The following is a 57,671-nucleotide window of genomic DNA, read 5'->3' as shown; positions in this document are numbered from 1 at the left end:
GGGCCACCAGCCCGGCCGCGCGGTTTCGGCGGGCGAACTGGCCGAGCATCTCTATGGCGTCGCCGAGACCTCGGACACCAACGCCATCGAGGCCATCGTCGCGCGTCTTCGTCGCAAGTTCGGCGGCGAGGTCATCAGCACCCGGCGCGGCTTCGGCTATCTGTTGCAGGGCGCCGACTGATGCTGCGTTCGCTGCGCTGGCGGCTGTTGCTCGGCGGCGGCGCGGCCATCCTGGTCGCCCTGATCGTCGCCTGGCTGTTCATGAGCCTGCTGTTCGCGCGGCATCTGGAACGCCGCCTGACGCTGGAACTGACCCGCGACGCCACCCGCATCGCCGCCGCCGCCGAACTGGACCCCGCCGGTCGGTTGAGCGTGACGACGCCACCCGCCGACCTCCGTTTCGACACCCCCGCCGGCGGCTTCTATTGGCAGGTTTCGACCGAGGCCCAGACCGCGCGCTCGCGCTCGCTCTGGGACGCCGCCCTGCCCCGCCCGAATGACGCGCCGTCCAGCACATGGCGGCTGCGTCGCGCCGACGGCCCCTTTGGCGAACCCGTCGCGGTGCTCGAGCGCGAAATCCGTGTCGGCGAGCAACAGACGCCGGTTCTGATCCAGATCGCCCAGGATCAGGACGAGATCGCCTCGGCCCAGGGTGAGTTCAATCTGGAGCTGGCCCTATTCCTCGCCGGGCTCTGGCTGGTGCTTCTGGCCGCCGCCTGGGTGCAGGTGCAACTAGGCCTGCGCCCCCTGGCCGACATCCGCCGCGACCTGGCCGACCTGCGCGCCAGCCCCAGCCACCGCCTGCCCTCGGCCAGGCTCAACGAGTTGCGCCCCTTGACCGAGGCGCTGAATGATCTGGTCGCCGCGCGCGAACAGGACCTGACCCAGGCGCGCGGGCGGGCGTCCGACCTGGCCCACGGCCTGAAGACCCCCCTGTCCGCGCTAAAAACCCAGAGCCACCGCCTGCGCGAGACCGGCGCCGTCGAGGCCGCCGACCGGCTGGACCGCGCCATCGACGCCATGCGCGCCACGGTCGAGGCCGAACTAACCCGCAGCCGCCTTGCCGGCCAGTCGCGCGGCGGATCGGCGCCGGTTCTGGATGTGGTCGAACAACTGGTTCAGGTGCTGGAACAGACGGAAGCCGGCGAAGCCCTGGCCTTCTCGATCGACATTCCTGACGCCCTGACCGCCCCCCTGAACCGCGATGACCTGACAGACCTGCTCGGTCCGTTGATGGAGAACGCCGCCCGCTTTGCGCGGCGTCGTGTTTCGATCACCGCCGTCGCCCACGCCAACAGCGGACTGGTCCTGGCCGTAGAGGACGACGGTCCCGGCATCCCCGTCGAACGGACCGATGTCGCAGCCGGTCGCGGCGTCCGCCTAGACGAACAGGCGGCGGGACAAGGGCTCGGCCTGTCGATCGCCCGCACCTATGCGGAAAACACCGGCGGCAGGCTGCAACTGACCCGCTCGGTTCTGGGCGGCCTTCGCGTCGAAATCTGCTGGGCGGCCGGAAGCGGTCAGTAGCTCAGCCGCAGCCCAGCACTAAGCAGGCGCGGAGGACCAAAACCTTCGACGCCGTTCCCGGTCTCCGACACCTCGACATCGACATCGAACAGGTTGTCAGCGGCCAGCCACAGCGATGCGGTGTCGCTAACCCGCCAGTCGGCGCGAACATCCGCCGTCACCGCTGCGCCCAGAACCCGGCTGTTCAGGTCGTCTTCAAAGCGCTTGCTCTCATACCGAGCGCGAGCGGTAAGCGTCAGGCGGTCGCTGGCGCGCCAGTCGATCCCGGCCGAGGCGCTCCAGATCGGGGCCTGGGCCGGGCGCAGGCCGGTCAGTTGCGGCGCCGACGTCCCGCCGTCCACGCGGGCGTCAGTGATCGACACGGCGCCCGTGAGGTCCAGCCCGCCGCGCACGGTCTGTCGGGCGCTGATCTCCAACCCTGTCGCCTCGATGGTCCCGGCGTTCTGGCGCTGACGCAATACGCCGCCGGCGGGCACAAAGCCCGCGCGGGGGAAGGTCCCAGGCCCCTCGCCGACGGTCACGTTGACGAGGGCGTCCTCGATCCGGTTCCAGAACAGGGTCGCCGTCAGGGCCGCGATCGGCCCCTCGAACGCCAGTCCCGCCTCGACGCCTTGCAGGGTCTCAGGGACCAGACCGGCGTTGGCCTCGGTCAGGTCGTTGCCAACGCGGAAGGGCCGATGCAGTTCGTTCAGCGTGGCGGGTCGGAAGCCTGAATAGGCCGCCGCCCGCGCCGCCCAGCCGCCGCCGATCATGCGCCGCGCCGCCAGACGAGCGCTGACCACCTCGCCCGAGCGTTCGGGATCGGCCTCGTCCAGCGTCGGCGCGCCGGTGGCCCGATCACGCTCCAGCCGACGCCCGTTTTCATTCTTCCAGCCGTCCAGCCGAAGACCCCCGGCGAACAGCCACGGCCCGTTCTCCAGCGAACCCTCGCCATAGACGCCCGCCACCGAGGCCTCGCCCCCGGCGATGCGGTCTCGCGTGTAGTCGCCGGCCATGTAGCGGAACAATTCGTGGGTCTCCCCCTCGTTGGAGCGAGCGTCGGCGCCGAGCTCCCATTCCAGACGCCGCCCCCACAGGCCGTCGCGGCGACCGCGCAGGGCGGCGTTCAGGCCCCAGCCTGTCGCGGGCGTCTCGTACTGGTTGTTGGCGGGGGTGGTCGTCGCCCGGTCCGCGGCGACGGCGACCGAGGTATTGGCGAAGTCGCTCTCGCGCCGCCAGGCTTGCAGCCGCCAGCCCGCCTGGTCAGCAGTAGCCTGACGCGCGACGGTGGCCGACAGCACATGGCCGCTGGCGGTCGAGCGGGCGCCCGCCAGGCCGGATCCGCGATCCTCTTCATAGGCGCCGGCGCGCAGCGACAGGGCGGCGTCGCCGAGCGGCGCATCCGCACGCAGGGACGCGCTTTTGGCCTCGAGATCCAGCGGCGTGTCCGCCGCCCCCGCCGCCACGCCGCGCACAGGCACATAGCCGTCGCTGGCCTCATACAGAACCGAGCCGGTCAGGCGCGCCGGCCCGGCGTCGACGCCGCCCGCCCCCGCCAGCCGCGCGCCGCCGCGCTCGCCTATCGAGGCGTCCAGCACCCCGCCGCGCTCGCGCTCTCTCAACTGGATCACCCCGGTCAGGGCGCCCGCGCCATAGGGCCCGGCCCCCGCGCCGCGCACGATGTCCAGACTCTCGATACTCTCGGTCGGCAGTTGCGACCAGATCACCCAGCCGCCGAAGGGATCGTTCAGCGGCACGCCGTCCAGCGTCACCAGCGTCCGACCCGCGCCCGAGGGGGCGATGGCGCGCAGGGATATACCCTGCGTCGTCGGATTGGCCGCCAGACTGGAGGTCCGCCGGAACAGGGACACCGCCGGAACCGTGGCCAGGGCTTCATCGAGCCGGGTCGAGGTCGACAGCGCCTCCTCGCCCAGACGGATCACCGAGAAGGCCGCCTCCCCCGCCGCCGGGGGAAGACGGGCGGCGGTGACAATGACATCGTCAACGGTCGTGGTTTGCGGCTGAAACTCTATCACTGAGACGTCCTTGTCGATCGCCTAGCGCGGCGGCAGGGCCTTAGACAGATAGTCGATGACCGTGTTGATGTCGTCCGCCGAGGCCTGCATCCCGTTCGACTCCATGCGAGCGACGATGGAATCCCACTCCGCCTCCGTATGTCCGTTGGCTGTGACCAGGATCAGGGAATGACAGGTCCCGCACAGACGCTGAGCGACGTTGCGGCCCGCGCCTTGGGGCAGGACGCCGGGCTGGATGGCCGCCTTGACCGGCTGGGGCGGCGGAGGGGGCGGTGCAACCGCCTGAACAGGCGGCGGCGCCTTGGCCGGGGCTAGCGGCGCCGCGACGGTCTCGGGCGCCAGGGCGGCCTCGACAGGGGCCGCCTCGGGGGCGATCGCGGCGGCGGCTTCAGGCACATCAGGAACGGGTGCAGACGGCGCCGCGGCCTCTGCGGCGACAGCCTTGTTGGACCCGTCAGCCGGCTTGGACGGCTCACAGCCGGACAGTCCCACGGCCAGCGCGATCACAAGACCCGCGCCCAGATGCGGCATGGACATCGGAAGGGACTTCGCCATCACGCCGCCTCCGCCAAGGGCTCTGCGATGCGCTCAACCCGCCCCACCAGGAAGGTGTAGGACAGAGCGCCGATCAGGGCGAAGATGCCGATCATGGCCAGTCCGCCGAAGAAGGAACCGGTCGCCGCGACGATGAAGCCGATCATGATCGGCGTGACGATCCCGGCCAGATTGGTGCAGAAGTTGAACACCCCCGCCGTAAGCCCGATCAGGCTCTTGGGCGCGACGTCCGAGATCAGGGTCCAGCCGAGATTGGACATGCCCTGACCGAAGAAGGCCACCGACATGACCGCGATCACCAGGGCGTCGGACTTCAGGAAGGCCGCAGAGATGATGGTCGAGGATAACAGCAGACCGGCCACGATCGGCAGCTTGCGGCCAAAGGTGGCCGAGCCGCTGCGCTTGACCAGGGCGTCCGACAACTGACCGCCGAAGACCACGCCGACTGAGGCGGCGATGAAGGGCAGCACCGCCATCCAGCCAACCTTCAGCCAGGGCATGTCGCGCTCGACCACCAGATAGGTCGGGAACCACGTCAGGAAGAAGACGAGCGTGGCGTTTGTGGCGAACTGGCCGATCGAGGCGCCCAGGATCTGGCGCTTGCTCAGCAGCCAGCCGATCTGTTTCCACGAGAAGGGCGTCTTGCCCGTCGCCGCCGACAGACCGCCGCCGCCGCCCGCCGCGATGTGATCCAGCTCGGCCTGATTGACCCTGCGGCTATGCTCGGGATCGCGATAGACCCACCACAACAGGGCCGCGAACAGGACGCCGATCACGCCAGCGATGATGAACAGGGCCCGCCAGCCGAAGGTCCCCGTCACCCAGAAGAGAACCGGGCTGAGGAAGGCGATGCCGAAATACATGCCGACCGAATAGACGCTCTGGGCGCGCGCGCGCTCGCCCTGCGGGAACCAGGCGACCAGGATACGGCTGTTGGCCGGGAAACAGGGCGCCTCGGCGGCGCCGAGCCCGAGGCGATAGATGATCAGGGATGTCAGACCGGTGGCCGCCCCCTGCAAGCCCGTGAAGATCGACCACACCCCGACCGACAGGGCGTAGGTCAGCCGCACGCCGAAGCGGTCCAGGAACATGCCGCCCGGAATCTGGGCCAAGGCGTAGCTCCATGAGAAGGCCGAAAACAGGATGCCCATGGTGGCCGCGCCCAGCGCGAGATCCTCGGCCATGCGCGGCGCCGCGACCGCCAGAAGCGAGCGGTCCAGATAGTTGATCATGGTGCCGACGGCGATCAGGGCCAGCACGACGTATCGCACATGGGTCCTTTTCGGCGGCGTGACGGGCAGGGCTGCATCCATTGGGATAATCCACTGACTATAGGACGGTCCGACAGGCGTCGGATCGGGAGGCGCCCCGCGAAACCGTCAGGTCTCGCGGGGCGGTCGGCGCTAGGGGAGGACGAAGGCGTTGAGGGTGTCCGACATTCGTCTGGCGGCGACGGCTGTGCCCCCTGCCCCGGTCACGACGACATACTGTTTGCCGTCCTTTCCGAGGTAGGTGACGGGTGTGGAGTGGGCGCTGGCGTCCAGTTCGACCGACCACTTCACCTCGCCGGTCCGGGCGTCGAAGGCCCGGAAGGTCTGGTCGTTGGTCGCGCCGATGAAGACCAGGCCGCCGGCGGTCTGGATGTTGCCGCCCAGGTTGCGCGAGCCGGTGGCTACATCGGTCTTCAGCCCCGGAATGGTCCCCAGCGGCGCGCGCCACAGGATCTCGCCCTTGCTGATGTCGACCGCGACCAGCTCGCCCCAGGGCGTCGGCGTGCAGGGCAGCATGGTGTCGGCGTCGATACGGTAGCTGAAGCCCGACTGGGTGATCGGCGCGTTCGGATCGGCTGGCCCGCGACGACGCGGCGGCCGCGGCCCCCCGAACATCGGCGTCACCGGGCCGGCGGCGCGGAATTGGCCCATGTTCTGAACATTGACGATGAAGACGTCGGACGTCGGGCTGTAGGACGGCCCGCCCCAGTTCGGCCCGCCCAGGGTCGAGGGGAAGCTGAGGGTGCCGCGTGTCATCAGCGGACGCCCGTACAGGCCCGTCACCTGGATGTTGTTCTCATCCCAGAAGGCAGTGCAGTAGGCGTGCTGCTCGGGCGTGAGATTGGGGATTTCGTCGCGCGTCATCGTCACGCGCGCCAGCGGGCCGGGGCGCACCGGGAAAGGCTGGGTCGGCCAGGCCTCATCGGCCGGATCGTCGCTGCGCGGGGTCGGACGCTCCTCGATCTGATGCAGAGGGCGGCCGGTCAGTCGGTCATAGACGAACAGCAGGCTTTGCTTGCCGGTCAGGGCCACGCCCGGAATGGTGCGGTCGCCCTCGCGGAAGTTCACCAGAACCGGCGGGGTCGGCATGTCCCAGTCCCACAGGTCCTTGTGCGTGACCTGATGGTGCCATTTCAACGCGCCGGTCTGAGCATCCAGCGCAATCAGGCTGTTGGCGTAAAGCTCGGAGCCCTGGGCGCGGCCGTTCAGATCGCCAACGGGGGCGAAGACGATTCCGTTTTCCTCGTCGATGGTGATGGTCGACCAGACGTTGGCGCCGCTGCGGTCTTTCCACTCGTCGCCGACATAACCCTCGTGGTTGGCCTCGCCCGGCTGGGGCACGGTGTGGAAGGACCAGACCAGTTCGCCGGTGCGGACGTCCCAGGCGCGCACGTCGCCGCGCGGCCCGGGCGGTCCCATCTCGCCGGGGCGAGCGCCGGTGATCATCAGGTTCTTGTAGATGGCGACCGGGTTGGGAATGGTGAAGGTGTCACGGCGGCTTTCACCCACGACCTCGGACGCCACGCCCACATAGGCGTCGACCTGACCGTTCTGGCCGAAGTCCGTCGCCAGTTGACGCGTGCGCACGTCCAGCGCCGCCAGATAGCCCTTGTCGGTGGCGAAGAGGATGCGCGGACCGTGGGTCTCGTCACCCGGCCACCAGGCGATGCCGCGACCGTGGATATTGCGCTCGGATTCCCATTTCCACAGCACCTCGCCGGTCTCGGGCGACAGGGCGGTGATGGTGGACTTGAGGTCGGGCAGGTTGGGATTGGTCGGGGTCGAGACGTACATCACGCCATCGATCACCAGGGGCGTCACCTCCCAGCGGTGATCCAGACCGCGGTCGCCCTCCTCGTCCGTGCCCCCGCCGTAGCGGAATGTCCAGGCGCGCTTCAATTGGCCGACATTGTCGGGCGTGATCTGCGTCAGGGGCGAGAAGTTGGTCGCGCCGGGGTTCTGGCCATAGCTGCGCCACGTCTTGCCGTCGTCAGTCTGGGAGCCAGAGGTTTGGGCGCCGGCGGTCTGGGCCAGAGCCGGGGTTCCGGCCATGAGGATCAGCGACAGGCAGGCGCCGACGCCTTTCAGGGAGCGTCTGGTCATGGGGCGTTCCTTTGCGATTTTCATTGTTGGGGCGCGTCGGGCGTGACGTCGGCGTCGGTCAGGCCGAGGGCCCACTTTATGCCTTCGAGATGGAAAGTGCGGACGGCGGGGTCGTCCCAGATCTGCTCGACGTGGCCGAGCGAACTGACGAAGACCCGGCCCTTGCCGTAGGTCTTGGCCCAGGCGACGGGGAAGTCGCCGTCAGGACGGCGCGCCAGCTGCTCGGGCGTCAGCCGCGACGGATCAAGGCGCAGGATGGTGTGGACGCCGCCCTTCACATAGGGCGCGCCCATATAGGGAAACTGATCGGTGATGGTGGTCGGCAGGCCGGCCGCGCCTGGGAAGTTCGGGTCCGACACGATGACGCCGGTCGGCTCGACCCGGTACTCGCCGGCCATGAAGCCGCCGATCATCTCGCCATAGTCAGGCCAGTCATAGAAGGCGATCGTCGCGGCGTGGCCGCCGATGAAACCCTTGCCGTCCTCTTTGACGAAGGCCAGCAGGTCGGCCTTCTGCTGCTCGGACAGGTTGCCCGAGCCGCTGCTCAGCAGGAAGACGGCGTCGAAATAGTTGAGGTTGCGGGCGTTGACGGGCCGCCCCTCATAACGTGTGCCGGTCCCGAGGATGGGCGCGCGGGTGATCAACTGGGAGTCGGTGCGAAGGAAGGCGACATAGGCTCCGCTTTCGCGCCCCATCTGCTCGATGACCGCCATCGCGTGATTGATCGAGTCGTGATGGAAGCCGGTCTGGACGTCGGCGATGACCAGCAGCTTCTTCTGCCCGGCATAGGGGTCGGCCATGGCCTGGCCCGGCGCGGGCGCCTGGGCGGCGGCGAAGCCAGCGCCCGCCCAGACGGCTGTCGCCGTCATCAGCGCCGCCAGCATCATCTTCAATTTGATCACTTGGTCCCTCCTCAGAAAAACACCTCGACCGGAGGCGGCCCCTCGCCGCCCCCGGCCCAGGCCGGCTCAGAACGCCTTGGTCAGTTCAAGCGACCAGACCCGACCGAACGGGTTGTGATTGCCCAGGTCGACAGCCGTCGTGCCGCTGAGCACGATGGGCGGCTGTTCGTCAGACAGGTTCTGGACATTGACCGCCAGGCGAACCCCGTCGAGCGCGCCGCCAAAGCGGCCGTCCTCGAAGGAATAGGCCACGCCCGCATCCCAGGTCGTCCAGGTCGGGACTTCCGTCTCGGGCAACTTGACCCCGTTCACGGTGATGGTCGCATTGTTCAGGTAGGACCCGACGTAGTTGGCGCTCAGGTTGGCGCTCAGCCCGCCCCGACGATAGTTGACGTTGAAGCGCCCGCGCTCGGACACCTGGAAGCCATAGGTGTCCAGGGCGTCGAACAGGGGACCGCCCGCCACCACGCTCTTCTCCAGGTTCAGAACCTTGGAGAAGCTGGCGTTGAAGGTGAAGTCGCCGAAGGTGGTCTCGTGCAGATAGTTGGCGCCGAAATCGAGCCCGCTCTGCTTCACCTGGCCCAGGTTCAGACGCCCGCCGGCGATGATCCCGACCATGGAGCAGTCGTTGATGGTCGATGGCGAGAAGACCGCGTTCTTGTCGGTCAACCACGGCAGGTAGGCCGGATTATAGGTCGAGTAGTCGCCGTTGACGCAGGTCGTCGGCTGCGGCGCCTTGATGAAGAAGTCCTTGTACAGTTCCAGATTGGCCGGGCTGGAAAGGATCAGCGTCTGGTTCGGCAGGTTCTCAATGCGGTCTTCGTAGCTGACGTTGTAATAGGTGACGCTCAGCTTCAGCGACGGCAGGTAGTTGGGGCGATAATCCCCGCCCAGCGACCAGATGGTCGCCGATTCCGGCCGCAGGCCCTCGGTATTGCCAGTCCGCGACAGGACCGCGCTCTGACCCGAGGACACATTGGTGATCGGGATGGTCGGATCGTTCAGGCCATTGCTGACATAGACCCGGTTGGTCTGACCGACCGTGGCCGGGTTGGCCTCGATCAGGGTCGGGGCCCGGAACGAGGTGCCCCAGCTGCCGCGGATCAGCAGTTCATCGGTCGGTCGCCAGGTCAGGCCGATCTTGGGATTGGTGGTGTCGCCCGCATCCGAATAGCTGTCGTAGCGAATGGCGGCGCTCAGATCGAGCGACTGCATGAAGGGTACGCCCATGTCGTTCGACACGATGGGCACGAAGACTTCGCCAAAGGCCGATTTCACATCGCGCGCGCTCTTGGTGAAGCGCGAGACCTGATAGTCGCCGGCGAGGTTCAGGGTGTTCTGCGCCTTCAGGTAAAGTTTGTAGCGCGAATATTCCGTGCCCGCCGCCAGACGGACTGAACCCGCCGGCAGGTCGAACAGAACCCCATCCACCTTGCCCACAGCGTCGAACAGCACAGTGTCGTATTGCTGGATGAAGCCGCCGACCAAGGCGTCAGCGCCCGCCTGCGGTCCTTGCAGGAAGGGATTGAACCCCCAGGACAGGTCATTGGCGATGACGTTGGCGACGGTCGTATTCACCTGCGGCTGACAGACGTTGCACGAGTCCGTCTTGCCGTAGGTCAGCAGACCCGAGAACCGATAGTCCTTGGGCAGCTCCAGCGTCATGTCGATCGAATGATTGATCGTCTCCTCGCGGTTTTTCTGATCGCGCGAGGTGTCGGGATTGTTGAGCGAGTAGTTGTAGACGACGGTCTGGTTCGCCGTCGGATTGGGCATGCCCGGAATATAGTAGGGGCTGCCGGGCGTCAGGCGGATGGCGACCCGCTCGAAGCCGTCACCGGACCGCGACTCATTGGTCCGCAGATTATAGATGCCAGTGTAGCCAAGCTCGAAACCGGGGGCGACTTCCTGGCGCAGCTTGAACATGGCCGCATGGCGTTCGCGGGCCGTGTAGAAGTCATAGAGATACGAGGAATCATACAACTCGGGGTCGCCGCGCAAGGCGATGACGTCCGCCGCCGTCGGCACCGCGCCATTGGTGCTCGGCAGGCCATAGACGGTGTTGCCGATGATCAGGGCGCCGGGCGCGTCGGGATAGACGGTCGTGCCGACCAGGCGATTGTCGTTCCCGCCAAAGGGCCGCAGGTCCAGCAGCATATAGTCGCGCTCGCTGCGTGGAACGCTGTCGTTCTTGTCCCATGACCCGGCGAACATGGCGCTGCCGCCCGCCCAGGTCTTGCCGACGACGCCATCAACTACATACTGGTTATAGAGCGAGTTGGTGTAGCGGGTCGTGACCTCGGCCCCGTCATAGTTGCGACGGGTGATGTAGTTGACCACGCCGGCCACGGCGTCCGAGCCATAGATGGCCGAAGCGCCGTCGGTGACGACCTCGACCCGCTCGATCGCGGAGAAGGGGATGAGGTTGGGATCGGACACCTGGGCGTTGCCGCCCTGGGGCACGACACGTCGGCTGTCGAACAGGACCAGGGTGGCGTTGTTGCCGAGGCCGCGAAGATTGACGCCGGCGGCGCGGCCGCCCGACGAGGCCAGGGTCGTGCCCTGGCTGGAGGCCTGAGGCAGACTGGCGACCAGGGCGCTGGCGTCACGCGCCGGGGCCTGGACCAGGTCCTCGCGCGTCATGCCGACGGTGGCCGAGCCAACGGGCGCCACGCCCCGGATGGCCGTGCCGGTGACGATAACGTCCTCGACCTGAACGGCCTGGTCCGCTTCCGGTTCGGCCTCCTGTTCCTGAGCCAGAACCGGGCTGACCGACAGAATTCCGACCGCCGCGACGGTTCCCATCAGAATACGACGGATGTTTCTCCCCTCGCTGACAGACAGCGAGCTCCGATCTTCCTTACGCATTGCATACTCCCCATATTGGCGACTTCTTTTTGAGCCGCCGTTTTTGTTTTATTTCTTGGAACTAGATTTGAACTTGCTCTCTATTGAACTCTTGCGATCAAGCACTCTGACCGCCCTACTCAAGACAGGTTTGTCGATCATCCTGCCGTTGACTGCGAAGGCGCCCTGCCCGGCCATCCGGGCGGCGTCCACGATCGCCAGGGCCTCGGACACCTCGGCCTCGCTCGGCGCGAAGACCTGGTTCAGCACGGCGATCTGATCGGGATGGATGCAGGTGGCGCCGACATGGCCCAGCCGCCGCGAGCGCTCAGCCAGCCGGCGATAGGACTCCAGATCGTCAAAGCGCGTGGCCGGTCCCGCCAGGCCCAAGGGCAGAACCCCGGCCGCCACGGCGGCGATGATCATCTGCTGACGCGGATAGGTCAGCAGTTCCTCTGACGGCTCGACCCCCAGGTCGCGCGCGAAATCCTCATTGCCCAGATTGACCGCAGCGATCCGCTCGCTGGCCCCCAGGCTGGCCGACATCGACAGGAAGCCGCGGGCGGTCTCGATCAGAACCACCAGGCGCGTCTCACCGATCTCCCGCCCCGCCGCCCGTTCAGCCGCCGCGATGACCGGTTCCAGACGCAGGATGTCGTCCGCGCCTTCGACCTTGGGCACGACCAGGGCGATGGCGCCGGCGGCCACAGCGGCGGGGATATCGGCGTCCGCCAGGTCCGGCTCGGCGTTGATCCGCACCAGCACGTCCGCGCCCCAGCGCCCGACGGTCTTCACCGCCGACTTGAGGGCCTTGCGTGCGGCGGCCTTGTCCTCGGTCGGCACCGCGTCTTCCAGATCGAGGATGACGGCGTCCGCCTGGGCCAACCGCGACGAGGTCACATGCTTGTCGCGATGGGCCGGGACATATTGGAGCGAACGCCAGACCAGGGTCATGCCGCATCCTCCGCCTGAGGCGGCATGGCGCCGGCGACGACCCCCTCGGCCATCAGGCCAGCGACCTGGACCTCATCCAGGCCCAACTCGGCCAGCAGTTCGGCATTGTGCTCGCCCAGAGCCGGCGCCGCCGCCCGGATCGATCCCGGCGTTTCCGAAAGGCGCGGCACCACGTGATGCATGGGCAGCTGATCAAGCTCGGGGTCGGGATAGTCGGCCAGGATCTCGCGCTCGATGACGTGCGGGTCCTGCATGATCTGGGCGATGTCGTAGATCGGGCCGACCGTAACCTCCGCGGCCTCCATCAGAGCCACAAGCTCCGCCTGATCGTGGCGGCCGATGAAGTCGCCTATGGCGGCGTCCAGTTCGACCACATTCGCCAGCCGGTCCGCATTGGTGGCGAAGCGCGGATCGGAAGTCAGATCATCGCGCCCGATCGCCTTGAGAATGCGCATGGCCATGGTCTGGGTCGAACCCGACAGGCCGACATACTTGCCGTCCCGGCAGCGGTAGACGTTGCGCGGCGCCGAGTTGCTGGACCGGCTGCCTTCGCGTTTGCGGGCCTGGCCGGACAATCGATAGTTGGCCGCCTGCGGCCCCAGCAGGGCGAACAGGGGATCATAGAGCGGCAGGTCGATTACCTGGCCCTTCCCGTCCGGGCGCTCCGCCTCACGCAGGGCCAAAAGAGCCGCCGAGGCGCCATAGGAGCCCGCCACGCCGTCCGCCAGATACATGGGCGGCAGCACCGGCTCGCGGTCGTCGAAGCCATTGATGGCGGCGAAGCCCGACATGCCCTCGATCACCGTGCCAAAGCCGGGGCGCTGACCGTAAGGCCCGCCCTGCCCCCAGCCCGAGACCCGCACGATCACCAGCCTGGGGTTGATGGCCTGCAAGGTCTCGGGGCTGAAGCCCATCTTCTCCAGCACGCCGGGACGGAAGCTCTCGACCAGGATGGCCGCCGTCGGGACCAGCTTCAGGAAGATGTCCTTCGCCTGCGGATTACGCAGGTCCAGACCCAGGCTTTTCTTGTTGCGCGCGTAGATCTTCCAGTGCGTCGAGACGCCCTGGGTCTTCCAGCCGCGCAAGGTGTCGCCGGCGGGCGGCTCGACCTTGATCACCTCGGCGCCGAAATCGCCCAGGATCTGGGTCAGGACATTGCCCGCGAACAGGCGCGACATGTCCAGCACCCGCACCCCGTCCAGCGGGCCGGTCGCGTCCGGCTGATAGTCCCGTCGGTGGAGACCCTGATGAAGCGGCGGCGCGTCAGTCATTGCCGGTCGCCAGGAAGTCGGCGATGTCCCAGTAGCCGGTGCGCGGCATCGGCACGTCGCCACGCGTGCGCACTTCCAGCAGGAAGGGACCCCGCTCGGCCATGGCGGCGCGAACGCCGGCCACCAGATCGTCCGGCTCCTCGATCAGGGCCGACTGGATGCCGAACGACTTGGCCAGAAGCTGGAAGTCGGGGTTGTAGAGTTCACCGTCCGGAGAGCGGAATTCGGTGCCCTGCTTGTTATTGAAATAGGTCGTGCCGACGGTGCGGATGGTCGAGTAGCAGAAGTTGTTGAACAGGACCCAGAGCACCGGGATATCCAGCTCGACCGCCGTCGTCAGCGCGCCCAGCACCGACATCAGACCACCGTCGCCGACCAGACCCAGCACCTTGCGATGCGGCGCGCCCATGGCGGCGCCGACGGCGGCGGCGGGGGAATAGCCCATGGTCGCCATGCCGCCGCTGGTCAGGAAGCCGTTGCGGCCCTGGATCTCCAGTTGCTGGCCGGCGCCGTTCTTGTTCCAGCCCACATCGGTGACGAAGATGGCGTCGGCGGGGGCGGCGTCGGACAGGACCTTCAGCAGGCGCGCCGGGTGGATCGGCTTGGTGTCGATCTCCTGCGTTTCCTTCAGTTCCTCGCGCCAGGCCGCCTTGGCGCCGTCCAGCCGCGCGCGCTGAGCTGCGACCACTGCCTGAGGGCGGGGCTGCTCGCCGAGGGCCGCCGACAGCTGGGCCAGGGTGGCGCGGGCGTCGCCGACGATGCCGATATCGACCGGATAGCTCTTGCCGATCTCCTGCGGATCCAGGTCGATCTGAATCAGTTTCGTGCCGGGAATATTGAAGGTGTGCTCGGGCCGCCAGGAGCTGCAGTCCGCCTCGCCAAAGGCGGTGCCCACGGCCAGGATGACATCAGCGGTGCGCGTCGTGTCATTGGCGACGCGCGCGCCCCAGATGCCCGTCGTACCCAGCGACAGGGGGTGGTTCTCGGGGAACACGCCCTTGCCCACCAGGGTGGTGGCCACCGGCGCGCCCAGTTTTTCCGCCAGCGCCTTCAGCGCATCATAGGCGCCGGACAAGGCCACGCCGTTGCCGGCGAAGATGACCGGATTGCTCGCCGCCTTCAGCATGGCGACGGCCTCGGCCACGCCCTCGGCGTCGCCCATGGGGCGGGCGAAGTTGGGACGCCGCGAGCGGGTCTGGGCCTCGGCCGAAATCTTCTGGGCGAAGACATCCATCGGAATGTCCAGCAGCACGGCCCCGGGCCGTCCGGTCTGGGCGATGTTCAGGGCCCGATGCATGACATCAGGCAGATGACGGGCGTCGTCGACGCGCCAGACCCGTTTGCAAATCGGCTTGAAGATATCCCCCTGCGACGCGTCGGCGTGCAGGCGCATGCTCTGATGCGCCTCGCGCGGGTGGTGATAGGTCGGGGTGTTGCCGGTGATGACCAGCATCGGCGTCCCGTCCATCGCCGCCGAAGCCACGCCGGTCACGGTATTGGTCAGGCCGGGCGACAGGTGGACGTTGATCACCGCCAGCTTGCGCGACACGCGATAATAGGCGTCGGCGGCGTGAACCGCCTGCTGCTCGTGACGGAACGAGACATATTCGATGCCCAGCCGGTCGCAGGCGTCGATCAGGGCGTAGTTGGTGTGGCCGCACTGGCCAAAGACCTTCTCGACCCCCTCGTTCTTCAGGCATTGGGCCATGAAGAGGGCGCCGGTTACGCTGTCTGCTGACATATTCAAATCCATCACAGGGTGATCGTGACGAGACGCTCTTGCGTCATCTCGCGCATGGCGTAGCGGGGGCCTTCGACCCCCACGCCGCTGTCCTTGACGCCGCCGAACGGCATCAGATCGACGCGGCTGCTGGAGGCTTCGTTGAGGTGCACCACGCCGACGTGCAGCCGCTCGGCCGCCTTCAGGGCGCGGCTGAGGTCGCGGGTGAACAGGCCGGCGGCCAAACCAAAGGGCGTGGCGTTCACGCGGTCGATCGCCTCGTCCAGCGAGTCGAACGGCAGGACAGTCAGGACGGGGGCGAAGATCTCTTCGCACAGCACCTTCGAGGTGGGGTCGGCGTCGGTCAGGACGGTCGGCGTCAGGATAGCGCCGCGTCGTTCGCCGCCGGTCAGAACCCTGGCGCCGCGATCCGTCGCCTCACGCACCCAGGTCTCGGCGCGCACGGCCTCGGCCTCGCTGATCATGGGGCCGACGTCGGTGGCGTGGTCTCGCGGATCGCCGACCTTCAGCGCTTCGACCTGCTCCAGCAGCATGGGCAGGAAGCGGTCCATGACCGAACGCTCGACAAACAACCGCTGGGTCGAGGTGCAGGCCTGCCCCTGACGGCGGAACCCGGACTGGGCGCAGCGCACCGCCGCCCGCTCCAGATCGCCGTCGGCGCAGACGATGGTGGCCGCGATGCTGCCCAGCTCTAGCGCCGTGGCGCGCATGCCGCGGCTGGCGCTGATCGCCTTGCCCACCGGAGTGCTGCCGGTGAAGGTGAAGAAGTCGACGCCCGGATGGGCCGCCAGGGGCGCGCCGACCTCGGCCCCGCCGCCGTGGATCAGGTTGATCAGGCCGCCGGGAACCCCCGCTTCCAGCATCAGTTCAAACAGGCGCGTCGCCGACAGGGGCGTGGCGACCGGCGGCTTGAACACCACCGCATTGCCCGAGGCCAGGGCCGGCGCCACCTTGTGCGCCACCATGTTCAGCGGCGAGTTGAAAGAGCTGATGCCGCCGACCACGCCGCGCGGCAGCCGCAGGGTATAGGCCATGCGGCCCGACTGGCCCGACGCCCCCTGGATCGGCACGATCTCGCCGGCCAGACGACGGCCTTCCTCGGCCGACACGCGGAAGGTCTCGGCGGTGCGCACGACCTCGTTGCTGGAATCCTTCCACGGCACGCCGGATTCAGCGACGATCATGGCCGCCAAAGCCTCGCGCTCGGCCAGGATCAGGTCGGCGACTCGGTTCAACAGGCGGCTGCGCTCATAGGCTTCGAGGCGAATGGCGTTGAACGCTGCACGGGCGGCGGCCACCGCCGCCTCGACCTGTGCCGGCGACGCCGAGCGCAGGCGGCCCAGCTCGGCCCCGGTGAACTTGTCGACGACCGTGACGGCGGCGCCTTCGCCATCCGTCCACTGACCGTCGATCAGCATTCTGATCTGATGTTCTTGTTTCATTGCCTCTTCCCTGTCCCTCGCCTCTTCGAGCGATGAGACCTTGCCGGTCGGCGGGTCGCCCCATCGCTCGGTCGAGACCATTGGTAACGACCGCCAAACTCAAGAAATAGTGACGTTTGCTGGATCGATAGATGACGTTTTGTTATGTATCGATATCGTGCTGCGCCCTCACGGCGCCGGCCCTGCACGGGAGAACGCCTTGAAGTTCGAGTTCCTGATGACCCTGAACTCCGTCCTGCGGCACGGCAGCTTCGCCAGCGCCGCCGACGACATGGGCCTGACCGCCAGCGCCGTCAGCCTGCAGATGAAACGGCTGGAGGAGTATGTGGGCCAGCCCCTGTTCGACCGCTCGGGCCGCACCGTGCGCCCCACTCCGCTCGCCAGCGATCTTGCCGAAAGCGTCCGCACCGCCCTGGACGCCGTGGAAGAGGCGCGCACGCGCCATTCCGCCGCCCTGTCGGGCCGCGTCGTCATCGGGGCGATTCGTTCGCTCCAACCCACCATGATCCCCCTGGTTCTGCAGGAAATCGGCGGACGTCATCCAGGGCTGGCGGTGCGGGTGATCCAGGGCGACTCCAGCGAGTTGCTGGATCACCTGAAGGCAGGCCGACTGGATGGCGCGGCCCTGATCCGGCCCACCTCGGGCGGCTCAAGCCGCCTCGACTGGCAGGATCTGGAAAGACAGCCCTTCGTCTTCGTGGCGCCGCCCGACAGCACGGAAACCACCGCCGAGGCCCTGATCGCGCGCTACGACTGGATCCAGTTCGACACCTCTCTGACCAGCGGACGCACCGCCGCCAGCCACCTGCATCGCCTCTCGCCCGGCACCAGGCCGCGCTTCGAGCTGGAGTCCATCGAGGCTGTGCTGGCCATGGTGTCGGCCGGTCTGGGCGTGTCGATCATTCCGCGCCTGCCGGTCGCCCCGACCGTGCGCGCCCCCGTGCGCCAGATTCCGCTGGGCGTCAGCACGCCGACACGTCAGATCGCCTTCGTCTGCCGCAGCGGCGACGCCGACAATAGACGCGTTCGCGCCATCCGCGACGCCTTCGCCAACGGATACGGCGTCACACGCGACAACGCCTGATCAGCCGCCCGCTTCGACCTTCCCGAGGTTTTCAACGAGATAGTCGGAGATTTCATAGAGATCGTCCTCGGGCTCGGTCATGCCCTTGGCCATCATGCGCGCAATAACCTGGTTCCACTCATCCTGAGTATGTCGCTGTGTTGCGAACATGCCCACCGAGTGACATTGGCCGCACACGCGCTGCGTCAGCTCACGGCCTTCACCTTCAGGCAAGGCGCTCGCTGGGACGGCGGCCGCTCGCGGCGGCGGCGCCTCCTGCGGCGTCCTCGTCATGGCGCCCAGCCCCCCGGCCAGAACGACGCCCCCGATCAGGCAAGCGATAGTCCCCTTCATCACACCCTCCGTCCCCCGCAATCACAAACGCTGCGAGGCAGGGCAGTATGCACGCGCCACCCCCGCTCGCTACGCCAAACTCGCCGCGAGGCATCAGACACCATTCGGCCGCGGCGGTACGGTCTAGGACCAAAGGCTTAGTCCGAACGGATGAGGGCCAGATTCAGTCTCCCAACGGACTAGTCCGGCAGGACAAATCGACGGACGGCGGAGACAGGAAGACAGTCGGGTTAACAGGAGGCCTTTCCTCTGGCTTCGCCCGACGGCCGCGACGACTTCGAGCCCGAAGCTTTCCGGGCTGCGATCACCGCCCCCGCCGCGCTTCGCCTCCGGTCGGCCCTCCCACGGCAAATTCCGCCCTGGAGGCTACAATGGTCGCGCTGAACCAACATGATCTGGAATTCATTCTGAGGCAGATCAAGATCGCCGAAGCTCATGCGAACGGCACGCCGTTGACACAGATCAGGGTGGACGCCGCCGGTCGGGTCATCACTGATCGGGCCTGGTACACCTCGGCCAGCTTCGATCCGACCCTTCCCCTCGCCATCCCGGACGCGAAGACGCCCTTTGGCCTGCGGACGGTCGACGGCAGCTACAACAACATCGTGGAGGGGCGCGAACTTTGGGGCGCGGCGGACCAGCCGATGCCGCGACTGCTCAACCCCAACTTCATCAATGAGGGCGACGACTCGATGGCGCTAGGCGGCGGCCAGAGCGTCACCAACAACGATTACGGCATGGTTGGCGGGGCGACGCCCGGCGTCAACGGCGGCCATTCAGGCAATGTCGCGGACGCCGATCCACGGCTGATCTCGAACCTTGTCTCCGACATGAGCTTCAACAATCCAGCCGCCATCGTCGCCGCCCTGACGTTTGCAGGGTCTGCAGACGTCTATGGCGACCTGGCCGTGGTGCGCGCCGCCCACGCGACCCTGATCAGCACGATCGTCGCCATCAACGCCGACGCCGGACTGGACCCCGCCGCCAAGCAGGTCGCACGTGACGCGGCCCAGGCCGATTTCCAGGCCATCCTCGACGACAAGGGGCTGGAGGCCGAGAACGGCTCGCTGATCATCCCCAACGTCGCGGCGGATGAAGGCCTGACCGCGCCCTTCAACAGCTGGATGACCTTCTTCGGTCAGTTCTTCGATCATGGCCTGGACCTGATCACCAAGAGCGGCAACGGGACCATCTACATCCCGCTGGCCCCCGACGATCCCCTGCGCACGCATGGGGCGGACGGCATCCCAGGCACAGGCGACGAAGTCAGCGCGCAGAACGCCTTCATGGTGCTGAGCCGCGCAACCCCTGTGGCCGGCCCCGGCGCCGACGGCATCATGGGCACCGCCGACGATACGGCGCACGAAGCGGTCAACGTCACCACGCCGTTCGTCGATCAGAACCAGACCTATACCTCCCACGCCTCGCATCAGGTCTTCCTGCGCGAATACGCGACAGTGAACGGGCGAACCGTGGCCACTGGCCACCTGCTGGACGGGGCCACCGGCGGCCTGGGCACCTGGGGCGACGTCAAGGCTCAGGCCCGAGCCATGCTGGGCATCGAGCTGACCGATCAGGACGTGTTCAACGTTCCCCTGCTGCGAACCGACCCCTATGGCCGCTTCATTCCCGATCCCGTCACAGGCTACGCTCAGGTCATCCTGGGGTTGGGCGCTGATGGCACGCCCAACACCGCCGACGACATCGTCATCTCGGGCACGCCGGCCAATCCCATCAACCTGATCGCCATGGCCACGACGCCGGTAAACATCGACGGCGTCGACTACTTTGGTCCGATCCGCATCGCTCACGCCTTCCTTGACGACATCGCCCACAACGCCGTGCCCGGCACGGTATTCGACGCCGACGGCAATCCCGCCACGCCGGACGTTCTGGTGGTTCAGGCCGATGATGACGCCGTCGCCGACAACGCGATCGCCACGGACTACCGGGGCAGAAAAGTCGCCTATGACAACGAGTTGCTGGACGCCCACTTCGCCACGGGCGACGGGCGCGGCAATGAAAACATCGGCCTGACCGCTGTCCACCACGTCTTCCATTCCGAGCACAACCGGCAGGTCGAGGCCCAGAAGCTGACCGTGCTGCAGTCGGGCGATCTGGCCTTCATCAACGAATGGCTGGCGACCGACATCGGTGGGCTGCCCTCCAACTTCGCTTCCCTGTCGGCGCTCGACCAACTGGCCTATGCCAATACCCTGGTCTGGGACGGCGAGCGCCTGTTCCAGGCCGCCCGGTTCGCCACCGAGATGCAGTACCAGCACCTGGTCTTCGAAGAGTTCGCCCGTCAGGTGCAGCCCCTGATCGACCCCTTCGTCTTCAACAGCTCGACCGACATCAACCCCTCGATCTTCGCCGAGTTCGCTCACACGGTTTACCGCTTCGGTCACTCCATGCTGACCGAGAACATCAACATGGTGGACCCGACCACCGGCGCCCAGAGCGAGATCGGTCTGATTCAGGCCTTCCTCAATCCCAATGCGATGAACGCTTTGGGCACAGCCGATGAAGCCACGGCCGCCATCGTCGCCGGTATGACGCGCGTGCGGGGCAATGAGATCGACGAGTTCGTCACCGGCGCCCTACGCAACAACCTGCTGGGCCTGCCGCTGGACCTGCCGGCGATCAACATCGCCCGCGGTCGCGACGCCGGGATTCCGTCTCTCAACGACGCCCGCGCCCAGCTGTATGCCGCGACCGGATCGACCTTCCTGGAGCCTTACAAGAATTGGGTCGACTTCGCCGCCAACCTGAAAAACCCCCTGTCGGTGGTGAACTTCATCGCCGCCTATGGGACCCATGCCAGCATCACCGACGCGACCACCTCGGCGGCCAAGCAGGCGGCGGCCTGGGATCTGGTCTTCGGCGTGGGCGGCGAAACAACCACCGAACGCGCCGCACGGATCGCCTGGCTGAACGGCCCGGCGGCGACCACCGGGGTCAACGCCATCGACTTCTGGATCGGCGGCCTGGCCGAGAAGAAGATGCCCTTCGGTGGCATGCTTGGCTCGACCTTCAACGCCGTCTTCGAGGCGCAGTTGGAGAACCTGCAGGACGGCGATCGCTTCTACTACCTGACCCGCACCCAGGGCCTGAACTTCCTGAACCAGCTGGAGGAGAACTCCTTCTCCAAGCTGATCATGAAGAACTCCGCCCTGGCCGCTCCCGGCCCGGACGGCATCCGCGGCACCGGCGACGACGTGATCGACCGCAGCATCGGCGTGAACGCCTTCGCCGACTACGACTTCTATCTGGAGGTCAACGCCGCCATGCAACTGGGGGCGGACCCGACCGGCAACGACCCCGTGCTCGAGGGCCTCGGGCGCGGCAAGGTGCAGCGCGACGACCCGCTGACCGCCGGCGTGGATGAAAATTTCCTGCGCTTCACGGGCGGCGAGCACGTCTCGATCGGCGGCACCACCGGCAATGACACCATCATCACCGATTTCGGCGACGACTCCATCTGGGGCGGGGCCGGCAATGACCGGATCGAGGCCGGCGCGGGCGTGGACCTCGTCAATGGCGGCGACGGCGACGATATCATCACCGACAGCGGCGACTCGGGCGACTTTCTGAAAGGCGAAGGCGGCAATGACGTCATCGCCAACTCCAACGGCCTCGACATCCTGATGGGCGGGACCGGCAAGGACGTCTTCTTCGTCGGCGTCGACGACACCGAGGTGTTCGGCGGCCAGGGCGACGACTTCATCCTGGGCGGAGACGGCGTCGACTTCCTGCTGGGCAATGAGGGCGACGACTGGATCGAGGGCGGCGGCGGCTTCGACACCACCGCCGGCGACAACTCGGAACTGTTCTTCAACTCGACCATCATCGGCCACGACGTGATGTTCGCGGGCTCGGACGAGCATGACTTCGACGCCGAGTCCGGCGACGACATCATGGTCCAGGGCGAAAGCGTCATGCGCAACGAGGGGATGTTCGGTTTCGACTGGGCGATTCACAAAGGCAGCACTATTGCGGCCAATGCGGATCTGACGAAGCCGATCTTCACCACCGACGCGGCCGACATCCTGCGCAATCGCTTCGACGCCGTCGAAGCGCTGTCCGGCTGGAACAAGGATGATCGGCTCTGGGGCGATGATCGCGGGGCGCCGGCCGATGCCGGAAGCGTCCTCGCCGGGGCCGAGGGCACCATGGTCGGGCATGAACTGGACCAGGCCGGCATCAACCGCATCGCGGGTCTGGACCAGATCATCACCCCCAATCTGATGACGACGCGCCCCTATTGGGCCGACAGCACAGGGGATGTGAAGTCTGTCTTCGTCGGCGGGAACATCCTGCTGGGCGGCGGCGGCAGCGACATCATTGAAGGTCGTGGCGGCGATGACGTCATCGACGGCGATGCCTGGCTCAACGTGCGGATTTCGATCCGCGACGCGGCCGGCGCCGAAATCGCCACGATCAACAGCCTCAAGGACAATGTGACGCTCGGCGGCGTGACCAAGGCGCTGTCGACCTGGATGTTCGAGCGCGCCATCACCCCGGCCCAACTCCACATCGTGCGCGAGATCAAGCAGGACGACAGCGGCGATGACGTCGCCGTTTATTGGGATGTCCGCGCCAACTATGACATCACCTCGAACGCGGATGGGACCATCACCATAGTCCACCGCGTGCAGACCGTCGGGGCGATCGACCCCGCAACAGGTCAGAACCGCGTGTCCGACGGGACCGACACCATCCGCAATATCGAAATCCTGCGCTTCGCGGACGGCGACGTCAGCCTGTCGCCGCCGGAGCTCTTCCTGCAGCAGATCACGCGGCAATACGCGGACAACTTCAACACCGCCAACCTCGGCAATACGACCGGCAATGCGCCCTGGAACCCCGACTGGGTCGAAGCCAATGATAGCGGCGGCGTGACGACCGGCCAGATCCGGATCGACGCCGGCAACAACAACGTCCTGCAGTTCACGCAAGGCGACGGCGCGCAGATCCAGCGGACCGTTGAACTGGGCGGGAAGGCGTCAGCGTCTCTGGCCTATTCCGTGGCCGAGGATGGGCTCGACGCCGGCGAGACGGTGACGGTCTTCTTCTCGCGGGACGGCACCCAGGCAGCGATGGTCCAGATCGACCTGATCACCGGCGCGACCAATAATGCGAACAGGAACATCGCGCTCACGGGCCCCTTCACCCAGAACGCCTTCATCCGCTTTGTGGCGTCCGGCATTTCCGCCGCCAATGAGACGGTCAACATCGACAATCTGGTCGTCACCTTCACGGATTCAGTGGCCAGAGACTATGAGACCACCTTCACCGAGGACGGCGCCGATCAAAGCATCGCCTCCGGTCCGCTGATCGTCGAGGACCAGCAGATCGTCTCGGCCCGCGTGGTCCTGACAAACGCCCAGGCCGGGGACGCCTTCGACGTGCCGACCAACCTGCCGGGGAACATCACCCGCACGATCGACGCCTCGGTCCCCGGCCAGATCATCGTCACCCTGACCGGCAACGAGCCCAGCATCGCCAACTGGCAAGCGGCGATTCAAGCCGTCGAGTTCCGCAACACATCGCAGAACCCCGGCACGGTGGACCGGATCATCGAGGTGACCGTCAATGACGGCTTCCTGTCCAGCCAGGTCGCCCGCACCACCGTCAATGTCGTTGCGGTCAATGATCAGCCGTCGGTCAACAATGACAGCGTGATCACCAACGTCGCAACCGGGTCCTTCGCCATCCCCGAATGGGTGCTGCTGCGCAATGACGTCGATGTCGATGGCAACACTATCGCCATGACCGGGCTCAGCAGCCTCAACGGCCTCACGGCGACACGCGCCAATGGCGTCGTGACCGTGACCGACACCGGCGGGGCCGGCGGCTCCTTTGTCTACACGGGCAATGACGGCTCGGGCGCCGCCAACGCCACGGACACGGCGACGGTGACGCTCACCCGCGACACGGCGGGGACCATCAACGGCACCGCTGCGGCCAACATCCTGATCGGCGACAACGCCGCCAGCACGTTCGACGCGGATGAAGGCGACGACGTGATCCTCGCCGGCGGCGGGAACGACACCATCCTGTGGAATGCGGGCGACGGTCGTGACTTCGTCGATGGCGGCGCCGGCACGGACACCTTCACGGTCGGCGGCAACGCCACGGCCGAGGCCTTCGTCGTCTACTCCGCCGCCGCGGCGCAGGCCGACGGCATTCTCGGCCTCCGTCCCGAGACCGAAATCGTCGTGACCCGGAATGGCGTGGTGATCGCCGAGCTCGACAATATCGAGGAGATCATCATCAACACCGGCGCGGGCAATGACACCGTAACCACGCGCGGCAACTTCAACCCTACCAGCCTCAGCTTCTCGACCATCAGGATCAATGACGGCGGCGGCAACGACACCGTCGATATCTCGGGCATGGAGTCCGCCCACCGCGTCGTCCTGCGATCAAACGGCGGCAATGACACCATCGTCGGCGCCCTGCGGCCCCAGGACGTGATCGAACTGGCCGAGGGCAAGACCTTCAGCGATTACGTGAAGACCTATAATCCCAACGGCAGCGTACGGTTGGAGAGCAACGGTCACACAGTGACCTACTTCGGCCGGCCCAGCCTGGCCGCCGAGGGCGTGGTCCTGCCGCCCTCCAACAGCGCCTTCGACCTGCCGCTGGACAGTGAGGATATCCAGGACCTGCTGCAGATGGTTCGCGACGGCCTGATCCGCGACGCCTCTGGCCTGGGCAACAATATCGCCAACCCGACCCTGGCCAACGCCGGCCAGCCCTTCATTCGCCTGACCGACCCCTACTATACCGACGGCGCGTCCGGCGTGCGTCAGACCACCCTGACCCCGCGCCAGATCTCCGACCTGATCTCCAATCAGGACAATGACGGCGACGGCGCCGAGGAAAGCACCCCCAACGCCTTTGGCGGCACGGCCCTGCTGACCGCCTTCGGCCAGTATTTCGACCACGGTCTGGACTTCATCAACAAGGGCGCGCCCGGCTCCATGCCGATCGGCTCGCCCTCCTTCCCGATCTCGGCCCCTCGCGCGAACATCATGCCCGGCACCGGGGTCGACCCGGACGGCATTCCGAACAACGGCGACGAGATCGCCGCCCGCTACATCAACGACACCTCGCCCTATGTCGATCAGAACCAGGCCTATGGCTCGCACGAGGCGATCACCGCCCTGCTGCGGAAATGGGAGATCGGGCCCGATGGTCAGCCGAGGCAGACCGCCCACCTGCTCAGCGGCGGACTGGACAGCACCGGCCGTCCTACCCTGCCGACCCTGGACGATATCCGCGAAAACTACCGGATCATGACCGGCGGCCAGGAACTGACGGCGGAGGACATCACCAACTACGACGGCACCGGCCAGCCCCTGCTGATCGACTTCGTGCCTGTCTACAAGACCGTCCCCGGCTCCGGCCCGGTTCTCGATCTGGACGCCATCGGCCACTACTATGTGGTCGGCGACGGGCGCGGCAATGAGAACCTCATGCTGACCTCGATCCACACGGTCTGGGAACGCAACCACAACCACTGGGTCGATCGCCTGAAGGAGTCGACCAACGGCGCCTGGACCGAAGAAGAATATTTCGAAGCCGCGCGCATCATGAACATCGCTGAGTATCAGCGGGTCGTCTTCACCGAGTTCGCCCAGGCGATGGGCGGCGGTCTCGGCGACGATGAAGAGCATGGCTTCGAGGGCTATGATCCCACGGTCGACGCCTCCATCTCGCTGGAGTTTGCTCAGGCCGCCTTCCGCTTCGGCCATTCCATGCTGAACGAGACCGTCAGCTATGTGGACGCCGCCGGCGTGCTGCAGCAGATGTCGCTGGTCGACGCCTTCCTCAGCCCTCAGACTCTTGCGTCGCTGGGTGTGGATTCCATCCTCGCCGGCGCCGCCGCCACCCCGCATCAGGCCATCGACGTGGACGTGGTGAACGCCCTGCGCAACCAACTGGTCGGACGCCCGCTGGACCTGGCGGCGCTCAACATATTCCGCGGTCGCGACGTGGGCATCCCGCCCTTCAACACCGTGCGGGCGGAACTGTTTGAGAAGACCGGCATCGCCAGCCTGCGTCCCTATACCGGCTGGGCGGACTTCCAGGCGCGAAACGGCCTGACCGACGCGGCCCTGCTCCAGCTCAAGACCGCCTATCCCGACGGCTTCGACAGCGTGGACCTGTGGGTCGGCGGGCTGTCCGAGAAACCCCGGCACGGCCAGCTCGGCTCGACCCTGGGCTATATCTTCCTGGATCAGTTGAACCGGCTGCAGCACGGCGATCGGCTCTACTATCTGGAGATCTTCGACGACTCGATCTTCGCTGGAAACGCCCTCACCTTCTCCGAAATCATCATGCGGAACACGGGGCTGACCGAGCTTCCCGAGTTCATCTTCCAGCCCAACCCTCCGCCGGCGAACGGCGACGATGATGAGGACGAGGATGATGACGACGACGACGTTGTCCTTCCCCCTGACGACGACGAAGATGATGACGACGACGGCCCCAGCGATGACGATGACGATGATGATGAGGACACCGATGTCGGCACGCCGCCCGTCGTCACGCCGACAACCCCGCCTGCGGCCTCCCTGGTTCTGGCGGGAGGGTCGACGGACGACACGCTGAACGGCGGGGCCGGCGACGATGCCCTGAGCGGAGGATCTGGCGATGACACGCTGAGCGGCGGGGCCGGCGATGACGTTCTGAATGGCGGGTCCGGCGACGATGTTCTGAACGGCGGCGCCGGCGACGACAGGCTCAATGGCGGCTCCGGGGACGACAGGCTCAACGGCGGCGCCGGCGATGACGTTCTGAGCGGCGGGTCCGGCGACGACGTCTTCGTCTTCGGCGGCGACGACCAGATCACCGACTTCAAGGTCGGCGCCGACAAGATCGACCTCAGCGGACTGGGCGTCACCGCGGCCAACTTCGGCTCCCTGGTCGCCTTGGCCGTCACGACGACGGGCGCCTCGGTCACGGTCGGCGGTCAGACCATGTACCTCACCGATTTTTCCGGCGGCGGCCTGACCGCCTCCTCCTTCATCTTCGCCGGAGCCGCCGCCGCGGTGGCCAGACTGCCCACCGGCGAAACAGCCGTGAGCGTCCCGCTCGATGACGACGACTTCATCGTCCCATCCGGGTTCAGGGGCCGCGGCGGAGGCGGGGGTGGCAGAGAAGGTGCTGGTCACGACCGCTTCGTCGATCTGATCGAGCCTGGATGGGGCTCACCCTTTGGCAAGTGGGACTGGACGGACTTCCACACCATTCCCGCCCGCGATGAGGATGCGGACGGAAGCGATCTGCACAACGACTATTTCCTCAGCTGAGCCAGCGCGGGCCGGGCCGCCCGCCCGGCGTTCCGCGCCCCTCAGGCGGCGCGCGATCAGGGAGCGTAAACCGTGAAAGTTGCTTTGGGTGGGTTGCCTAAGCCCTTCGAGACCGCCCTGTCGGCTTGCCGACACTACTTCTGGCTGGCCGCCTTCTTTAGCGCCCTGGTCAACGTCCTCTATCTGGCGCCGACCATCTACATGATGCAGGTCTATGACCGCGTCGTGCCGACCAGCGGCGTCCTCACCCTGGTCTGGCTGACGGTCATCGTCGCCTTCGCCCTGGCGGCCCTGGCGGCGCTGGACGCCATGCGCAACCGGATCATGGTGCGCGCCTCGCTGCGCCTCAACCGACTGCTGGCGGGCCAGATTCTTGAGCGGCTGATGGTCCGTCGCCGGCTCGCGCCGGGCGAGCCGTCCACGGCCCAGGCCATGCGGGAGTTCGACGGGCTGCGCACCGCCCTGGCCGGCCCCGCCGCCATCGCCCTGATGGATATCCCCTGGACCCCCATCTATCTGATCGTCGCCTTCATGATTCACCCGATGCTGGGCGGGCTGATCGTGGCTGGGGGCGTGATCCTGCTCCTGCTGGCCCTGGCCAATGAGCGCAACACCCGCAGGGGCGCGGCCGAAAGCAGCCGCGCCAGCGCCAACGCCTACGCCGCCCACGACGCCTCGCTGACCCTGTCGGACGTGGTCCGGGCGCTTGGGATGCGGCGCGCCATGGTCGCGCGCCAGTTGGAGGACCGGCACGATGGTCTGGCGAGCGGCGCCCGGACGCAGCTCAGCGGCAGCCGCTACACCGCCCTGGTCAAGTTCACGCGCATGGCGCTGCAATCGCTCTCGCTCGGCGTCGCCGCCTTCCTGGCCGTGCGCGGAGAAATTTCAGTCGGCGCCATCATTGCCGGGTCGGTCCTGCTCAGTCGCGCCCTGCAACCGATCGAACAGGTGGTCGGGGTCTGGCCCACGATCAGTCAGGCGCGGCAGGCGGTCGGCACGTTGAAAACTCTGTTCGCCGGGACCGACGCCCTGATCCACTCGCCCATGGCCCTGCCCGATCCGGACGGTCATGTGGAGCTGAACAGCGTCGCCGTGCGCAATCCTGAGGGCAGCGCCTACCTGCTGCGTTCGGTGTCGCTGAAGCTGATCCCCGGCGATGTCCTCGGTCTGGTTGGGCCTTCCGGCGCGGGCAAGTCCACCCTGGCCAAGATCATCGCCGGCGCCCTGTCGCCCGACGGGGGCGAGATCCGCATCGACGGGGCCAGCTTCCAGGACTGGGATCCCGAGGAACTGGCCCGCCACATCGGCTACCTGCCGCAGGACAGCGCCCTGTTCGCGGGCACCATAGGCGAGAACATCTCCCGCTTCGCCGCCCATCGCGACGCCCCCCAGGACGAGATCGAGCGCGGCGTGGTTCACGCCGCGACCCAGGCCGGGGTTCACCAGATGATCCTGCATCTGCCGGGCGGCTACAACGCCCGCGTCGGCGAGGGCGGGCGCGGCCTGTCTGGCGGCCAGGCCCAGAGGATCGCTCTGGCCCGCGCTCTCTATGGCGACCCCAAGGTCCTGATCCTCGACGAGCCCAGTTCGGCGCTCGACGCTGAAGGCGAGCAGGCCCTGCAGAAGGCTATGAACACCGCCAAGGCCCGAGGCGCGGCCATCCTGATCGTCGCCCATCGCTCCTCTATCCTGCGAAATGTCGATCGCCTGGCGGTTCTGGTCCAGGGCGTGATCGAACATCAGGGGCCCCAGGCCGAGGTGCGCGACGCCCTGGAAGCCGCCCGCGCCACCGCCAACGTCGTCTCCATGAAGCCGAGGTAGGGATATGACCGGAACCTCCAGCGACCGTCCCAAGGCCAGCCCGCTCGACGAGAACCTGGATGCGCCCCACTGGGAACGGCGGATCGGTCTGATCGTGGCCGGAACCTTCTTTGTCGGCCTCTTGGGTTGGGCCGCCCTCACCCCCCTCGACGCCGGCGCCATGGCCCAGGGCATGGTCGCCGTATCGGGCAACCGGCAGGTGGTCCAGCATCGCGACGGCGGCGTCATCACCGACATCTATGTCCGCGAGGGCCAGACGGTGCGGATCGGTCAGCCTCTGCTGCGGATCGCCACGCCTGAACTGGTGGCCTCCGAACGCGGTCTGACCAGCGAGATGATCGCCCTTCTGGCGCGTCGCGCCCGCCTGATCGCCGAACGCGACGGCCTGTCGACCCTGGCCGAACCGATCGAGTTCGCCACCTATTCCGAAACAGATCAGGCCCTGGGCCGCGAAGCCTTGCAAGGACAGCAGCGACTGCTGCAAGCGCGGCGCGCCTCCATCCAGACCGAACGCGCCGTCCTGAGCCAGAGGATGCGCCAGCACGCCGAGCAGGTCGGCGGCCTGAGCCGTCAGATGAGCTCAAACCTCGAACAGCAGCGACTTCTGGCCGAGGAACTGGAGGGGCTGCGTGAACTCCTGCCCGACGGCTTCGTCGCCAAGAACCGCATTCGCGCCATGGAACGAAGCGCCGCCGAACTGGACGGCCAGCACGGCGCCTTGAGCGCAGACTCAGCTCGCGTCGGAGAAGCCATTGGCGAGACCCGGTTGCAGATCGTCTCTCTGGACCGGGCCAAGCTGGAGGAGGTCGCCACCCATCTCAGCGAGGTCGAGGCCCGCCTGGACGAACTGCAGCCCAAGCTGGCCGCAACCCGTGAACAGGTGGCCCGCTCGGTGATCCGTGCGCCCGCAGGCGGCAAGGTCGTCGGCCTGACCGCCTTCACTGTCGGCGGCATCGCCGCAGCCGGGGCCACCCTCATGGAGATCGTGCCACAGGACCGCGCTCTGGTCGTGGAGGTAAAGGCCGCACCCACAGACGCAGACGACCTCGAAATCGGCATGAAGACTCAGGTGCGCTTCACGGCCCTTCAGGACCGGAACCTGCCAATTCTTCAAGGCGCCATTTCACGCGTCTCGGCCGACAGCTTCGAAGATGAAAGAACGGGCGCCCACTACTTCGAAGTCGAGGTGACGGTCCCCCCGTCCGAGCTGGCCAAGATCAACAAGGCGCGCGGGACGTCCGGTCTTCGCGCCGGCCTCCCTGCCGAGGTGATGGTGCCGTTACGCAAGCGCAGCGCCCTGACCTATCTTCTGGAACCCCTGACCCAGACGCTCTGGCGCGCCGGCAGGGAGCATTGAGAAAACAAAGAGGACAAGACATCAACAAAAGACATCAAAATAAAACATTCGTTTCATTCGATCTGGACACATACTATGAAAATTAAAGGTTTCAGACCATCGAGATGAAACTTAACGTCGATCAGTATTAAAATACGTCTATTTTTAGACCTTCACAAACTCCAACATCACGCCCATCGTCACGACAGACGAGGAACGCAAGGAACGCTGGGGACGTCCTGCTTGCTGGGATAGGGCGCGAAGATGGAAACGATCATGGTGGCGGACGGCCACCCTCTCTACAGAGCCGGCCTTGCCGCAACGCTGCAAAGTCATCTGTCCGTCACCGATATCCGGGAGGCTTCGGATTACGGCAGCCTGCTGAACGGCCTTTCCCACGCGGCCGACATCGGCGTCCTGGCCCTGGATCTGGACCTGCCTGGAATGCATGAGCTGAAAGGCTTGCGGCGTCTGCGCGATCACATTCCACAGGTGAAGGTCATGGTCATCGGCTGGCCCGACGACCGCCGCTCGATCCTCGACAGCCTGGCCGCCGGTGCCCACGGCTACCTGCCCAAGCAGGCGTCGGCCGCCGAGATCGCCGCCGGGTTCCGCACCGTCATCGACGGCAATATCTACGTCCCGCCCGCGGTAGCTGACCTGCGGCCGGGCGCCCTGCCTGAGACCGCCGCCCCCCGCGACCACCGCGCCTTTCTGACCCACCGTCAGCGCGAGGTCCTGACGCTGCTGACGACAGGAAAGTCGAACAAAGAGATCGCGCGCGCCCTGTCGATCTCGGAAAGCACGGTCAAGGTTCACGTCACCGCCGCCTTCCGACTGCTCGGCGTCCACAGCCGCATGGCCGCCGCCGACGCCTTGAGGCGACGCGTGTCCGACGCCCAGCCTTCCCTACCCGGCCTTATCCGACCGCCCGGCCAATTTTCGGCCCACTGATCCGGCGTCAGAGGAAGCTGAGCACAGCCCTATTGAAATCAAGCGGCGCCTCGACATTGGACAGATGCGCCGCGTCAAGGACCGCGAGACGCCCCTGGCGGACTGTATCGGCCAACCACTGACCGTCCTCGACCGAGGTGGAAGGGTCCTGCTTTCCGGCGATCACCAGCACCGGCGGCATGATCAGCGGCGCCGTAGGGCGAAGGTCCATGTCCCGAATGGCGGCGCAGCAGCCGGCATAGCCCTGCGGATCGCAGGCCAACAGCATCTTCCGGATCGGCGCGATCGCCTCGGGCGCCTGGGCCGGAAAGTCCGGGGTGAACCAGCGAGCGATGGAGGCTTCGGTCAGTGGGGCCATGCCCTTGGTCACGACGCCCTCGATCCGGGACTGCCAGCCGGAAGGCGGCCCCATGTAGGCCGAGGTATTGGCCAGAACCAGTTTGCCGATCCGCTCGGGCGCGCGGACGCCCAGCCACTGGCCGACCATGCCGCCCTTGGACAGGCCGCAAAAGTCGGCCCGCTCCACCCCCACGGCGTCCAGAAGCTGAACCGCGTCACGCCCCAGACGGTCCATCGAATAGGCGCCCGCGGGAGAGTCTGAGGCTCCATGGCCCCGGCTGTCGTAACGCAGCACGCGAAAGCGTTCGGCGAAGGCCGCGATCTGCGGCTCCCACATCTGCATGTCGGTGCCGAGCGAGTTCGACAGCATCAGGACCGGCGCGTCCTCGGCCCCGTCGAAGCGATAGGGGATGCGGCAGCCGTCGTCGGTCGTGAAATACTGAACCGACATCAGACCCGCTCCACCGCGACCGCCAACCCCTGCCCCACGCCGACGCAGAGGGTGGCCAGGCCATAGCGGCCGCCGGTCTTCTCAAGCTGGTGCACCAGGGTCATCAGGATGCGGGCGCCGGACATGCCCAGCGGATGGCCCAGGGCGATGGCGCCGCCGTTCGGGTTCACGCGCGGATCGTGGTCGTCGACGCCCAGACCGCGCAACACCGCCAGCCCCTGCGAGGCGAAGGCCTCGTTCAGCTCGATGGCGTCGAACTGGTCGATGGTCAGGCCGTGGCGCGCCATCAGCTTCTGCGTCGCCGGAATGGGACCCACGCCCATGACGCGCGGAGCCACGCCGGCAGAGGCCATGCCGATGATGCGCGCGCGCGGGGCCAGGCCTTGAGCCCTGGCCGCCGCTTCGGAGGCGACGATCATGGCGGCGGCGCCGTCGTTGACGCCCGAGGCGTTGCCGGCCGTCACCGTGCCGTCCGGGCGGACGATGGGCTTCAGCTTGGCCAGGGTCTCCAGCGTCGTGTCGGCGCGCGGGTGTTCGTCCGTATCAACCATGGTGACGACGCCCTTCTTGCCCGCGACCTCGACCGGGATGATCTCTTCGGCAAAGAAGCCCGAGGCCTGAGCTGCCGCAGCGCGCTGCTGGCTACGAACGGCGAAGGCGTCCTGATCGGCGCGGCTGACGCCGTAGTCGTCGGCGACGTTCTCGCCAGTTTCAGGCATGGAATCAACGCCGTAAGCCGATTTCATCGCCGGATTGACGAAGCGCCAGCCAATGGTGGTGTCATAGATGGCGGCCTGGCGCGAGAAGGCGCTCTCGGCTTTAGCCATGACGAAGGGGGCGCGGCTCATGCTCTCGACCCCGCCCGCCAGCATCAGGTCGGCGTCGCCCGCACGGATGGCGCGCGCGGCGTCCCCGACAGCCTGCAGTCCCGAGGCGCACAGGCGATTGACGGTATTGCCGCCGACGCTTTCGGGCAGCCCCGCCAACAGGACGGCCATGCGGGCGACGTCGCGGTTGTCCTCGCCCGCCTGATTGGCGGAGCCGAGGATGACGTCCTCGATCGCGGCGGGGTCCAGGCCGGGGTTGCGCGCCATCAGCGCCCGGATCGGCAGGGCCGCCAGATCGTCGGCGCGAACCGAGGCCAGACTGCCACCGTAACGGCCGATAGGCGTGCGGATGGCGTCGCAGATGAAGGCTTGGGTCATTTTTCGTCCCCTATCGGCGCGACCGCGGGTCGCGCCTGCTTGAGCGGGATCATGCGAACGCCCCCGCATCAAAGGCCGCGCCCGTCTTGGCGCGCACCTCGTCCAGCGTCACGCCGGGCGCCAACTCCTTGAGGGTCAACCCGCCCTGCTTCTTGTCGACCGCGAAGACGGCCAGGTCCGAAATGATCAGGTCGACCACGCCCTGCCCGGTCAGCGGCAGGCTGCATTGTTCCAGGATCTTGGGCTCGCCGTACTTGTTGCAATGCTCCAGCACCGCCACCACACGCTTGACCCCGGCGACCAGATCCATGGCCCCGCCCATGCCCTTCAGCATCTTGCCGGGGATGGTCCAGTTGGCGATGTCGCCGTTGGCGGCGACCTCCATGGCCCCCAGCACGGTCAGGTCGATATGGCCGCCCCGGATCATGGCGAAGCTGTCCGCCGAAGAGAAGAAGCTGGAGGTCGGCACTTCGGTGATCGTCTGCTTGCCGGCGTTGATCAGGTCCGGGTCGACCTCGCCGGGATAGGGAAACGGCCCCATGCCCAGCATGCCGTTTTCGGACTGCAGGGTGACGTGAACGCCCTCGGGAATGTGGTTGGCCACCAGGGTCGGGATACCGATGCCGAGGTTGACGTAGAAGCCGTCCTTCAGCTCACGCGCGGCGCGGGCGGCCATTTCGTCGCGGGTCCAGCCGATCTGGGTCTCAGCCATCAGGAGGCCTCCCTTTCGCGCGTGGTCAGCTTCTCGATGCGTTTTTCATTGATGGTCGAGAGCACGATCCGGTCGATAAAGATGCCCGGCGTGTGCACCTGATCGGGATCAAAGGTCCCGGCCTCGACGATCTCCTCGACCTCGACCACGGTGATCTGGCCCGCCGTGGCCATGTTCGGGTTGAAATTGCGGGCGGTCTTGCGGAACTGCAGGTTGCCCTCGGGGTCCGCGCGCCAGGCCTTGATGATCGACAGATCGGCGCGCAGCCAACGCTCGCGAACGTAGAGCTCGCCGTCGAACTCTTCGGTCGGCTTGCCCTCGGCCACCACCGTGCCGACGCCTGTCCTGGTATAGAAGGCCGGGATGCCCGCCCCGCCGGCGCGGATGCGCTCGGCGAGCGTGCCCTGCGGGTTCAGTTCCAGCTCCAGTTCACCGGACATGAACTGGCTTTCGAACAGCTTGTTCTCACCGACGTAGGACGAGATCATCTTCTTGATCTGGCGGCTTTCCAGCAGCATCCAAAGGCCAAAGCCGTCGGCCCCGGCGTTGTTGGAAATGACCGTCAGATCCTTGACCCCGGCGGCGCGGACCTCGGGGATCAGGCTCTCGGGATTGCCCGACAGGCCAAAGCCGCCGGACATGATGGTCATGCCGTCGAACAGGACCCCCTCCAGCGCCGCCCTGGGCGATGCATAGATCTTGCTGGCCATTCGAAACTCCAGGCTTCTCGGAAACAGGACGGCGAGCACTCCTTCCCAGGAGTGCTCGCCACGCAGACGTCAGGCCGCGACGCGCGCGCGGTGCGAAGCTTCTTCTTCCGCCTCGACCTTGGCCGGCTGCATCACGAAGTCGAAGGCGATGTCGGCGTAGCGCCCTTCCAGGCCGTACTTCTCGGCGGCTTCTCCGCCTTCCTTGTGGGTCACGGCGGGGATCAGATCCTCACGCGTAGCGTAGGCGAAGTCGTCGCGCAGGTAGGGGTCGCCGTCGATGTTGATCTGGGTCGTCAGGTGGCGGTGATCGTCGGCCGAGGCGAAGAAGTGGATGTGGGCCGGGCGATGGCCGTGGCGGCCCAACTGCTTCAGGATGCCTTCGGTCGAGCCGCCCGGAGGACAGGCGTAGCCCGAGGGCACGATGGAGCGGAAGGCGTAGCGGCCGTCGGAGTCGGTGATGATGGTGCGACGCAGGTTGAAGTCGCTCTGGCTCTTGTCGAAGTAGGAATAGTTGCCGAGCGTATTGGCGTGCCAGACCTCGACCTTGGCGCCGGCCAGGGCCTTGCCGTCCACGTCGCGGACCTGACCGTGCATGAACAGGGGCTCGCCCTTGTCCACGCCGTCGTCCAGCCGGGCGAAGCCCTGCTCGACCGGGGCGCCGGCGACATAGAGGGGGCCTTCGATGGTGCGCGGCGTGCCGCCGACCACGCCTTCGGCGGCGTCCCGCGCATCGGCGCGGATGTCGAGGAAGCGTTCAATACCCAGACCAGCCGCCCACAGTCCGAACTCCGGCGCGCCCGCAGCGGCGTAGTTCAAAGCCTGCCAGAACTCGTCGTCCGAGATGTCGAACTCTTCGATGGCGGCGAACAGGTCGCCGACGACACGGCGAACGATGGCCTTCAGGCGCGGATCGCCACTGACGGTGTCGGCGCCGCTCAGCTTGTCCAGCAGGGCCTGGACTTCGGTGGAGTCGATCAGGCGTTCGGTCATGTCATTTCCTCTTATATTATTTTGAATTGTCTGGGATTTCGGGCCGCGCTCAGCGGTCGTCGTCATGGATCGAGGAGGGATGCCGGCACAGCGGCGTCACCTCGATGTTCATGAAGGGGAACAGCGGCAGGCTGCTGACGATGTCATGCAGCTCCTGCACGTCGGCGACATCGAACACGCTGAAGTTCGAATACTGGCCGGCGATGCGCCACAGGTGCCGCCACTTGCCCGACGTCTGCAGTTCCTGGGCGCGCTCGCGCTCGATCCGCTTCAGTTCGGCGGCGCGGTCGGGGTCGTAGTCGAGGGGGATGCGGACATCCATGCGAACATGAAACAGCATGATCAGGCTCCGGCGGATTGAGTCTTGCGAGCGGCGTCGCGGCGGAAGAAGGCGACCTTGTCGGCGTCCAGACGCACGCCCAGGCCCGGACCGTCCGGCACCTTCAGGCCGAAGTCGGCATAGGCCAGCGGCGTCTCCAGGATCTCCTCAGTCAGCAGCAGGGGGCCGAACAGCTCGGTCTGGAACGACAGGTTGGCGAAGGTCGAGAAGACATGGGCCGAGGCCGCCGTGCCCACCGGCCCTTCCAGCATGGTGCCGCCATAAAGGCCGACGCCCGCCGCCTGGGCGATGGCGCCGACGGCGCAGGCCGCCGTCAGACCGCCGGACTGGGCGATCTTGACCGCGAACACATCGGCCGCCGCATTGGCGGCGAAGTCGAAGGCGCTGGCCGGGCCGGTCAGGGATTCGTCGGCCATGATGGGGATGGTGAAACGCTGGGCCAGCCGCGCCATCGCCCCGCGCAGGTGGGCGTCGACCGGCTGCTCGATCAGGTCGCAGCCTGCGGCCTCCAGCATGGCGACGCCGCGCGCGGCGCTGGCCTCGTCCCAGGCGCGGTTGACGTCGACCCGCACGCTCGCGCGGTCGCCCAGGGCGCGCTTGATGGCCGCAACATGGGCCACGTCGTCCACCACCGCGCGCTTGCCGATCTTGAGCTTGAAGATGTTGTGGCGACGCTGCGCCAGCATCCGCTCGGCCTCGTCGATGTCCTTGGCCGTGTCGCCGCTGGCCAGGGTCCAGGCCACCGACAGACGCTCACGGCGACGACCGCCCAGCAGTTCGGCCACCGGCAGGCCGACCCTGTGGCCCATGGCGTCGAGCAGGGCCGTCTCCACCGCGCATTTGGCGAAACGATTGCCCGCAATGGCCCGGCTCAGGCGATCCATCAGTTGCGCGGGCCGCGTCGGGTCCGCGCCCAGCACCAGAGGCGCGAAATAGGTGTCGAGCGCCAGCTTCATGCCCTCGGGGCTTTCCTCGCCGTAGCTGAGGCCTCCGATGGTCGTGGCCTCGCCCACCCCGACCGTGCCGTCCGAGCAGCGCAAAGTCAGCAGCACCATGGTCTGGTGGTGCATGGTGGTCATCGACAGGACGTGCGGGCGGATCGTGGGCAGATCGACCAGACAGGTCTCAAAGGCGTCGATCGTCATGGCCATCAGGCAGGTCCTTGATGAAGGGGAACGGAGGCGCCCTCGGCGGCCTCCTGGTTCCGGGTCTTGTGAGCAGCAGCGAAGGCTTTGACCTGGCTGCGGAAGCGCGCCAGCGTCGCCGAGCGATTGTCGCGGCGATAGGACAGGCTGAGCCGGGTGGTCGGGACGGGCGCCCGCAGAGGGCGATAGGCCACGCCCAGGCGCTGCGCGTCCTGAACGCTGGCCGGCACCAGAGACACGCCTGCACCGGCGGCGACCAGCCCCAGCGCCGTCTGAACATCCATGGTTTCGTGGGCGATGATCGGCGAAAAGCCGCTCTCGGCGCAGTGCTTCAGGATAATGTCCGCAAAGCTGGGGCGCGGGAAACGCGGGTAGAGAACAAAGGCGTGGCGCGCCAGGTCGCCGAGCGCGATCTCACTGTGTGCGGCCTGGGGATCGACGTCCGGCAGGGCCACAACCAGCGGCTCTTCCAACAGCAGTTCGTCGACCACCTCGGGGTCGTCGATGCCAGGCCGCGCGAAGGCGACGTCGATGGTCCGCTCGATCAGACCGCCCTTCAGCTCCGCCGTATTCATGGCGTGCAGCATCAAATCAACGTCGGGATTATCGGTGCGAAAGGCGTTCAGCACCCGCGGCAGCAGGGAATAGGTCGCCGATCCGACGAAGCCGACATTGAGCACGCCGATGGAGCCCGCCGCCGCGCGTCGGGCGATACGCGCCGCCTCGACGATGCTGCTCAGGATCTGACGGGCGCGGGGCAGCAGGGCCTCGCCGGCGACGGTCAGACGAATCTGATTGCGCGTGCGGTCGAACAGGGTGGCGCCGATCGCCGCCTCCAGCTCGACCATCTGGCGGCTGAGCGCGGGCTGGGCGACGTTGAGACGTTCCGAGGCGCGGCCGAAATGCAGTTCTTCGGCGATGGCCACAAAATAGCGCAGGCGCCGCACGTCGACGCCGGAGGTCTCGGCGAAAGGGTCCAGCGGGCTCATGCATGAGCCCCCCGCCCCGACGCGCCACAGGACGCGAGATCAACGACATGACGGTTCATGAAGTCGCTCCTTTCACTGCGCCTTGGCTCTGCTCGACGCGATGAAACGTGCGCCGCGTGACCAAGGTCGTCAGGACGGGGTGGTTTTCCCAATAGCATTTCTCGAAAACCTGATGCCGAAACGGCATGACGCGCCATGTGGCGATGCCGTTTTCTTTGCGATCGACGGCGGGGCGCGCCGTCTCACCTCACTGCTCGCGAACGCGGTCTGGGAAGGGTTCGTTCCGTAAGACGGGCCCGCTCGTCATCGGCAAGATCGTGGTTTCGCTATCGCCTCATGCCGAAGAATTATTGGCCAACCCCTCCTCGCTCCAAAAGAGTGAAAAGAAAAAATCGGGAGAGGACCCCATGGAATATTCGTCGCACCGCTACAGTTGCGCCTTGGCGCTGGCGCTGTCCGCGCTCTCTCTTTCGTCCGCCCTGGCGCAAGATGGAGCTCCCCCGGCGGCTCCCTCGCCCATGCCAGCCGTCCTGCCCCCGCAAGCGGGCCTCGGTCCGCGCGTCGGTCCCTATTATCTGCTGCGCTTCAACGACACCGCAGCGCCGCAAGCCCCGGCCGAAGTCTCCACGAAAGGGCTGGCAGCGCTGAAATACATGCCGCTGAACGCCAACGGCGACGTCAACCTGTCGCTGAGCGGCATGGAGCGCGTCCAGTTCAACAGCTACAGTCATGAATCCCTGATCGGCCAGAACTACAGCGATCAGTTGTTCATGGGCTTCCGTCACATCTACGGCGCAGACCTGCATCTCGGTTCGCACGTCAGGGTCTATGGCGAACTGGCCAGCGGTCAGATCAACGGCCGCGACATCGGCCCCCAGCCCCCGCGGCAACGCAACGACCTGGCCCTGCAACAGGCCTTCGTCGAGGTCAGCGCCCCCTTGGGCGACGGCAGCGTCAGCCTGCGCGGCGGGCGTCAGGAAATCTGGCTGGGCAATGGACTGATCCTGTCGACCCAGCCCTTCGCCAATATTCCGCTGACCTTCGAAGGCGTGACGGCACAGTATCGATCCCCGTCGGCGCGCATCGACGTCCTGGCGGTCGAGAACGTGGCCAACACCGAGGAGGTCTTCGGCGACAGCGCCAATCCGGGCCGCAAGATCTGGGGCGTTTACGGCAGCTTCGCCCTGCCCCACATGGCCAACGACGCCGTGGCCCTGAACCTCGATCCCTTCTACATCGGCTTCAAGTCGCGCAATCTGGCCATGGCCGGGCTGGTCGGCGAGGATGAACGCCACGGCTTGGGCGCCCGCCTGTGGGGCAAGGCCGGACCGATCCAGCTGGACACCACCGTGGTCCGCCAGGGCGGCTCCTTCGCCGGGCAGGATGTGGAGGCCTGGGCCGTCTATGCCGACGCCGGCTACGTCATCCAGTCCTCGCCGCTGAAGCCCCGCATCGGCGCCCGCTTCGACGCCGTCAGCGGCGGTCGCGACGGCGGCAAGATCCAGACCTTCACGCCCCTCTACACAGGCCAGCAGTACTACGCCGCCAGCGGTTATCTGGCCGGCAGCAATCTGGTCGAGGCCGGACCGACCCTGGCCCTCAACCTGTCCAAAGCCGTACGCCTGTCGGCCTATAACCGCTGGTACTGGAAGCAGGACCGCGACGACGCCGTCTATGGCCGCGGCTTCGCGCCCCTGCCCGGCACCGCCGATCCCTCGATCGGCTACATCGGCATGCAGCCCGACGTCACGGTGCAGTGGACCATCAATCCCAACCTCTTCCTGAGTGTGGAAGCCGCCTACTTCGACGTGTCCGACGGAATGAAACGCGCGGGCGGCCGCGACGTTTTCTACTCGCTCGTCGATCTGACTTTCATGTTCTGAGCCCCATAGAAAGAACACGGACCCCGCCATGAAGATCGCGAAACGCCTGCTGCCCGCCCTTCTGGGCGGCGTCTCTCTCCTCAGCCTCTCGCCGGTCGCGCTTCAGGCGCAGACCCCCTCCGCGCCGGCCCCGCTGACGGCGCCCACGCCCCAGCGCGACGCCCGGCCCAATATCGTGCTGATCGTCGCCGACGACATGGGCTTTTCCGACCTCAGCGCCTTCGGCAGCGAGATCGCCACGCCCAATCTGGACGCCCTGGTGGCCAGCGGCGTGCAACTGACCAATTTCCACGCCTCGCCGGCCTGTTCTCCGACGCGCGCCATGCTGATGAGCGGCGTCGATAACCACATCGCGGGGCTGGGCACGATGGCCGAGGTCATCGCCCCCGAACAGGTCGGCGTGCCCGGCTATGAAGGCGCGCTCAATGATCGGGTCGTGCCCTTCCCGCGCCTGTTGCAAGACGCCGGCTACCACACCTTCATGGTGGGCAAGTGGCACCTGGGCAAGGAGGAAGGTCAGAGCCCTCAGGCCCGCGGCTTCGATCATTCCTTCGTCCTGCTGAACGGCGGCGCCGACCACTTCACCCAGGGCGGCACCATCTTCGCCGCGCCCAAGGCCAGCTATCGCGACGACGGCGCACTGGTCGACCTGCCCGCGAACTTCTTCTCGACAGACTACTATACCGACCGGATTCTGCAGAACATCGACAGCGTCAAGGACGACAAGCCCTTCTTCGCCTACATCGCCTATACCGCCCCGCACTGGCCTCTTCAGGCGCCCGACGCCTATCTGGACCGTTATCGCGGGGTCTACGACGTGGGCTATGACGTGATCCTCGATCAGCGGATCGAGCGCATGAAGGCCAGGGGCGTCATCGCCCAGGACGTCACGCCCGCCCCGGCCCCCGGCGTCTGGCCCGCGTGGAACGCGCTGTCGGCCGAAGACAAGGCCAAGGAGGCCCGGCGCATGGAGGTCTACGCCGCCATGATCGCCAACATGGACGACAATGTCGGACGACTGGTCGCGGAGCTGAAGCGCACCGGCGAATACGACAACACCGTCTTCGTCTTCTTCTCCGACAATGGCGCAGAAGGCAGCGACGCCGAGGACATCAGCGAAAAGAACCGCGAGTGGATCCAGGCGACCTTCGACAACAGCCTCGACAACATGGGGCGGCGCAACTCCTTCATCGGCTACGGCCCCAACTGGGCGCGCGTCAGCTCGGCGCCCTTCCGCCTGTTCAAGGCCTTCACCTATGAGGGCGGCACCCGCACCCCGGCCTTCGTCGCGGGTCCCGGCGTTCGGCGCAGCCTCAGCGACGCCTATGTCGGGGTGAAGGACTGGGCGCCCACCTTCCTGCAACTGGCCCAGACGCGGCATCCTGCGGAAGACGGCGCCGCTGTTCCACCGCTGCAGGGGCGCTCGGCGGTGCCCTTCCTGATGGGCCAGACGGACCAGGTTCACCCCGATGACGCCACCCAGTGTCTGGAGTTGTTCGGTCGCGTCGCCGTTCGCATCGGCGATTTCAAGCTGACCTACAGCAATGCGCCCTGGGGCAGCGGCGATTGGGAGCTTTACAACACCCGCCGCGACCCAACCGAAGCGACCGATCTGAGCCAGGCCGAGCCCCAGCAACTGGCTACGATGAAGGCGGCGTGGGAAGGTTGCCAGCGGGACAACAACATCCTCTGGACGCCAGAGATCGCCGGCAAGAACGCCTATGGCAACACCAGCGTCCACTTCCCCGACCACCAGATCGATTTCCGCACCAAAGAGTAGCCCATTGAGCCGGTCCAAGGATCCCGTGACGATGACCGCCCTGCCTGCGGGCCACTTCGTCATGGGTTCGGACCATCACTACGTCGAAGAACGCCCGGCCCACCGCCGCCAAGTCGAGGCCTTCGCCATCGACGCCGTGCCTGTGACCAACGCCCGCTTTGCCGCCTTCATCGCCGACACCGGGCATCGAACGCTGGCCGAGACTCCGGTCAATCCGGCGGACTATCCCGGTGTCCCGGCGCACATGCTGGCGCCATCCTCCCTGGTTTTCACGCCGCCGCCCGGTCCTGTGCCGCTCAACGATGCGGGGCAATGGTGGCGCATCGTGCCCGGCGCCGACTGGCGGCATCCGCTGGGGCCCGGCTCCTCAATCGAGGGGCTGGACGATCATCCTGTCGTGCATGTCGGTTTCGCCGACGCCCTGGCCTATGCGCGCTGGGCGAGAAAGACCCTGCCCAGCGAGGCGCAGTGGGAGTACGCCGCCCGCGCCGGGTCCACGACCGAATACGCCTGGGGCGACGTCCTTGAACCCGAGGGTCGGCACATGGCCAACCTGTGGCAGGGCGCCTTTCCCCACCGCAACAGTCTCGGCGACGGCTATGAGCGCACCTCGCCCGTCGGCCATTATCCGCCGAACGCCTGGGGCCTGTCCGACATGATCGGCAACGTCTGGGAATGGACCCTCGACGCCTATCAGCCCCATCACACCGGCTCGCCGCCCAAGCGCTGCTGCGGGGTGTCGGCCCGACCGTCCGCCAACGTCTTCAAGGTGCTGAAGGGCGGCTCCCATCTCTGCACAGCAGACTACTGCAGCCGCTATCGCCCTCCTGCCCGGCTGCCCCAGGCCACCGACACCACCGCCTCCCACATCGGGTTCCGCTGCTGTCTTTGACGGTGGCCCTTTCGCCGACGCGGTCTAGCTTCAACCTCGCGATCAGAACTTGCCGATCAGGTTCACGAACCAGCCGCGCTCGTCGTAGCTGAGGTCGCCCAGGTCGTCCGAGAAGTCGGTGAAGTTGTAGCCGACGCCCAGCTTCACGTGGTCGCCGAAGTGGCGATAGACGCCGACCAGAGCCCCCAGACGGCTGTCCTGCGCCTCCTTGATCGACAGCTCGCGCACCTCGACCAGGACGTCCCAGCGGCGGACGATCTGATAGTCGGCGCGCACGGCCCAGAAGACCGCCTCGCTGTCGAACCAGGGCGCGCTCTCGTCGCGAGAGGCGCGCAGCTCGCCCAGACGCCAGGCCACCTTGGCCCCGACCGCCAGACGCGGCGTGACCTGATAGGTCCCGTCAACGGCGGCGATGTGGCTGCGCTGGGCATAGTCCAGCGACTGCCCCAGGGCGTCCACCTGGGCCGGCGACGGCAGGTCGGCCAGATAGGTGTACTTGGTCAGCAGGTTGAGCCGGTCGTTGTCGACCGGACGATAGGCCCCGGCCAGCGCCAGCTCGTAGTAGTCGGCGTTCATCGCCATCGCCTGATCCGAGTTGGACAGGGAGATGTTGGCCTTGGCGAACAGGCGTAGCGACGGCGTGGCCTTCAGCGTCACCTGATTGCGGGTGGCGACCGTGGTGCGCTCGCCGACCGTGTCGCCCTCGTCCTTGCGGTATTCCAGGGCCGAGGCCCAGCGCAGGCGGTCGCTGCCGTAGTCGGCGGTGGCGCCGATGGCCATGCGGTCGATCTCCTGGCCCAGAGCGTCGGCCAGAGAGCCGGTCTCGTAGCGCGCGCCGAAGGTCCAGGCCTCGATGGGGCTGAAGTCGACGCCGTAGGCCTGGGTCCAGCCGGTGGGGCCGTCGCCGTGGTCATAGCGTTGCTCGGCGAAGACGCTGGTCTTCTCGCCTATCTGCTGACGCGCGCCGCCGGTCAGGCGGCCCAGACGACCGCCGGTCATGGCGTCGGGGTTCTCGCCGGCCAGGGCGTAGCCCAGATAGAGGCTGCCGCGATCCGTCATGGCGAAGTCCGCCCGCACGTCTGCGCCGAAGCCCATGTCGCCGTCCGAGACCTCGCCCTTGAACCTGAGCCGGTCGTGGACCTGATATTCGCCGCCGAGGCCGAAACGGTCGTTCGACTGACGCCCGCCGTCGTGGTCCAGCGTCGCCTGTGCGAAGGTCCAGACGGCCCAGGGGGCGTCGCGCTGCTCGACGTTGGGGGTCTCAGGGCTTGGCGTGTGGCGATAGCCGACCGACACCGCCGCGTCGGTCCGCGTGCCCTCGCTGGGCGGCGGGACATAGAGGGGGCTGTAGGGCGTGCGCTGACCCTGCTGCTTGTCCGAGCGGACCCCGACCGAACCGAACCAGCCCGCCGCCGTCTCGCGACGCAGGCCGACCTCGACCGCATGACGCTCGGTCAGGCGACCGTCGGTGACGTCGCCCTTGGCCTGAAGACGGACCGTGTCGCTGAGCGCCATGTCGAAGACGCCGCCGTACTGATCCAGGGTCTCGCCGAAGGTCAGCTCGCCGGGGGCGGAGAAGCCGGCCTCGCGCGTCTTCCAGTAGCCGCCGAAGCGGCCGTCGCGCTCCAGTCCCAGTTCGTCCAGCTGACCGGCGAAGGTCAGGCTGACGGCGTTGGCCTTGTCGGCCTCGGTCTGAACCTTGGTGAAGTCATAGCCGCCGGTGGACGACAGATAGGCGCCGTCGCCCGGCCCGTCCGCCTGGGCGAACTCCAGCTTCACGAAGCTGTTGGGCGCGTGCTGATACAGGACGTCGGCGCCGAACAGATCCTGCGAGGCCTGGTCCTCGCCCTGATGATAGGCGCTGCCGGCGACGCGCAGACGGTCGGTCAGCCAGTGCTGCGCCCGCCCGCCCGTGGTGAAGGCCTCCGGCCGTGTCAGGCCCGGCGAATACTCGTAGGTGGCCACGACCCAGACCGGGTTTCCGGCCAGCGACGACTGGGACACGAAGCTGTTGGCGTCGGCGGTCATCGGCGGCGGGTTGCGCATGACGACCCGCCCCTGAAGATAGTTCACTTCATAGTCGCGGGCGGCGATCAGTTCCTGTCGTTCCAGCACCAGGCCGGAATCCTTGTCGCGGACTTCCAGGAAGACCCGCTCCGAACCCGGCGCAATGTCGCGGTTGCGGAAGAAGTAGACCGAGCCCCCGGTCGAGGCGAAGTCCTCGCGGCTGGCGATGGTGCCGGGGTCGGCGGCGAAGCCATTGACCTCGGTGCGGCGTTCGCCGGTCGCGGTCACAGCGTCGCTACGCCAGTCCAGATTGGCGCCATAGAGGGTCCGCTGGTGACGGATCAGCTCATTGCCGCCCAGACGACTCTGGAACACGCCCCACAGGGCGTCGGTGTTCTCGTTCTCGGCGCGCAGATAGAAGCGGCCATAGGTCGGGGCGTCCTCGACCGTGACCGAGTCGTCGCCATAGACCGGATAGTGCATCTCCGGGTCGATGCGGCGCAGCAGCGAGCGCGGGTCCTTTTCCAGGAAGCCGTCGAACAGGCTCTTCAGCGGCTGCTCGCCGGTGTCGGCCGAGGCCGTCAGACGCCAGTCATCCTTCACCACGCCCTTGAAGTAGAAGGCCAGACGACCATCGACGAAGTCGTTGCGGTGATCGCCCGCATCGCCCAGTAGTTCATGCTTGGCGGCGTCGAAGCTGCGGCTGCCCGCCGTGATGTCGGCGATGCCGACAAAGAAGCGGTCGGTGCGCGGCAACACGATCTCGCGCACCAGATCGACCGGCGCCTGACCGGGACGCGCCACCTGCACCGCCACGGCGGCGGTGTCGGCGGGCACGATCTGCTGGACCATGAAGCGGCCCGTGCGATCCACCGGAACCGTGGTTCCGAAGGCGGTCACGCGGGTGGCGGGGTCCTCGACCTCGCCGCTGATAGTGACGGCGGCGCCCTTGACCGAGATGGCGTCGATGACGCGCATATTCTCGAACGACGGCCCGGCCAGGATGTCCGGCTTGGTCACATTGATCGCATGGGTCACGGCCAGCATCGTCGCCGAGGTCTGGTCGTAGCGGCCGTCGGCGTCATAGACGCGCAGCACATAGCGATAGCGATGCTCGCCTGGCTGATCGCGGTCGGTCGTCCACAAGACCGGCTGACCAAGCCGCGCCGGGATGACGGTCAGGGGCGCTTCCTCAGTGCTCTGATCATCGCGGAAGATCCGCACCTCGGCGCGCGCGACATAGGCGGCATAGTTGCTGAGGGTGAAGAAGCGGACGGTTTCGCCAGCGCGGATCACCGGCTGGTCAGCGACGATGCTGAGCACCGGGCGCACGTCGAAGGCCGTGGCCTGGATTCGCACGTCGGCGCCGGCCAGAGCCAGATCCTGACGACGCTGCCGGTCGGCGCGGAGATCATCAGCATCCTCCCCTGCCCCGTCCACACTGACGCGGAACGGACGCGCCGCCCCGCGATCAGCGGCTTCCAGGTTGTTCCCGACGCTGCGGCGTTCGACCGCCGCATCGTCCGCCACAGGACCGCAGCGGCGGTCGGTGTCGCGGCCGCAATAGACCGAACGGTCGTCAGCGGCGGCCTCCTGGGCCTGAACCCCGGTGGCGAGGGCGATGGCTGATCCGCCCATCAGCAGGGCGGTCAGCAGCTTGTTCGACGCGCGGATCATTGCACGCCTCCCTCATGAGGGGTGGACGGGACGACGGTCTCCTCTTCGACGACCAGTCGGTAGCGGCCGCGCTCATCGTTCCAGCGGTCCTGGAGACGACGACGGACCTGGGCCAGGCGGTCCTTGATCAGGTCCGCGCTTTCGCCTTGCGAGGCATAGGCCAGACGCAGGACCGAGGGACGCTCGGCCAGGGTCCCGATCAGGCCCTCGAACTGCTGTTCGAACTCCGGACGCAGAGCCTCGCCGTCGAAGGCCTCCCCGTTCAGGTCCAGACGGACCACGCGGTGCAGGCTGGCGCCGAAGTTCAGGCGGGCGAACTTGCCGCGCGTCAGGCGCACCGTTTCCGGGTTGCCCGAGGTGACGCGGTAGCCCGTCGGCAGGGTCCGGTCGTCCAGCTTCACGATGAAGTTGGAGCCGCGGTCCTCGTTCGGGATCATCGGGCAGGTGATGTGATACCGGCCCTCGGCGTCCGTGGTGATCAGCAGACCGCGCGCGGTCGCCAGACGCACCCCCGGCAGACCCGGTTCCCCGTCGTCCTGAACGCCGTTGCCGTTCCGGTCGTCGAAGACCTTGCCCAGGATGTCGGTGCAGTCGAAGTCCGGGTCGGGGATCATCCGCACCGTGGCCTCGGCCAGGTTGGAGATGACCTGATCGACGATCGGGTTCACCGCAAAGGCGACGTTGGTGTGCTCGCCCTCGACCACGCCCGAACCAACCACCAGGATCAGCTCCAGACGCTTGGTCTCGCCCGCCGCGAAGGTCAGGTCGTTCCAGGTCAGCAGACGGCCGTTCTGGATCGGCTCGACCGCCACGCCGTCGATACGGGCGCTGCTCTCGCGATAGCGGAAGCCGGCCGGCACGCGGTCCGTCAGGGTCAGGCCCGTCAGCGTCCCGGCCAGGGTGTTGCGGGCCGTGATGACATAGGGGACCAGACCGCCGCGCACGACGTTGACCATCGGGGTCGTCTTCGTGACCTCGATCGCGCCCTCCAGAATCGGATCCAGGGGGATGTTGTTGTTGACGACGTTGGCCGAGACCCCCGGCGTCAGGTTGAAGTTCAGCACATAGCCGGTCGTCATCACGCCCGTCAGGCAGCCTTCGGCCGTGCCCAGCGGCGGCGGGCCGTTGCTGGTCGAGACCAGCAGGGGGTCCGGCGTCGCATTGACCGTCAGCGGTCCCGCGCAGGGCGGAATGATCGTCGACGGCTGGTTCGGGTTGTAGGTCCCGTTCGGCGGCGTCACCGACAGGCTGTAGGCGCCCGCCGGAGCCGAGGCCATCAGCTGGAACTGGTACTGGCCCAGGGCGTCGGTGATCTGACGCACGTTGCCGGTTCCGCCCAGCAGATGCAGGGCGGGATCGAAGCCGGCCGGGCCGGTGATCTGGACCGTCGCGCCCGGAATGGCGGTGCGGCGGACTGAGTCATAGACCACGCCCCACGGGTCCAGCGGCAGCGACTGCTGGGTCACGGCGGCGCCCGGCGTCAGGGTGATGCCCGTCAGTTCGCGGTCGGTCAGGGTCGCGCCGCCCGCGTTGGAGGCCGAGGTCACGCCGTTGACGAAGGCCGCGCCGGTCTCGTTCGGACGCGCCCCGCCATAGACGGCGTTGTTGTCCGGGTGGCGGAAACGCACGCCATAGCCCGAGCCGGGCGCCACGCCGGTGAAGGCATAGCCGCCATCGGCGCCGGTCTGGGTGGTCGAGATCAGGACGTCGCCGAGGAAGAGCTCGACGGTCCAGCCCGCTTGCGGAGCCTCGCCGCCGCCGCGTGCGCGGTCGTGGTCAGAGTCCATCCACACCGAGCCCGAGATCTGGGCCTCGTCGCCGCGCTCGCCGAACAGGTAGCCGGTCGCCTCGGCCGCCGGGGCCAGAACGATGCCGGTGATGGCGTCGCCGCCGTCCGAGACGCCGCCCGAGCTGCCGGGCGTGTCCAGTCCGTCGTCATAGCCGTCCGGCTGGGTTTCCGTGACCACATAGGTCCCGCCCGGCAGGTCGGTGAAGCGGTAGCTTCCGTCCGGTCCGGTCACGGCGGTGCGGGTGACCGCCTCGCCGCGCCCGTCCGTACCCGTCAGGACGACAGTGACGCCGCCGATGAGCGGCTCGTTGGCGTCGCGGACGCCGTTGTTGTTGGTGTCGTTGTAGACCAGCCCCAACAGCGAGCCGGTGCGCTCGCCGAAGTTGATCGGCGCCGTCTTCTGATCCGTGACGACGGTAACGGGCACGCGGTTGGTCGGATGCTCCGGCCCCTCGCCATAGCCCGCAGGCTGGGTCTCGATGACCTCATAGTCGCCTGCCGGAACATCGCCGAAGCTGTAGGAACCATCCGGCCCCGTCGTGGTCGTGGCGACCAGGTCGCCCGAGGCCGTGCGCAGTTCGACCACCACGTTCGCCAGGGGGCGATCACCGCCGTCGTTCTTTCCGTTCAGGTCCAGGTCGACATAGACGTGGCCGCTGACGCCCTGACCGCGCTCGCCGAAGGCATAGTCGATCGCGTCGGTCGCTACCGGCAGGACGATGTTGCTGATCTGGTCGCCGGGCGTCGTCACGACGCCGTCGACCGAACCGGCGCTGTCCAGGCCGTCCGAATAGTTGGCCGGCTGGGTCTCGGTGATCACATAGGTCCCGGCCAGCAGGTCCTCGATGACCCACGCGCCCGAGGCGTTGGTCGTGGCCGTGCGGTTGACCGCACCGCCCGCCGCATCCGTGCCGGTCAGGGTTACGACGACGCCCGCTATGGGCGCCTCGCCAGCCTGACGCACGCCGTCGTTGTTGCTGTCGACGAAGACATGGCCGGCGATGCTGCTGACCGTGTCGGCGAAGTCGACCGTCTGGGTCTGGCCCGGCGTCAGGTTGATCGACACCTCATTGGGCGTCGAGGAGCCGTAACCGTCCGGCTGGATCTCGCGCACCGTATAGTCGCCGGCGGGCAGGTCGATGAAGCTGTAGCTTCCGTCCGGGCCGGTCGTCGTGGTTTTGATGACCACGCCGTTCTGGACCAGTTCGATGGTGACACCAGCCAGAGGCGGCTCGCCGCCCCCGTTCACGCCGTCGCGTTCCGGGTCCTTGAAGACCGTGCCGTTGATGACCACGGCGCGCTCGCCAACGACATAGTCGGTCGCGTCCACGCCAGCGCCCAGAACGATGCCGCCGATGGTGTTGGCCGCAGCCGTGCCGTCGAAGACGCCGTTGTTGACCGCGCCGCCCGCCGAACCGGCGGCTTCACGACCATCGGCATAGGCGCTGGGCTGGGTCTCCGTCAGGGCATAGGTCCCCTTCGGCAGGTTATCGAAGCCGTAAGTCCCATCCGCCTTGGTCGTGACCGTGCAAGTCTGGCTCGGGTCCAGGGCCGCGCGCCAGGCGCAGATGTCCTGACCGTCGGCGGTCGTGCCCGACAGGATGATCTCGACGCCGCCCAGACCGAGCTCCCCGGCCTGACGCACGCCGTCGTCATTGCCGTCGACATAGACCAGACCGGCCAGCGAACCGGCCAGTTCGCCGAAGGCGTAGTTGGAGCCCAGTTCGCCGGTATTCAGCACGATGCCGCTGATGACGTCGTTCGTCGCCGTACCGCGCACGACGCCGCCGACCACGCCGGCTGCATCCTTGCCGTCGGTGTAGTTGGACAGGGGCGCAGCAGTTTGCGCCTGTTGGGTCAGGGTGTAGCCCGTCGCGTCCGATCCCGGCACCGACAGGAGGATGAAGGCGCCCGCCGCATCGGTCGTGACCGTGCAGTCGATCAGGTCACAGACGTTCTGGCCGTTCGCCGTCGTGCCCGACAGGGTGACGCTCACGCCCGGAATGCCGACCTCGCCCGTCTCCCGGACGCCTGTGTCGTTCTGATCGACATAGACATAACCGCTGACGCCCTGGCCGCTGGCGCCGAAGTCGTAGTTGCCCGCCGACGCGCCCGCCACCACGGCGATGGCAGTCACACTCGTATTGGCCGCGCCCGGCGCCGCCGTATCGGCGCCGCTCTGGCTGCCCGCGCTTCCGCCGACGCTGCCAATGAAGGCGCCCGTATGGGTCAGACCCGCCGCCGGTGTGATCTCCAGCGCATAGTTTCCGGGACGCAGCACCTGACAGGTTGGCGTGGCCGAGCCGACGACAGGGAAGCTGTAGAGGCCTGTCGCTGTCGTAGTGACGGCACAGTCGATCACCTCGTTCAGGTCGTTCAGACCCGTCAGGCGAATGACGGCGCCCGACAGGCCCGTGCTCTCGCCCGCGCCGCGCACAGCGTCGGCATTGGGGTCCAGGAAGACCATGCCGCTGAGCGACGAGGTCGGCAATTCGCCAAAGTTGCGCTCCGTCAGGTTGGCGGCCGGAGCCACCGCGCCAACGTCGAAGCCTTCCGGCGCCGCGCGGCCGCTGGAGTTGGCGATCACGAGGCCGCCGTTGGCGTCCTTGCCATCGGAGGCGCCGTTCGGCTGGACCAGTTGCGTCACCGTATAGGCGTCCGCGCCGTTCGACGGCGGAACCGAGGCGAACTCGTAGAAGCCCGACCCGTTGACATTGGCCGTCAGGTTTACCGCCCCGCCAGCGTAGTCCGTGCCCGTCAGACGGATGTGCGGCGTCGAGGCGAAGGCGGCGGGGGCATAGCCAATCTCGCCGGCGCCGGCTTCGCGCAGGCCATTATTATTCAGGTCGCGATAGACGTAGCCCGAAACCTTGGCCGCGCTGACTTCCTGGAAGACATAGCCCGTCGCCGCCGTCGCCGCCGGCAGGACGATGTTGGAAATCGTATTGGTCGCCGCGCCGCTGCCATAGGTCGTGTTGTTGACGGCGCCGCCCGCCGAACCTGCGGTTTCATTACGGTCGAACGTGCCCGAGGGCTGGGTCTCGACGATCTGATAGGTCCCGGCCGGCAGACGGTCGAAGGTGAAGACGCCGCCCGCGATCGTGGTCGTCGTACGGCCGGAGATGGCGTTGCCGAACGTGTCCGTGCCCGACAGGGTCAGCGTGATCCCGGCCATGCCCTCGCCCGCGTCAATCCCGTCATTGCGGTTGTCGTCACGATAGACCGTGCCCGCGATCGAGGACTGCGTGACCTGAGTCGTCGCGGTCTGAGTGTTGTTGGCCGCGTTCGTGTCGCGGCTGATTTCCTTATTATTGCCGTCGCGCCCCGGAGCGATGCTGGCCGTATTGGTCAGGTCAGTGTCCAGCGCGCCGGCGAAGGGATGCGCCGCCTTGGCGAACAAGGTCAATGTCACGGTATTGCCTGCGCCCGCCGGGAAGTCGCCGTTCAGGATGCAGAGAATACTGCTGGTTCCCGAACAGGTCATGGCCGTGACCGAAGCTGCGCCGTTGACGCTGAAGGCCTCGCCGGTCGCCACCCGCGTCCAGCCCCCAGGCAGGGCGTCAGTGACGCGCATCTGCGTGGTGGGCGAGACGCCGTTGTTGCGGACCACGATGTTGTATTGAACCGGTTGGTTGATCTGAACCGGCGACGGCGTCACGCGGGTCTTGCTCACAACCTCCAGATCGGTGGCGGGAATGACGGTCGTGGTCTGGACCGCCGTATTGTTGGCCAGCTCGCTATCCGCCTGGTTGACGGTCGTATTGTCCTGTTCCAGCGACACGATCTGTGCGCCGTTGGAGAAGGTCATGGAGCCCGTCGGCGCCGCGCCCGTCGCCGTCATGAACAGTCGGAAGACCACCTGCTGACGCTCGTCGAGATAGTTCAGCGCGGGATCCGAACCGTGCAGGCGGCATTCGATCAGCCCCCCTGCCACCGTCACGCAGGCCGGCGCAGGCGGCGAATAGAGCGTCAAGCCGCCTGTTGCGCCGACCGGGTTCACCTCAAACCGATCCAAAGCCATCGCATAGCCCGCGGGCGGCGCGGGAATATCGGTAATCACGACATTCCCGGCGCGCGAAGGACCATAGTTCGACGCGCGCAGATCATAGACGAGCCCAGACCCAAAGGGCATGGGATCATACTCGGCGCTCGGCTCCTGCTTGGTGATCGCCAAGTCCATGCCAGGAGCGATGACCGGGTGCGTCAAGCTGACACTGTTGTTGGCGCTGTCGCTTTCCGTCGTGGAAGTGGTCACGGCGGCGGTGTTGGTGTGGTCGATCGGGAAGCCGTCGATCGCTCCGCCGAAGGGGAAACGCGCCCTCACCTGCTGGTTGATCTGATAGGTCTGACCGCGATTGATCGTCCCCATGGCGCAGGAGATCGCGCCGGTCGCATCCGTCTTGCTGCAGGTCACGCCGCCCTTGGTCGTGGTCGGCAGCCCCACCAGCTCAAAGCGCGTGGGGTCGATCACGTCCGTCACCACCACGTCCGAGGCCGGGTTCGGCCCCATGCCGCGCACGCCGATGGTATAGGTCGCCACCACGCCGACCTGAGCCGGGCTGGCGAAATCGACTTGGTGTTGAGGGTGATGTCGGTGATCGGCGCGATATTGTAGCTGGCGGTCGATTGATTGTTCGTCAGGTTGAATTCCGTGGTGTCCGGGGACATCACCTCGGCCGTATTGTCGAAAGCGCCGCTCTCGACCGGGCGATTGATGCGGACGACCGCCGTCTCGACGTCGCCGGCAGCGAGGTCGGTCACGGTCCAGGTGATGCGGCCGTTGTTGGTCGTATAGGCGGGCGCGCCCTGGGTCGCGCTCTCCAGCACGAAGCCGGTGGTGAAACCATTGGCCGCGTCATTGATAAAGTTGGGCAGGTCATCGGTGACGACCACGGTGCGCGCTGTGTCGCCGCCCAGGTTGCGAACAGTGAAACGCAGATAGAAGGCGGCGTCGCCCTGGGCGATCGCCAGCGCGGGCGTCTGGGTCCAGGGGCCAGCCAGGTTGAGGCTGACCTCCTTGACGATCTCCAGGTCGGCCTCGTTCGGCGTCGAACGCGATATGGCCGAGGCGCAGTTGTTGGCTGAGTTGATGTCGCCTGGCTGGGCGCCCGACGTCGTACAGGCGGTGTTGCTCAGTTCAAGGTCGATGCCCGTGCCCGCCAGGGTCCTGAGCGACAGAACCGCGTCGGCGCCAACCGCCAGACTTCCCGGCCCCGTCAGTTCGCAGGTGATCGCAAGGCCCGCCGCCGCACAGACCCAGGGCGCATCCGCCGAGACATAGGTCTCGTCCGCCGTCACCGTATCGACAATGCGCAGCGGATTGGCCGCGTCATAGTTCAGGATCGACGGCCCCAGATTACGGATCGTGATCGTGCTGGTCATTTCCTGACCGGCCTCGACCGGGTTCGGGCCCTTGACCTTGCTGGTTCGCAGGTCAGCGTTCGGCTCGACAATGCGATAGCTGGCGTTGGCCGTATTGTTGTCGGCAGTCGGGTCCGTAATGCCCGCCGGCGCCGTCACCGTGGCGGAATTGGTGGCGTTACCTGCCGTTGGCGCGAGCGCCGTCACGCGAATAGCGAACTTCTGGTTCTGGCCTGTCGACAGGCTGTTCGCCGTGCAACTGACCGTCTGCCCCGTCGCCAGACACCCTGCAGGCAGGGGCGTCTGAATCTCGAACTCGGGCGCGATCGTGTCGACGATGACGGCGCCGGTGACCGTCAGGGGGCCGGTGTTACGGATCGTCAGCTCGATATCGACTTCATCGCCCTGAATGATGGTGGCGGGCATGGTCTTGCCCGCCTCCAGGTCGGCGCCAGGCTCGATCATGGTGACGACCGGAGCCGCCGCGTTATTCGCGCCGTCCGGGTCCAGCACGGTCGGGCTGGTCAGCCCGACGAAGGCGTTGTTAGTGATCGTGCCGCCGCTGGCCAGAACACGTCCCTTGATCGTGACCGACGGCAGGGCGCCCTTCAGAGGCGCGCCCCCATAGTTGCACACGACGGTCGCGGCGATATGCGTGCAGGTCCAGTCGCTGCCCGCGGCTGAGATGAATTCGAAATCGCCGGCGGCGGGCAGGTTGTCCGTCAGACGGATGGAGGCGGTGGCGTCCGGTCCGGCGTTCGACGCCGTCAGCGTATAGGTCAGGATGCCGCCGCCGGGGATGGAGTGATCCGGCTCGTTGTCGGTCTTGGTCACCGTCAGATCCGCCCCTGACTGAACCGCCGGTGCGACCGTCAGGCTGTCGTTGCCGGGGTTCAGGTCCACATTGGTCGGGCTGGAAATCGTCGCGGTCGAGGAACGCGATCCTGTCGCCGTGGCGGCTGCGGAATACCGGATATTGAAATCGCCGCCAGGCAGGGCCGGAAGATCGCATTGCAGGGTCTGGCCGCCCGGTGCGCCGGAAAGGAGGCAATAGGCGGGAAGCGACGCCGCCAGAACGGTGAAGTTAGCAGGCACGGCCACGGTCACGACCGCGTCGTTGATCAGATCCAGATCATTGTTGCTGACCCGGATGGTGAAATCTGCCTGAGCCCCGTTCGCGACGGGATCAGGGTCCCAGCTGTAGGATGAAATCTGCAGATCAGCCGCCGCCGCGACACCGGCCGCGCCCGCGACAACCAGAGGCGCCGACAGGCGCACCACGCGCAGCGCCAGGCGCTGCAAGGACTTCAGCAGTTTCAACACGTCTCAGGTCTCCGCCTCGACCCGATGATCGGGGACGGCGAAGACATCGCAGGTGCAGTCCTTGGGCTCACACCCGTCCAGCACTAATGCAACGCCTCGCCCCCTGGGGCCGAAGTGGAGGCGGACCTAACCCATGCCTCCTTGTATGGCCACGCTCACACTGTAACCAAATGTCTGATTTTACAGCATTTTACATTCCCACCACTGACCTGAAGCCCCTTTGCTGCGCAGGAGGGGCGTGAAGCTAGGAATTGAGCGGAGAGCCCCGGCCTTCGCCTTCGCCGGTCGGATGGGTTTTGGGAATTTGGGCAAAGAAAAACCCGCCATCCAGAAGGGATAGCGGGTTGAAATCTTGGGTGCGGGAGCAGGATTTGAACCTGCGACCTTCAGGTTATGAGCCTGACGAGCTACCGGGCTGCTCCATCCCGCGGCAAGGCGGTTAGTGAAGGAAGAAGGGTTCGAGACAGTCCTCAAGTAGACCGAAGTTCGGTAGGACAAGAGGAATGAGAAGACTGATTTATGTATCTGGTAGACCCCGCGGCGACCTACTCTCCCGCGCCTTGAGACGAAGTACCATTGGCTCTGGAGGGCTTAACGACCGAGTTCGGAATGGGATCGGGTGTGGAACCTCCGACATAGCCACGGGGTCAACCAGACACATAAAAAAGAGAAGACATCGTCGCGTATTGTTATCGGCAAGTAGAACCGAATGAGTTTTGCTGAGAAACGATCAAGCCGATCGGATTATTAGTACCAGTAAGCTTCATGCGTCGCCGCACTTCCACACCTGGCCTATCAACGTGGTAGTCTTCCACGATCCTCAGCGAAGCCTTGTTTTGAGGTTAGTTTCCCGCTTAGATGCTTTCAGCGGTTATCTATTCCATACTTAGCTACCCTGCTGCGCGGCTGGCGCCACGACAGGTCCACCAGAGGTATGTCCATCCCGGTCCTCTCGTACTAGGGACAGATCCTCTCAAGCTTCGAACACCCACGGCAGATAGGGACCAAACTGTCTCACGACGTTCTGAACCCAGCTCACGTACCACTTTAAATGGCGAACAGCCATACCCTTGGGACCTGCTCCAGCCCCAGGATGTGATGAGCCGACATCGAGGTGCCAAACTTTGCCGTCGATATGGACTCTTGGGCAAAATCAGCCTGTTATCCCTAGAGTACCTTTTATCCGTTGAGCGATGGCCCTTCCACTCGGGACCACCGGATCACTATGGCCGACTTTCGTCTCTGCTCGACTTGTCAGTCTCGCAGTCAGGCGGGCTTATGCCATTGCACTCGACGACCGATTTCCGACCGGTCTGAGCCCACCATCGCGCGCCTCCGTTACACTTTAGGAGGCGACCGCCCCAGTCAAACTACCCACCACGCCATGTCCCGGACCCGGATAACGGATCTCGGTTAGACGTCAACGACAGTAAGGGTGGTATTTCAAGGATGGCTCCACCAGAGCTGGCGCCCCGGTTTCATAGCCTCCCACCTATCCTACACATACGGTCGCTAACGCCAAGGCGAAGCTATAGTAAAGGTTCATAGGGTCTTTCCGTCTGACCGCGGGAACCCCGCATCTTCACGGGGAATTCAATTTCACTGAGCCTGTGCTGGAGACAGTGGGGAAGTCGTTACGCCATTCGTGCAGGTCGGAACTTACCCGACAAGGAATTTCGCTACCTTAGGACCGTTATAGTTACGGCCGCCGTTTACCTGGGCTTCAGTTCGGAGCTTTCACTCCTCCCTTTAACCTTCAGGCACCGGGCAGGCGTCAGACCCTATACGTCGCATTGCTGCTTCGCAGAGCCCTGTGTTTTTGCTAAACAGTCGCTACCCCCTGGCTTGTGCCACTCATTCCCAGTTGCCTGGGGTGAGTCACGCTTATTCCGAAGTTACGCGTGCAATTTGCCGAGTTCCTTCAGCACAGTTCTCTCAAGCGCCTTGGTATGCTCTACCTGACCACCTGTGTCGGTTTCGGGTACGGTCTCTGCTGGAGTTATTTCCAGGGACAACGCCCCTGCAAGGACAATCCAATAAGCCCTTACAAGTTATGCCATCCGTCACTTCCAGCTGGTGCAGGAATATTTACCTGCTTCCCATCGACTACGCTTTTCAGCCTCGCCTTAGGGGCCGACTAACCCTGCGCAGATTAGCTTTACGCAGGAACCCTTGGTCTTTCGGCGACAGTGTTTCTCACACTGTTTATCGTTACTCATGTCAGCATTCTCACTTCCGATACCTCCAGCCAACCTCACGGTTGACCTTCACAGGCTTACGGAACGCTCCGCTACCGCTTGCAGTAAACTGCAAACCCATATCTTCGGCGCATGGCTTTAGCCCCGTTACATTTTCCGCGCAGGATCGCTTGATCAGTGAGCTGTTACGCTTTCTTTAAAGGATGGCTGCTTCTAAGCCAACCTCCTGATTGTCAAAGCAATCCCACATCGTTTCCCACTTAGCCATGACTTGGGGGCCTTAGATGATGGTTAGGGTTGTTTCCCTTTTCACGACGGACGTTAGCACCCGCCGTGTGTCTGCCCGATAGTTCTCTTGGGTATTCGGAGTTTGGTTAGTATTGGTACCGCTCGCGCAGCCC

The 57,671-nt window shown here is 66.4% G+C and carries 32 protein-coding genes, 1 tRNA gene and 2 rRNA genes (2 of these 35 only partly in view); 10 read left to right on the top strand and 25 right to left on the bottom strand.

Translation table 11 applies throughout. The annotated features are described in order from the left end of the window. Window positions 1–181, top strand: partial view of a response regulator transcription factor gene (locus P0Y52_03365; protein WEK59437.1) — the 3' end only. Its footprint begins 485 nt before the window's first position; 181 of the gene's 666 nt are visible here — the last part of the coding sequence; its start codon lies off the left edge, out of view; the stop codon is at window positions 179–181. Next, window positions 181–1,527, top strand: a complete 1,347-nt coding sequence (locus P0Y52_03360; GenBank protein ID WEK58587.1) for a HAMP domain-containing sensor histidine kinase — start codon at window positions 181–183, stop codon at window positions 1,525–1,527. Before P0Y52_03365 ends, P0Y52_03360 begins: the two co-directional genes overlap by 1 nt. Here the strand turns inward: P0Y52_03360 and P0Y52_03355 are convergent. The 10 genes from P0Y52_03355 to P0Y52_03310 all read right to left on the bottom strand — a co-directional run bounded on the left by P0Y52_03355 (window position 1,521) and on the right by P0Y52_03310 (window position 16,628). After that, the gene (locus P0Y52_03355; GenBank protein WEK58586.1) at window positions 1,521–3,542 is read right to left on the bottom strand and encodes a TonB-dependent receptor; all 2,022 of its coding nucleotides are present in this window, start codon (window positions 3,540–3,542) and stop codon (window positions 1,521–1,523) included. The genes P0Y52_03360 and P0Y52_03355 overlap by 7 nt on opposite strands. A 21-nt stretch (window positions 3,543–3,563) precedes the next feature. Next, on the bottom strand, window positions 3,564–4,097 hold the full coding sequence (locus P0Y52_03350) for a hypothetical protein (protein WEK58585.1): 534 nt from the start codon (window positions 4,095–4,097) through the stop codon (window positions 3,564–3,566). Continuing rightward, window positions 4,097–5,410: an MFS transporter gene (locus P0Y52_03345; GenBank protein WEK58584.1), complete on the bottom strand. Its 1,314-nt coding sequence runs from the start codon at window positions 5,408–5,410 to the stop codon at window positions 4,097–4,099. The genes P0Y52_03350 and P0Y52_03345 overlap by 1 nt, the downstream gene beginning before the upstream one ends. A 90-nt stretch (window positions 5,411–5,500) precedes the next feature. Next, window positions 5,501–7,471, bottom strand: a complete 1,971-nt coding sequence (locus tag P0Y52_03340) for a PQQ-binding-like beta-propeller repeat protein (protein WEK58583.1) — start codon at window positions 7,469–7,471, stop codon at window positions 5,501–5,503. Window positions 7,472–7,491: 20 nt separating this feature from the next. Continuing rightward, the gene (locus tag P0Y52_03335; protein ID WEK58582.1) at window positions 7,492–8,373 is read right to left on the bottom strand and encodes a ThuA domain-containing protein; all 882 of its coding nucleotides are present in this window, start codon (window positions 8,371–8,373) and stop codon (window positions 7,492–7,494) included. Window positions 8,374–8,439: 66 nt separating this feature from the next. Further along, window positions 8,440–11,241 carry a TonB-dependent receptor gene (locus P0Y52_03330; protein ID WEK58581.1) on the bottom strand — a complete coding sequence of 934 codons (2,802 nt, stop codon included), beginning with the start codon at window positions 11,239–11,241 and terminating at the stop codon, window positions 8,440–8,442. Between the two features lie 48 nt (window positions 11,242–11,289). Continuing rightward, entirely contained in the window at window positions 11,290–12,174 is an 885-nt protein-coding gene (locus P0Y52_03325; protein ID WEK58580.1) for a CoA ester lyase, read from the bottom strand. Then, on the bottom strand, window positions 12,171–13,445 hold the full coding sequence (locus P0Y52_03320; protein WEK58579.1) for a CoA transferase: 1,275 nt from the start codon (window positions 13,443–13,445) through the stop codon (window positions 12,171–12,173). The genes P0Y52_03325 and P0Y52_03320 overlap by 4 nt, the downstream gene beginning before the upstream one ends. Then, window positions 13,438–15,186, bottom strand: a complete 1,749-nt coding sequence (locus P0Y52_03315) for a thiamine pyrophosphate-binding protein (GenBank protein WEK58578.1) — start codon at window positions 15,184–15,186, stop codon at window positions 13,438–13,440. Before P0Y52_03315 ends, P0Y52_03320 begins: the two co-directional genes overlap by 8 nt. Window positions 15,187–15,197: 11 nt before the next feature. Next, on the bottom strand, window positions 15,198–16,628 hold the full coding sequence (locus P0Y52_03310; GenBank protein ID WEK58577.1) for an aldehyde dehydrogenase family protein: 1,431 nt from the start codon (window positions 16,626–16,628) through the stop codon (window positions 15,198–15,200). Window positions 16,629–16,827: 199 nt separating this feature from the next. Here P0Y52_03310 and P0Y52_03305 point away from each other — a divergent pair, with 199 nt between their 5' ends. After that, window positions 16,828–17,712, top strand: a complete 885-nt coding sequence (locus P0Y52_03305; protein WEK58576.1) for a LysR family transcriptional regulator — start codon at window positions 16,828–16,830, stop codon at window positions 17,710–17,712. Here the strand turns inward: P0Y52_03305 and P0Y52_03300 are convergent, their stop codons facing one another. Then, entirely contained in the window at window positions 17,713–18,045 is a 333-nt protein-coding gene (locus P0Y52_03300; GenBank protein WEK58575.1) for a hypothetical protein, read from the bottom strand. A gap of 371 nt (window positions 18,046–18,416) precedes the next feature. Between P0Y52_03300 and P0Y52_03295 the strand changes: the two genes are divergently transcribed. The 4 genes from P0Y52_03295 to P0Y52_03280 all read left to right on the top strand — a co-directional run bounded on the left by P0Y52_03295 (window position 18,417) and on the right by P0Y52_03280 (window position 31,479). Further along, window positions 18,417–27,368 carry a peroxidase family protein gene (locus tag P0Y52_03295; protein ID WEK58574.1) on the top strand — a complete coding sequence of 2,984 codons (8,952 nt, stop codon included), beginning with the start codon at window positions 18,417–18,419 and terminating at the stop codon, window positions 27,366–27,368. Window positions 27,369–27,452: 84 nt separating this feature from the next. Further along, a complete protein-coding gene (locus tag P0Y52_03290; GenBank protein WEK58573.1) occupies window positions 27,453–29,189 on the top strand; it encodes a type I secretion system permease/ATPase in 1,737 nt (578 codons plus the stop codon). A gap of 4 nt (window positions 29,190–29,193) precedes the next feature. After that, the gene (locus P0Y52_03285; GenBank protein ID WEK58572.1) at window positions 29,194–30,546 is read left to right on the top strand and encodes an HlyD family type I secretion periplasmic adaptor subunit; all 1,353 of its coding nucleotides are present in this window, start codon (window positions 29,194–29,196) and stop codon (window positions 30,544–30,546) included. 243 nt (window positions 30,547–30,789) lie between these two features. Next, complete coding sequence (locus P0Y52_03280; GenBank protein WEK58571.1) at window positions 30,790–31,479, top strand: response regulator transcription factor; 690 nt, start codon at window positions 30,790–30,792, stop codon at window positions 31,477–31,479. A gap of 7 nt (window positions 31,480–31,486) precedes the next feature. Here the strand turns inward: P0Y52_03280 and pcaD are convergent, their stop codons facing one another. The 8 genes from pcaD to P0Y52_03240 are packed head-to-tail and all read right to left on the bottom strand — an operon-like array spanning window position 31,487 to window position 38,360. Next, window positions 31,487–32,269 carry a 3-oxoadipate enol-lactonase gene (gene pcaD / locus P0Y52_03275; GenBank protein WEK58570.1) on the bottom strand — a complete coding sequence of 261 codons (783 nt, stop codon included), beginning with the start codon at window positions 32,267–32,269 and terminating at the stop codon, window positions 31,487–31,489. Then, window positions 32,269–33,474, bottom strand: a complete 1,206-nt coding sequence (gene pcaF, locus P0Y52_03270; protein WEK58569.1) for a 3-oxoadipyl-CoA thiolase — start codon at window positions 33,472–33,474, stop codon at window positions 32,269–32,271. The genes pcaD and pcaF overlap by 1 nt, the downstream gene beginning before the upstream one ends. Window positions 33,475–33,523: 49 nt before the next feature. Then, on the bottom strand, window positions 33,524–34,171 hold the full coding sequence (locus P0Y52_03265) for a 3-oxoacid CoA-transferase subunit B (GenBank protein ID WEK59436.1): 648 nt from the start codon (window positions 34,169–34,171) through the stop codon (window positions 33,524–33,526). 14 nt (window positions 34,172–34,185) lie between these two features. Then, window positions 34,186–34,908 carry a CoA transferase subunit A gene (locus P0Y52_03260; GenBank protein ID WEK59435.1) on the bottom strand — a complete coding sequence of 241 codons (723 nt, stop codon included), beginning with the start codon at window positions 34,906–34,908 and terminating at the stop codon, window positions 34,186–34,188. Between the two features lie 57 nt (window positions 34,909–34,965). Further along, the gene (gene catA, locus P0Y52_03255) at window positions 34,966–35,886 is read right to left on the bottom strand and encodes a catechol 1,2-dioxygenase (protein WEK58568.1); all 921 of its coding nucleotides are present in this window, start codon (window positions 35,884–35,886) and stop codon (window positions 34,966–34,968) included. 49 nt (window positions 35,887–35,935) lie between these two features. Next, the gene (gene catC / locus P0Y52_03250; protein WEK58567.1) at window positions 35,936–36,226 is read right to left on the bottom strand and encodes a muconolactone Delta-isomerase; all 291 of its coding nucleotides are present in this window, start codon (window positions 36,224–36,226) and stop codon (window positions 35,936–35,938) included. A 2-nt stretch (window positions 36,227–36,228) separates the two neighbouring features. Then, window positions 36,229–37,377, bottom strand: coding sequence for a muconate/chloromuconate family cycloisomerase (locus P0Y52_03245; protein ID WEK58566.1), 1,149 nt, complete (start codon window positions 37,375–37,377; stop codon window positions 36,229–36,231). After that, window positions 37,377–38,360, bottom strand: a complete 984-nt coding sequence (locus tag P0Y52_03240) for a LysR family transcriptional regulator (GenBank protein ID WEK58565.1) — start codon at window positions 38,358–38,360, stop codon at window positions 37,377–37,379. Before P0Y52_03240 ends, P0Y52_03245 begins: the two co-directional genes overlap by 1 nt. Before the next feature lie 518 nt (window positions 38,361–38,878). On the opposite strand from P0Y52_03240, the gene P0Y52_03235 reads away from it, so the two are divergent. The 3 genes from P0Y52_03235 to P0Y52_03225 are packed head-to-tail and all read left to right on the top strand — an operon-like array spanning window position 38,879 to window position 42,915. Beyond that, the gene (locus tag P0Y52_03235) at window positions 38,879–40,243 is read left to right on the top strand and encodes an alginate export family protein (GenBank protein WEK58564.1); all 1,365 of its coding nucleotides are present in this window, start codon (window positions 38,879–38,881) and stop codon (window positions 40,241–40,243) included. A 28-nt stretch (window positions 40,244–40,271) separates the two neighbouring features. Next, window positions 40,272–42,023 carry an arylsulfatase gene (locus tag P0Y52_03230; GenBank protein WEK58563.1) on the top strand — a complete coding sequence of 584 codons (1,752 nt, stop codon included), beginning with the start codon at window positions 40,272–40,274 and terminating at the stop codon, window positions 42,021–42,023. A gap of 31 nt (window positions 42,024–42,054) precedes the next feature. Beyond that, the gene (locus P0Y52_03225; protein WEK58562.1) at window positions 42,055–42,915 is read left to right on the top strand and encodes a formylglycine-generating enzyme family protein; all 861 of its coding nucleotides are present in this window, start codon (window positions 42,055–42,057) and stop codon (window positions 42,913–42,915) included. A 42-nt stretch (window positions 42,916–42,957) separates the two neighbouring features. On the opposite strand, the gene P0Y52_03220 is transcribed toward P0Y52_03225, so the two are convergent. The 6 genes from P0Y52_03220 to P0Y52_03195 form a co-directional block, all read right to left on the bottom strand. After that, window positions 42,958–46,599, bottom strand: a complete 3,642-nt coding sequence (locus P0Y52_03220; GenBank protein ID WEK58561.1) for a hypothetical protein — start codon at window positions 46,597–46,599, stop codon at window positions 42,958–42,960. Continuing rightward, window positions 46,596–52,928 carry an SdrD B-like domain-containing protein gene (locus P0Y52_03215; GenBank protein ID WEK58560.1) on the bottom strand — a complete coding sequence of 2,111 codons (6,333 nt, stop codon included), beginning with the start codon at window positions 52,926–52,928 and terminating at the stop codon, window positions 46,596–46,598. Before P0Y52_03215 ends, P0Y52_03220 begins: the two co-directional genes overlap by 4 nt. Further along, complete coding sequence (locus tag P0Y52_03210) at window positions 52,865–55,072, bottom strand: hypothetical protein (GenBank protein WEK58559.1); 2,208 nt, start codon at window positions 55,070–55,072, stop codon at window positions 52,865–52,867. The genes P0Y52_03215 and P0Y52_03210 overlap by 64 nt, the downstream gene beginning before the upstream one ends. A 353-nt stretch (window positions 55,073–55,425) precedes the next feature. Then, a tRNA-Met gene (locus P0Y52_03205) sits at window positions 55,426–55,502 on the bottom strand. 102 nt (window positions 55,503–55,604) lie between these two features. Further along, window positions 55,605–55,719 (bottom strand): 5S ribosomal RNA (gene rrf / locus P0Y52_03200). 79 nt (window positions 55,720–55,798) lie between these two features. Then, a 23S ribosomal RNA gene (locus P0Y52_03195) occupies window positions 55,799–57,671 on the bottom strand (it continues 913 nt past the right edge of the window).

The sequence above is a fragment of the Candidatus Brevundimonas phytovorans genome (assembly GCA_029203145.1).
GTDB classification, from domain to species: Bacteria; Pseudomonadota; Alphaproteobacteria; order Caulobacterales; family Caulobacteraceae; genus Brevundimonas; species Brevundimonas phytovorans.
Note: the sequence above shows the minus strand (reverse complement) of the source record. Positions and strands in the feature narration are given on the sequence as shown.

Excerpts from the sequence above, each read along its gene's own strand:
- P0Y52_03360 (WEK58587.1), top strand. The coding sequence starts at position 181 with ATGCTGCGTTCGCTGCGCTGGCGGCTGTTGCTCGGCGGCGGCGCGGCC.
- P0Y52_03350 (WEK58585.1), bottom strand. The coding sequence starts at position 4,097 with ATGGCGAAGTCCCTTCCGATGTCCATGCCGCATCTGGGCGCGGGTCTT.
- P0Y52_03345 (WEK58584.1), bottom strand. The coding sequence starts at position 5,410 with ATGGATGCAGCCCTGCCCGTCACGCCGCCGAAAAGGACCCATGTGCGA.
- P0Y52_03340 (WEK58583.1), bottom strand. The coding sequence starts at position 7,471 with ATGACCAGACGCTCCCTGAAAGGCGTCGGCGCCTGCCTGTCGCTGATC.
- P0Y52_03330 (WEK58581.1), bottom strand. The coding sequence starts at position 11,241 with ATGCGTAAGGAAGATCGGAGCTCGCTGTCTGTCAGCGAGGGGAGAAAC.
- P0Y52_03325 (WEK58580.1), bottom strand. The coding sequence starts at position 12,174 with ATGACCCTGGTCTGGCGTTCGCTCCAATATGTCCCGGCCCATCGCGAC.
- P0Y52_03320 (WEK58579.1), bottom strand. The coding sequence starts at position 13,445 with ATGACTGACGCGCCGCCGCTTCATCAGGGTCTCCACCGACGGGACTAT.
- P0Y52_03315 (WEK58578.1), bottom strand. The coding sequence starts at position 15,186 with ATGTCAGCAGACAGCGTAACCGGCGCCCTCTTCATGGCCCAATGCCTG.
- P0Y52_03310 (WEK58577.1), bottom strand. The coding sequence starts at position 16,628 with ATGAAACAAGAACATCAGATCAGAATGCTGATCGACGGTCAGTGGACG.
- P0Y52_03300 (WEK58575.1), bottom strand. The coding sequence starts at position 18,045 with ATGAAGGGGACTATCGCTTGCCTGATCGGGGGCGTCGTTCTGGCCGGG.
- P0Y52_03295 (WEK58574.1), top strand. The coding sequence starts at position 18,417 with ATGGTCGCGCTGAACCAACATGATCTGGAATTCATTCTGAGGCAGATC.
- P0Y52_03285 (WEK58572.1), top strand. The coding sequence starts at position 29,194 with ATGACCGGAACCTCCAGCGACCGTCCCAAGGCCAGCCCGCTCGACGAG.
- P0Y52_03280 (WEK58571.1), top strand. The coding sequence starts at position 30,790 with ATGGAAACGATCATGGTGGCGGACGGCCACCCTCTCTACAGAGCCGGC.
- pcaD (WEK58570.1), bottom strand. The coding sequence starts at position 32,269 with ATGTCGGTTCAGTATTTCACGACCGACGACGGCTGCCGCATCCCCTAT.
- pcaF (WEK58569.1), bottom strand. The coding sequence starts at position 33,474 with ATGACCCAAGCCTTCATCTGCGACGCCATCCGCACGCCTATCGGCCGT.
- catA (WEK58568.1), bottom strand. The coding sequence starts at position 35,886 with ATGACCGAACGCCTGATCGACTCCACCGAAGTCCAGGCCCTGCTGGAC.
- catC (WEK58567.1), bottom strand. The coding sequence starts at position 36,226 with ATGCTGTTTCATGTTCGCATGGATGTCCGCATCCCCCTCGACTACGAC.
- P0Y52_03245 (WEK58566.1), bottom strand. The coding sequence starts at position 37,377 with ATGGCCATGACGATCGACGCCTTTGAGACCTGTCTGGTCGATCTGCCC.
- P0Y52_03240 (WEK58565.1), bottom strand. The coding sequence starts at position 38,360 with ATGAGCCCGCTGGACCCTTTCGCCGAGACCTCCGGCGTCGACGTGCGG.
- P0Y52_03235 (WEK58564.1), top strand. The coding sequence starts at position 38,879 with ATGCCAGCCGTCCTGCCCCCGCAAGCGGGCCTCGGTCCGCGCGTCGGT.
- P0Y52_03230 (WEK58563.1), top strand. The coding sequence starts at position 40,272 with ATGAAGATCGCGAAACGCCTGCTGCCCGCCCTTCTGGGCGGCGTCTCT.
- P0Y52_03225 (WEK58562.1), top strand. The coding sequence starts at position 42,055 with ATGACCGCCCTGCCTGCGGGCCACTTCGTCATGGGTTCGGACCATCAC.
- P0Y52_03220 (WEK58561.1), bottom strand. The coding sequence starts at position 46,599 with ATGATCCGCGCGTCGAACAAGCTGCTGACCGCCCTGCTGATGGGCGGA.